The 47,939-nt window shown below is 55.4% G+C and carries 37 protein-coding genes; 17 read left to right on the plus strand and 20 right to left on the minus strand.

Annotated elements, in window-relative coordinates:
- Positions 1–114 precede the first annotated feature (114 nt).
- The 5 genes from C814_RS17395 to C814_RS17405 all read right to left on the minus strand — a co-directional run bounded on the left by C814_RS17395 (position 115) and on the right by C814_RS17405 (position 5,623).
- Positions 115–2,619, minus strand: coding sequence for a hypothetical protein (locus C814_RS17395; protein ID WP_016316717.1), 2,505 nt, complete (start codon positions 2,617–2,619; stop codon positions 115–117).
- Between the two features lie 427 nt (positions 2,620–3,046).
- On the minus strand, positions 3,047–4,084 hold the full coding sequence (locus tag C814_RS17400) for a hypothetical protein (protein ID WP_016316718.1): 1,038 nt from the start codon (positions 4,082–4,084) through the stop codon (positions 3,047–3,049).
- A 6-nt stretch (positions 4,085–4,090) separates the two neighbouring features.
- On the minus strand, positions 4,091–4,648 hold the full coding sequence (locus C814_RS22490) for a hypothetical protein (protein ID WP_016316719.1): 558 nt from the start codon (positions 4,646–4,648) through the stop codon (positions 4,091–4,093).
- A 1-nt stretch (position 4,649) separates the two neighbouring features.
- The gene (locus C814_RS22495; protein WP_016316720.1) at positions 4,650–5,114 is read right to left on the minus strand and encodes a hypothetical protein; all 465 of its coding nucleotides are present in this window, start codon (positions 5,112–5,114) and stop codon (positions 4,650–4,652) included.
- Positions 5,111–5,623 (minus strand): RNA polymerase sigma factor, encoded by a 513-nt coding sequence (locus tag C814_RS17405; protein WP_016316721.1) that lies wholly within the window; start codon positions 5,621–5,623, stop codon positions 5,111–5,113. Before C814_RS17405 ends, C814_RS22495 begins: the two co-directional genes overlap by 4 nt.
- 311 nt (positions 5,624–5,934) lie before the next feature.
- Here C814_RS17405 and C814_RS22500 point away from each other — a divergent pair, with 311 nt between their 5' ends.
- Together C814_RS22500 and C814_RS17410 are read left to right on the plus strand one after the other, a co-directional pair.
- A complete protein-coding gene (locus C814_RS22500) occupies positions 5,935–6,699 on the plus strand; it encodes a DUF1638 domain-containing protein (RefSeq protein WP_022788506.1) in 765 nt (254 codons plus the stop codon).
- Positions 6,696–7,208 carry a hypothetical protein gene (locus C814_RS17410; protein WP_016316723.1) on the plus strand — a complete coding sequence of 171 codons (513 nt, stop codon included), beginning with the start codon at positions 6,696–6,698 and terminating at the stop codon, positions 7,206–7,208. The genes C814_RS22500 and C814_RS17410 overlap by 4 nt, the downstream gene beginning before the upstream one ends.
- A gap of 226 nt (positions 7,209–7,434) precedes the next feature.
- Here the strand turns inward: C814_RS17410 and C814_RS17415 are convergent, their stop codons facing one another.
- Together C814_RS17415 and pyk are read right to left on the minus strand one after the other, a co-directional pair.
- Entirely contained in the window at positions 7,435–8,295 is an 861-nt protein-coding gene (locus C814_RS17415; protein WP_016316724.1) for a class B sortase, read from the minus strand.
- Between the two features lie 45 nt (positions 8,296–8,340).
- Complete coding sequence (gene pyk, locus C814_RS17420; protein WP_016316725.1) at positions 8,341–10,098, minus strand: pyruvate kinase; 1,758 nt, start codon at positions 10,096–10,098, stop codon at positions 8,341–8,343.
- Positions 10,099–10,374: 276 nt separating this feature from the next.
- Here pyk and C814_RS17425 point away from each other — a divergent pair, with 276 nt between their 5' ends.
- Genes C814_RS17425 through C814_RS17435 form a run of 3 tightly spaced genes read left to right on the plus strand, consistent with a single transcriptional unit; the run spans position 10,375 to position 13,992 of the window.
- On the plus strand, positions 10,375–10,749 hold the full coding sequence (locus tag C814_RS17425; RefSeq protein ID WP_016316726.1) for a GntR family transcriptional regulator: 375 nt from the start codon (positions 10,375–10,377) through the stop codon (positions 10,747–10,749).
- The gene (locus tag C814_RS17430; RefSeq protein WP_016316727.1) at positions 10,746–11,645 is read left to right on the plus strand and encodes an ABC transporter ATP-binding protein; all 900 of its coding nucleotides are present in this window, start codon (positions 10,746–10,748) and stop codon (positions 11,643–11,645) included. Before C814_RS17425 ends, C814_RS17430 begins: the two co-directional genes overlap by 4 nt.
- Positions 11,620–13,992: a hypothetical protein gene (locus tag C814_RS17435; RefSeq protein ID WP_016316728.1), complete on the plus strand. Its 2,373-nt coding sequence runs from the start codon at positions 11,620–11,622 to the stop codon at positions 13,990–13,992. Before C814_RS17430 ends, C814_RS17435 begins: the two co-directional genes overlap by 26 nt.
- Positions 13,993–14,222: 230 nt before the next feature.
- Here the strand turns inward: C814_RS17435 and cls are convergent, their stop codons facing one another.
- The 5 genes from cls to C814_RS17460 all read right to left on the minus strand — a co-directional run bounded on the left by cls (position 14,223) and on the right by C814_RS17460 (position 20,278).
- On the minus strand, positions 14,223–15,767 hold the full coding sequence (cls, locus tag C814_RS17440) for a cardiolipin synthase (RefSeq protein WP_016316729.1): 1,545 nt from the start codon (positions 15,765–15,767) through the stop codon (positions 14,223–14,225).
- Between the two features lie 138 nt (positions 15,768–15,905).
- On the minus strand, positions 15,906–16,904 hold the full coding sequence (galE, locus tag C814_RS17445) for a UDP-glucose 4-epimerase GalE (protein WP_016316730.1): 999 nt from the start codon (positions 16,902–16,904) through the stop codon (positions 15,906–15,908).
- 171 nt (positions 16,905–17,075) lie between these two features.
- Positions 17,076–18,086, minus strand: coding sequence for a ComEC/Rec2 family competence protein (locus C814_RS17450; RefSeq protein ID WP_016316731.1), 1,011 nt, complete (start codon positions 18,084–18,086; stop codon positions 17,076–17,078).
- A gap of 204 nt (positions 18,087–18,290) precedes the next feature.
- Positions 18,291–19,721 (minus strand): lipopolysaccharide biosynthesis protein, encoded by a 1,431-nt coding sequence (locus C814_RS17455; RefSeq protein ID WP_016316732.1) that lies wholly within the window; start codon positions 19,719–19,721, stop codon positions 18,291–18,293.
- 56 nt (positions 19,722–19,777) lie between these two features.
- Positions 19,778–20,278 carry a COG2426 family protein gene (locus C814_RS17460; protein ID WP_016316733.1) on the minus strand — a complete coding sequence of 167 codons (501 nt, stop codon included), beginning with the start codon at positions 20,276–20,278 and terminating at the stop codon, positions 19,778–19,780.
- A 540-nt stretch (positions 20,279–20,818) separates the two neighbouring features.
- Here C814_RS17460 and C814_RS17465 point away from each other — a divergent pair.
- Together C814_RS17465 and C814_RS17470 are read left to right on the plus strand one after the other, a co-directional pair.
- Positions 20,819–22,060 (plus strand): extracellular solute-binding protein, encoded by a 1,242-nt coding sequence (locus C814_RS17465; protein ID WP_016316734.1) that lies wholly within the window; start codon positions 20,819–20,821, stop codon positions 22,058–22,060.
- 30 nt (positions 22,061–22,090) lie between these two features.
- A complete protein-coding gene (locus C814_RS17470; RefSeq protein WP_016316735.1) occupies positions 22,091–23,677 on the plus strand; it encodes a methyl-accepting chemotaxis protein in 1,587 nt (528 codons plus the stop codon).
- Positions 23,678–24,045: 368 nt separating this feature from the next.
- On the opposite strand, the gene glpK is transcribed toward C814_RS17470, so the two are convergent.
- Positions 24,046–25,533, minus strand: a complete 1,488-nt coding sequence (glpK, locus tag C814_RS17475; RefSeq protein ID WP_016316736.1) for a glycerol kinase GlpK — start codon at positions 25,531–25,533, stop codon at positions 24,046–24,048.
- A 248-nt stretch (positions 25,534–25,781) separates the two neighbouring features.
- Between glpK and C814_RS17480 the strand changes: the two genes are divergently transcribed.
- The 3 genes from C814_RS17480 (at position 25,782) to C814_RS23835 (ending at position 26,889) form a co-directional block, all read left to right on the plus strand.
- Entirely contained in the window at positions 25,782–26,246 is a 465-nt protein-coding gene (locus C814_RS17480; protein WP_016316737.1) for a hypothetical protein, read from the plus strand.
- A gap of 117 nt (positions 26,247–26,363) precedes the next feature.
- On the plus strand, positions 26,364–26,759 hold the full coding sequence (locus C814_RS17485; RefSeq protein WP_016316738.1) for a metal-dependent transcriptional regulator: 396 nt from the start codon (positions 26,364–26,366) through the stop codon (positions 26,757–26,759).
- On the plus strand, positions 26,743–26,889 hold the full coding sequence (locus C814_RS23835; protein ID WP_016316739.1) for a hypothetical protein: 147 nt from the start codon (positions 26,743–26,745) through the stop codon (positions 26,887–26,889). The genes C814_RS17485 and C814_RS23835 overlap by 17 nt, the downstream gene beginning before the upstream one ends.
- Before the next feature lie 81 nt (positions 26,890–26,970).
- Here C814_RS23835 and C814_RS17490 read toward each other — a convergent pair whose 3' ends face one another.
- From C814_RS17490 to C814_RS17500, 3 genes are all read right to left on the minus strand, one after another.
- The gene (locus C814_RS17490) at positions 26,971–28,140 is read right to left on the minus strand and encodes a cation diffusion facilitator family transporter (RefSeq protein WP_016316740.1); all 1,170 of its coding nucleotides are present in this window, start codon (positions 28,138–28,140) and stop codon (positions 26,971–26,973) included.
- A gap of 90 nt (positions 28,141–28,230) precedes the next feature.
- Positions 28,231–28,458 carry a DUF3006 domain-containing protein gene (locus tag C814_RS17495; RefSeq protein ID WP_016316741.1) on the minus strand — a complete coding sequence of 76 codons (228 nt, stop codon included), beginning with the start codon at positions 28,456–28,458 and terminating at the stop codon, positions 28,231–28,233.
- Positions 28,459–28,649: 191 nt separating this feature from the next.
- Entirely contained in the window at positions 28,650–29,267 is a 618-nt protein-coding gene (locus C814_RS17500; RefSeq protein WP_016316742.1) for a cytidylate kinase-like family protein, read from the minus strand.
- Between the two features lie 328 nt (positions 29,268–29,595).
- On the opposite strand from C814_RS17500, the gene C814_RS17505 reads away from it, so the two are divergent.
- The 7 genes from C814_RS17505 to C814_RS17535 all read left to right on the plus strand — a co-directional run bounded on the left by C814_RS17505 (position 29,596) and on the right by C814_RS17535 (position 39,096).
- Entirely contained in the window at positions 29,596–31,083 is a 1,488-nt protein-coding gene (locus tag C814_RS17505; RefSeq protein ID WP_016316743.1) for a recombinase family protein, read from the plus strand.
- A 478-nt stretch (positions 31,084–31,561) separates the two neighbouring features.
- Positions 31,562–32,857: a sensor histidine kinase gene (locus C814_RS17510; RefSeq protein ID WP_016316744.1), complete on the plus strand. Its 1,296-nt coding sequence runs from the start codon at positions 31,562–31,564 to the stop codon at positions 32,855–32,857.
- A gap of 6 nt (positions 32,858–32,863) precedes the next feature.
- Positions 32,864–33,703, plus strand: a complete 840-nt coding sequence (locus tag C814_RS17515; protein ID WP_016316745.1) for a response regulator — start codon at positions 32,864–32,866, stop codon at positions 33,701–33,703.
- A 215-nt stretch (positions 33,704–33,918) separates the two neighbouring features.
- Positions 33,919–35,268 carry an NADP-specific glutamate dehydrogenase gene (gene gdhA / locus C814_RS17520; protein ID WP_016316746.1) on the plus strand — a complete coding sequence of 450 codons (1,350 nt, stop codon included), beginning with the start codon at positions 33,919–33,921 and terminating at the stop codon, positions 35,266–35,268.
- 282 nt (positions 35,269–35,550) lie between these two features.
- The gene (locus C814_RS17525) at positions 35,551–36,597 is read left to right on the plus strand and encodes a TAXI family TRAP transporter solute-binding subunit (RefSeq protein WP_016316747.1); all 1,047 of its coding nucleotides are present in this window, start codon (positions 35,551–35,553) and stop codon (positions 36,595–36,597) included.
- Between the two features lie 29 nt (positions 36,598–36,626).
- Positions 36,627–37,091: a DUF1850 domain-containing protein gene (locus C814_RS17530; protein ID WP_196809942.1), complete on the plus strand. Its 465-nt coding sequence runs from the start codon at positions 36,627–36,629 to the stop codon at positions 37,089–37,091.
- 22 nt (positions 37,092–37,113) lie between these two features.
- Positions 37,114–39,096, plus strand: a complete 1,983-nt coding sequence (locus C814_RS17535) for a TRAP transporter permease (protein ID WP_016316749.1) — start codon at positions 37,114–37,116, stop codon at positions 39,094–39,096.
- Between the two features lie 143 nt (positions 39,097–39,239).
- Here C814_RS17535 and C814_RS17540 read toward each other — a convergent pair whose 3' ends face one another.
- The 4 genes from C814_RS17540 to C814_RS17555 all read right to left on the minus strand — a co-directional run bounded on the left by C814_RS17540 (position 39,240) and on the right by C814_RS17555 (position 47,711).
- Positions 39,240–40,304 (minus strand): flavodoxin family protein, encoded by a 1,065-nt coding sequence (locus C814_RS17540; protein WP_016316750.1) that lies wholly within the window; start codon positions 40,302–40,304, stop codon positions 39,240–39,242.
- Positions 40,305–40,321: 17 nt separating this feature from the next.
- Positions 40,322–41,560, minus strand: coding sequence for a hypothetical protein (locus C814_RS17545; protein ID WP_016316751.1), 1,239 nt, complete (start codon positions 41,558–41,560; stop codon positions 40,322–40,324).
- Between the two features lie 93 nt (positions 41,561–41,653).
- Positions 41,654–46,510 carry a nicotinate-nicotinamide nucleotide adenylyltransferase gene (locus tag C814_RS17550; protein WP_016316752.1) on the minus strand — a complete coding sequence of 1,619 codons (4,857 nt, stop codon included), beginning with the start codon at positions 46,508–46,510 and terminating at the stop codon, positions 41,654–41,656.
- A 265-nt stretch (positions 46,511–46,775) separates the two neighbouring features.
- Positions 46,776–47,711 (minus strand): magnesium transporter CorA family protein, encoded by a 936-nt coding sequence (locus C814_RS17555; protein WP_016316753.1) that lies wholly within the window; start codon positions 47,709–47,711, stop codon positions 46,776–46,778.
- Positions 47,712–47,939 lie beyond the last annotated feature (228 nt).

Below are 47,939 nucleotides of genomic sequence, written 5' to 3' on the forward strand. Positions count from 1 at the left end.
CCCCCGAAGAAGGGCGCTTGCGCCCCGGAAGTTTGGTCTGGAACCCAAACTTCCGTTGCCTCTCGCCCTCTGGCGGCGGAGAAAACCGGACAAAATTCCAATGCGAGATGGGGCTTACAGGAGGTCCTCTTTTTTAATCAGGTACCAGACCGCACCGCTTGCTGCCGCAACCAGCGCAATTATGACTGTCGCGATCACCCCATATTTGATGGTGGAGGAGCCCACCAACGGCAGGGGTTCCGGCTCAGGTTCCTCCCGCGGCTCCATGAGGGTCACTGCCGCGGGCTGTGCATCCGGTGGGGTGTTATCCCCTGCCGCCGCAGAAGCAGAGGCCTGGTTCGGGTCACCTTCTGCGCCGGATGCACCATCTGTTGGTTCCGGTTCCTCCGGGGCGGACGCAATCGGGTCCACCGGCTCGACCGCCGTCGGTGCAATAACCTCCCAGATATCCCCGCTTTCGGGGCTGAACGAGATCTTTTCTCCGTTCTCCTTCATCAGCCGGGCAAGCATACTGAACGGCCAGCTCACCCGCCCGGGCTCATAATCGGGCGCCCGACCCGCCGGAATGCTGATTGGATCTCCACCATCCCAGTTGATGACCAGCGCCACATCCCCGCGGTCGCGCAGCTCTGCCATTACCGTCTCGGGCATGTCGGTGTACGCTTTTGCGTTGATCCGGACAATATCCCCTGCGTTCGCACGCTTGATCTGGTTTCTGACCTTCTCCCAGAATGCCGCGCGGACATCCCCCTCATCCTCGAAATCCTCATTGGAACGATTTTTGCTCGTATTACTCGAAGAGGAACTGTTTTCTTTTTCCTTATCTTTGTCCTTTGCGTTGTCTTTTGCAGCGGTGCCTTTGGTATAGACCACCGCATAAGTCGAAAAACGGTCGGTTCCAAACTCGATCCGGCCGGAAACCGCATCCGCATCCAGCCGCTCGGCTTTTCCGTCGTGCACCCGGATCACGTCGATCTCTTTGCCGTTGTCCGCCTCGGTCGGGATTTTGATGCTCAAAGTCAGTTCGGCAGGGGTCCGGGTGATCTCCTGTGTCTCGCCGTTGCTCATGCTCAGGTCATAATAAGCCGCGATCTTCTGACCATCTGCCTCCTGCTCGATCAGCTGCTTGTCGTTTGCGGTGATTGCCCCGCCATCCCGAATCAGCATCATGCTGACCGTATTGGCCTTTTTGCCCTCCCGGATCGCTTTGGGGCTTGCAAGCAGCCCTTTATAGGTTTCGGACAGGACCCGAACAAATCCATCCGAGCTGGAGTTGGTCCAGAAGTTGACCTGGATTACCCCCTGCACCAGGCCATCCAAGCGTTTCAGGCGGCTTGTGCTCACCTTCCCCATCTCCTGCTCGGAGAGACTCTGATACCGCTTGAGCGCATCCGCAATCTGCTCGCGGGTCGCGTCATCGGTCAGGGCATCAATCATCGCGCCCACTGTCTGTGCCGTATCCGAATCCGCCGGGTCTTCCGGTTCTGTCGGGTTGTTGGGGTTATCCGGATTGTCTGGGTTATCCGGGTTATCCGGATTGTCTGGGTCATCTGGGTGATTCGGATCATCCGGATCGCTGCCCTGCTCCACAAGGACGATCGCATCCCCGGTTTCGTTCAGTCCCAGCGAGAACCGTATATCCCGGCAGGTGAATTTCCCCAGGTCGCTTTCCGAAAGGGGAGCACCCTCCACTGCACCTGCCACCTCTCTGCCGGGTTCTGCATTTTCAACCGAAAGCGGGATCGGTATGCCCGGCTCGAGCCCGCCGTCGAACAGGACGATGCATCCGTCGCCCAGCCAGATTCCGTCGATCAGAGGGGAGCCGGTCAGGAACAGCCTGCCATCCTCCATCCGGACCGCATAACCGTCGTCGCCCGCCTCAAACGAGCCACCGCTGAGGACGGCTCGTGTATCCGGACCGGAAATTTCCAGTGCGGGCCGCTCTCCGCCGGCGAAGCGTCCCGCTTCGACCAGCAGGCTGCCGCCTTTGGCCTCGAGAGAACCACTGACCGGTCCGGAATGATCCCCACTGTCCTTGATGGCCAGGCTGCCGCCTTTTACCGTGACCGCAGGAAGCGCTTCGTCCGAAGCCGCAACCGAACGGCCCCCCAGCTCGAACCGATAATCGCCCGAGGTGACCGTAAGCCGCCGCTCGAACGATACATTCTGTGCGAGGCCGACTGCGGTTTCGCTGCCCACACGAATGACATCTGCATTCCGTGGTCCAAACGCCTCCCGCACCTCATCAAGGGTGGAATCTGCATTCAGCTCCCCGCCCTTGGCCGTGTAGCTGGCTTCCTCACCCGACTCGAAAAACAGAAGCAATGCCTGTAGCCGGCTCGCGTCCACCTCGTCCTTCTGGTCGCCCAGTGCGTCATAAAGCATCGCTGCGGCGGTGCATCTGCTGAAAATCTCCTTGTAGTTGCCCGCGTTGACTTCGGAGGGCGCAGGCAGTTCCGCAATCAGCATCCTGACCGCCTCGATCCGGTTGAGCAGAGGTCCGGTATCCCGTGTCCCATCCGCATAAGCCAGCGGAGCAGCGCCGAAAACCAGCCCCGCCGACAGGATAAATGCCATCAGCCGGCGGTAAGCACTGTTTTTGATCCCTTGCATTCTCATCGCAATCCTCCCGGAAATCCCTGTATATTCCAAATAAAACCGTTCGGCAGTTACAGCCGACACCAACCCATTCTTATTCTCTTCCATTATACGATCTTCCGCCGGATTTCACAAGCCCCTTTCCGCACCCCCGGCTGCATTTTTGGTCAGTTTTCATAGAATCCAGCCTGAAAGCGTGCTGTGCGTCTAACAGTTTATCCGGTTTTTCTTCAGCCGAAAAAGTTCCGCTTTACAGTGGCGTGTATGGCAGGGCGTATATCTGTCGGTTCTGTATTGGGGAAGCAGGGCTGCCTTTGGCGGCTCCATGAGGCCCAAAAGGCCACAGGTTTTAAAAGGATGCGCGAAGGGTTCCGATGATACCAAAAAGCCCGCCTTTGGAGCAGGCGGGCTTTCTGTGAAGATCGTTCGAGAGGGGCGGCAGGCTTTGTCACCCAAGGGAAGGATCCTCTGAAGCTTCCTCCGGCACTTGGGGAATCACCTCGGACTCCTCCGGAATTGCCTCGATTTCCAGATGCATCCCCTCGGTACTCTCTTCAAAGACGGCTTCACCGGTATCTGCCGACACAAAGTACTGTTCGGACATGACCTGTTTCGAGATTGCATCAAGCGAGAGGTTCCGGATGGACGGGCGGTTTATGTGCAGCTCGTAGGACTGGACGCGGACTGTACCGTTCTGGGCCGGCTGTTCGTCACGCCAGTTGATACTGAGATTACTGATCCGGTAGGGATAGCCTTCGAGCGCCTCGAGTACCCGCAGGCAGTCCTGCGCGAACGACTCCTTGCTGTCGTACGGGCCGATCAGGTCCACATTGCCCCAGTAAACCTGAATCAGGCTGGCGGTATCCGGATCGTTGATGCTGCCTGTCAGAACCGCATAGGGAGGGAGGTTGACCGAAAAGCCCGCGTCGGAAACTGCATCCACCGCACAGACAGCGGAAACCAGCTCGTCCGACGTATTGTACTCGATCCGGTCGCGTGCAATCCAGATCTGCGGGTTGAGGTAGGGCATAAACGCACCGGCAAGGGCGAGGACACCGGCGCCGCAGACCAGGCAGAAGCAGATGAACCCGCTGAGGAAATCGAACCGGATGCGTTCTCCCTTGTGGCGGATGGAGCCGATCAGAATTTCTGTGCCGAGCAGAATAAAGATGACAGGGGAGAGCTTAAAGGCGAGGGAGAGGTTGAAATCCGGGTTGAAGATGGTAATCAGGGCGACCACGCCCGCCGCGATCAGAGAGAAGCCCATGGTCAGGGTCCCGACCCGCCGCACCGGAGGGGTTGGCTTCCACTCGACTTTACAGTCGGAGCTGGGAGCGGCTTTCGATTTTTTATAGGAGAAGCGCGGCGCCTTCTCCGCGGAAGATGCGCCCTCCTGCCCGGAGGACGCATCTTCCGGAATGGCTGCTGTTTGCGATAGGACAAAGTCATTTTGATTTTCCATGTTGAAATTCTGTTCGTTATTCATGTTGTTTTACTCTCCTTTATATTCGACAAAATCCTGCTGTTCCGGTTTCCTTCCGCCCTTTACCAGATGGATGCCGAGTGCGATAATCGCAATCGAGATCACCAGCGACGGGAGGGCGCGGACAATCTGGGTGAGCACCCAGTAGTCGATCCCCAGCCGTTCGAACAGGAACCGGAGCATGGGATGGAAGATATTGCGGAAGATCAGATAGAGTCCGAACAGGATCAGGCCGATCCCGAAATACCGGTGAAATTTGGCGCCAAATTTATCCCACTGGATCGAAAAGTTCGGCGCGAGGTCGTTGAAAAACTGGGTGGTGTGGTCGTCAATCTCTCTGATCTGCTCCGGGGAAAGACAACGGGAATTGAGGGTATCGAAAAACGAATAAAACCAGATGACAGGCAGCAGGCAGCCGAGGAAATCCAGATATAAGGTCATCATTGCAAAGCTGATTGCAGAGAAGAGGCCCATCAGCAGGAGTCCCTTTTTCATCATGCCCAGATACATCTGCCCTCCGCCGGGAATGAAGGCAAAACAAAAAGCAAGAAAACCGTTTTTTCTCATTTTAATTGTTGCTCCTCTCAAATGTGATATGTTCAAAGAAAGCGTCCACCGATTCGGAGATCTGGTTGGCCAGCTCGTTGGCACGCTCCCTGAGATTGACCTGTTCCAGTGTCTGATTCATCGTATTGAGCACCTTGCTTTCGCCGGACATATCAATGTTAAAAACCCCGATATGCCAGAACACGATTGCGAAGGAGGCCGCTGCCACGACGGTCGTATACTTATTGAAAAAGACCTTGATCGCACGCTGCCTGAGCCTTTGCATGACACTTGGCGCCACCGGCTGTTCCGGAGTAAGCAGCAGGCAGTTTTCCAAAGCCTGAGAATACCTGTCTACGCACGCATCGCAGAATGAAAGATGTTCGGCGATTTCCAGCCGGGAGAGTTCATCCAGCGGAAGGTCCTGCACCAACGCATCAAGAGCATACTGGGTCAAATGTCCATCCTCCTGAAACAGTTCCATCATACCTGCACCCCCTCCTCCTTTAAGATTTTTTGCAGCATCTGCCGCGCGCGGTAGAGCTGGGTCTGAACCGTCTTTTTCGGGCGGTTCAGAAGTTCTGAAATTTCATCCAGGCTGCGCTCCTCCAGAAAAAACAGGACCGAAACCTTGTGGTAAGGCTCTTTTAGATTCAAAATCATCTGCCGGATATGCCCTTCCCCTTCCTCGGAGATATAGAGGCGTTCAGGGCTGCTCTCGCTTCGGAGCAGGTCCAGCTCGCTCATATCCTCCGAGAGGGTGACGCGCTTGTTATACGCGCTCTTGAGAAAGTCCTTTGCTTTGTTGGTCGCGATACGCGCCAGCCACGCCCGCAGATTTTGTTCGCTCACGCTGTCGATGTGGGTGAATGCAGAAACAAAAGTCTCCTGCGCGAGGTTCTGGGCTTCATGGTAGTCCTGCACCAGCTGATAGCAGATGGTGAACACCAGGCGTTCATGCTGCTCGACCAGGGCCTTGAATTTTTCGTTTGTCATTTTTGTCCTGCACTCACCACCCTCAAAAGCCTTACACCCATAAAACGATCGGCTTTTCGATTTGACTTCAAAAAGGATACAATATTTTTGAAAAAATGTCGAATGTCAAAAAATACAGGGTTTGACTGCCGGTCCCCACTGCGGTATACTGGAACCAAAGCGCTGAAAACAACCGGAAGCACGCGGTTCAAGACCGCTGCGGGAGCTTTGCTTCCTACGATTCAGTATGCGGAGTGTGCTTGTGGACGGTTGTCCGCCTCTTCCAAACCACTGCTGGTCTGGAAGGGATCGAAAAAACGGGGGGTGGCAGGATGCGGATGGGGCTGATCGCGTGTGAGGTGCTCCGCCAGGAGCTTTCTGCGGCAATGGAGCCCTGCGGGCATACCTTTTTTCCGGTCTGGATGCGGCAGGGGCTGCACGACACGCCTGATCTTCTGCGGGCACAGGTGCAGACGGAGATTGCACGCCTGGAGCAGGCCGAACCTCCGCTCGACGCGATCCTGTTGGGATACGGCCTGTGCGGCGGCGGGACCGCCGGCCTGTGCGCAGGCAATGTTCCGCTGGTGCTCCCGCGCACCGACGACTGCATCGGAATCCTGCTCGGGTCGCAGGAGCGTTACCTGTCATTTTTTCACAGCCGAAGCGGGATTTACTGGTTTTCAACCGGTTGGCTCACCTTTGCGGACACCCCATCGGAGTCCTACTACGCGGAGAAGCTGCGGGATTATGCCGCCCGGTTTGGAGAGGAGGACGCCCGCTGGCTTCTTGCGGAGGAAAACCGATGGATTTCCCAGTATCAGAGCGGAATCTATATCCGGTCGCCGGTGGGGGAAGATACGGATTTCGAACAGCAGGCACAGGAAGCGTGCGCCTTCTGCGGATGGGCGTTCGAAACGACACAGGGGGACAACCGTCTGGCCGGGCGGCTCCTGTCCGGCAGATGGGATGGACGTTTTTTGGTCTGCCCGCCGGGATGCCGGGTCGAGCGGGACTGGGACGGCGGGATTTTCCGCGCCGGGGGAAGACAGGAAAACGAGGGGGACAGCAAACCGGAAGTTGTGGAGGTAGGTCAATGAGAACGGTTTATGAAAAGTATATGGCATCACCCATAGATAAAGGACTTTTCTGCTTGGAGCATGGGGATATTACAGTCCCGTACTTTTGCTACCCTGTCAATGCAGAGCCGATAGGATTTGAAGGGTGTATTCTGTATTGTTTTTTGCCGGAGTATGGGGAGATGGTATTTGCTTGCAACCCCGAAAGTTGCGCAGGCCAAAACGTATATCCGTTGGCGGCAAATTTTGGGGATTTTATCCGCTTGATCCTGGCTTGTGGTACCGCTAATCCGGTGGAGCAAATCGTTTGGATGGATAAGAGAAAATTTGAAGAACACATGGCAAGCGAAGAAAAAATTTTGACAGATAAGCAAAAAGCGGCAGTACAACAGCTTCAGCGTGAATTAGGGCTGTTGCCAATGGAAAATCCGTTTGAATATGTTAAGGCGATTCAAAAAGGCTTTGACGGGAGTAAAATACGATATAGTGATGAATACTTTGAGGTGACTGGTAGAGAAAAACCTTCCTGAAGTTTACAAAAAATACAGATTTCTGTAACTTCCGGTTTTCTGCCTGTCATCGCCTCGAGGATGAAAAGAAGATGCTTTTCCCGTCCCCTTCCATAGCCGGGACCATGTCGTGAATGATACAGGATAAAAAGAACCCCGCAGGCCATTTTGACCGGTGGGGTTCTTCCGTTTCTGCCGGAAATTCTATACAATAGGGATTCCGCCTTTGAAAAGGCGGGCGAAACTTTTAGAACTGGGGCGGTTTGGGGTCCGGATTTGGCTCGACATGGATCGGCGTATCCATCTCCTCACCGGGGCGCACCAGCCGACCGGTAACAACAAACCGCTGGTCCTCGCGGGAACCGTAGATATAGGTACAGGTGGAGAGCGAGAGGATTTTGTCGGTGATGTTGACATCTACGTCAATATCGAACTGCGAACGTTCCCGCATCTCCTTCACCAGCGCAAGGAACTGTGCATTTTTCATCTCTGGGTGCAGGTAGGCGAGGTTGTCGTCGGTATACATGACCGAAAATACCTTGAACGCCATGGTATCCTCTGGTGTTGAAAAATACAGGTAGGGGTGGGCCTTCAAAAATTCGGGGTCCAGATATTTTTTCAGCTGGGAGAACCGGTCGCCATCCGGATTGTCGTCCATGCTATGCCCGTAGATAATGGTATTCTGCGAAATGCCGTTGCGGTCCCCGAATGAACATTCGTAATCCGCGTAGTAACAGCCGTTGAAATCATACGCCTTGGTGATATTTTTGCGCAGATAGTAGTCGTTGTCCGTCCCTTGGAGCACTGCCTCGTCGATCGTTGTACCCGGCAGATACAGCCATCCGACCACATCATTGTTCTGGCCGTAGGCGGCATTCATCTTGTTGAGGGTGTCCTCACTCGGCTTTTCAGCGGTCGAGAGGCGGCTGAGGTCGACGTCACCCAGCGGGTTGATAAAGGCGGGGATGCCCGCCGGCTGGGAGACACTCGAAGAGGATTCCCCGGGGGCCGGTTCAACGGTATTCTGGCTGCACGCCGCAGCAGTCAGGGCGATGGCCCCCGAGAACAGCAGGGCGAGCAGACGGATGGAAAAGCGTGACTGCTTCATAAACAGGCTCCTTTGCATAAAGACTGTGGGTGGAAGGGAAGCTGGTCAGCTTCCTCTGCTTTTGTTGCTGACAGTGCCCGCTGCCGCGTCGATTTCCACCACGGTTGAGGATTTGAGGATTGAGGTTGCGTTCTCGGCAAAGACAATCACAGGGATGTCAAGCGCCATACCGACGATCGCGGCATGGGAGTTCTGCCCGCCCGCTTCGGTGACGATGCCCGAAGCCTTTTTCAGGAGCGGGAGCAGCTCGTTGGTGGTGTAGGGGATGACGAGAATATCTCCGTCCTCAAAGCCGGCGAACGCTTCCGCTTCGTTGCGGGCAACGCAAACTTTACCAAAGGCCGAACGGTTGTTGATCCCCTGCCCACTGACCAGAATATCGCCCACCACATGCACCTTGAGCAGGTTGGTGGTGCCGTTGACCCCAAGCGGGACCCCGGCGGTAATCACAGCAAGATTGCCGTTCTCGAGGAAACCGGCCTGCTGTGCCGCGTCGACCGCATGGGAGAACAGTTCGTCGGTATTTTCCTTGACATCGACCAGCAGCGGATAGGTCCCCCACGCGAGGGCGAGCTGGTAATAGGTGGATTTCAGGTGGGTGCAGGCCACGACCGGAATGGTCGGACGGTATTTAGAGAGCATCCGTGCGGTGGTGCCCGACCAGGTGACCGTCACGATCGCCGAAGCGCCGAGGTCGTTGGCGGTGGTAACAGTTGCATGGGAGATCGCATTGGTGATGTCGGGGATGTCCCCGCCGTCCATCCCGCGCATCTGGAACCGCTTGTCATAGTCGATATCCCGCTCCGCCCGCTCGGCGATCGAAGCCATCGTCCGGACCGCCTCAACCGGAAACTCCCCTGCGGCGGTCTCACCCGAGAGCATGACCGCGCTGGTGCCGTCGTAGATCGCGTTAGCGACGTCCGCCGCTTCCGCGCGGGTCGGGCGCGGGTTGTGCATCATGCTTTCGAGCATCTGGGTTGCGGTAATGACCATCCTGCCGATGTTATAGCATTTTTTAATCAGCAGCTTCTGAAAGACCGGGACATCCTCGAAAGGCACCTCGACACCCATGTCCCCGCGCGCGATCATGATACCGTCGGCAACCCGCAGGATCTCGTCGATGTTCGCGACCCCTTCGGCGTTTTCAATCTTTGCGATGATCCGGATGGTGTGGTTGCCCTCCCGTTCAAGCAGCCGGCGGATCTCGAGGATGTCGGCGGCGCAGCGGGTGAATGAAGCGGCGATAAAGTCGAAGCCGGTATGGACACCGAAGATGATGTCCGCGCGGTCTTTTTCGCTTATGTAGGGAAGCGACAGCCGGACCCCAGGCACATTGACCCCCTTGCGGTCGGAGATCACGCCGTTGTTGTCCACCTCGCAGACGATCTCGGGCGGCCGGACCTCGAGGACGGTCAGCTTGATGGCGCCGTCATTGAGCAGGATGGTGGAGCCGGGCTTTACATCGTTGACCAGGCCGGGGAAGTTGATATAGGAGCGCGTCTCGTCCCCCTCACATTCCTCGCCGGTCAGCACAAACCGGGAACCTGCGGCCAGCTCGGCCTTGCCGCCCTGGAAGGTGCCAAGACGGATTTCCGGACCTCTGGTATCGAGCAGGGTGGCAACCGGAAGCCCCATTTGGGTGCGCAGGCGGTCTACCGTTTCAAATGTCTTGAGATGGCTCTCATGGGTTCCATGGGAAAAATTGAAGCGGGCGACATCCATGCCCCCTTCGATCAGGCTGCGGATGCGTTCTTCGCTGTTGGAAGCGGGCCCAAGCGTGCATACGATTTTTGTCCTTCTCATAAATCAGGTCAACCCCCTGCAAATCAATCAAAATTCTCTCCTAACTATAATCCAAACTGCCAATCGAAGTCAATGGTTGTCACCAATTTGTAACTTTTCATGTATGATGTGCCTGTTTTACTCGGATTTATTGCATGTGCGAAAAAAGAAAGGAAAATTTCTGCTTGCATTTTGGAAGATCGTGTGGTATAGTTGATCTGTACTAATCAAACTAGTACAGATAACACGATTGATACAGCAGGTATTGACTACATTTTAAGAAAAGGGGTGGGGTTTGTGCTGCAACTGGACCTGCAAAGCCGGCAGCCAATCTACGAACAACTAATCCTGCGACTGACAGAACTGATTTCCCTGGGGGTGTTGGAAGCGGACACGCAGCTTCCTTCGGTGCGGACGCTGGCGCGGGACCTCGGAGTCAACCCGAACACGGTGCAGAAAGCCTACCAGGAGCTGGAACGCCGGGGAATCACCTATTCGGTATCGGGCAGAGGGAGTTTTGTTGCACCGGGAGAAGGAGCACGCGAGATCCTCAGCAGACAGAGTGTTGAAAAGATTCGGGATGCCGTTTCGGAGGGGAAGCGGACTGGTCTGACCCGTCCGCAGGTGGATGAAGTGGTCTCATCGGTATACAGCGAGGAGGTATCAGTATGATTCAGGCAACCGGTCTGGTGAAATGCTTCGGGGATTTTACAGCACTCTCCGAGCTGACCACCCAGATACAGAAGGGTTCGATCTATGGTCTGGTCGGTTCCAACGGCTCAGGGAAGAGCACCTTCCTGCGGCTGATCGCGGGGGTCTATATCCCGGATGGGGGGACGCTCCAGATCGATGGGCAGGCCGTTTATGAGAATATCGCGGTCAAACAGCGGATTTTTTTCGTAGCGGACGACCTATACTTCCTGCCGCAGAGCAGTATGAACGACATGGCGGGGTTTTACCGCGGCATCTACCACAACTTTTCAGACGAGCGGTACCAGAAGCTGTGTGATATCTTCCCGCTCGACCCCAAAAAGAAGATCACGACCTTCTCAAAAGGGATGAAGCGTCAGGCGGCGCTGCTGCTGGGACTGGCCTGCCAGCCCGATCTGCTGCTGCTCGACGAGGCGTTCGACGGGCTGGACCCGGTGATGCGGGGCGCGGTGCGCAAGCTGCTTTCGGATGAGATCGCTTCCCGGGAAATGACGGTGCTCATCACCAGCCATAACCTGCGCGAACTGGAAGACCTCTGCGACCATGTGGGCCTGCTGCACAAAGGGCGCATCCTGTTTGAACGGGAGATTGACGAACTCAAGCTTGGATTCTGCAAGGTGCACGCGGCCTTCCCGGAAGGGATCGGGGACGAGATGCTCTCCGGCCTGGACCTGATGCAGGTTTCCCGGAACGGCAGCCTGCTCAACCTGATCGTGCGGGGCAGGTCGGCAGATGCCTCGGAATATCTGCTTTCCAAGGGGGCAGTATTCGCGGAGGGCGTGCCGTTGACGCTCGAAGAAGTATTTGTACATGAAATGGAGGCGGTCGGCTATGACTACAACAACATCATTTTCTAATCAGGGACAATTCGTCGGCCTCTATAAAAGCACGCTCCGCAGGAACTTCGGCTATTTCGGCCTGATCTCGGCCCTGCTTCTGGTCTTTTATCCATTGCAGTACGCGATGGAGGTGTTTGGGTACCACCGCGACTGGCTAGGGGGAGCTCCAATTCTGATAGAGGACTATTCCCTGCTCGGGCTGGGGCGGAACTTTACCCCGACCTCCGCGTTCTTTTATACTGCAATCCTTCTGATCGTGCCGCTGGTGCTCGCGCTGCATCTGAACAGCTATATGCACAGCAAGAAGGCGTCCGATGTCTACCACGCGGTCCCGGTCAGCCGCGGGACGCTGCTTACCGTCAATATGGCGGCGGCCATGACCATCCTTGCGGTCCCGGTGGTCGTTTCCAACCTGCTGGTTGCCGTTTTTCAGGTCTGCAAATTTGGGTTCTTCCCGGCGCTGCTCGGTTACCAGCTTCTCGATATGGTGGGCTGGCTGATCTGCGCATTCGCGATCTATGCGGTTGCCACCTTTGCCTGTGTGTTGGTGGGCACCGTGTTCGACAGTTTTGTTTACACCATGATCATGCTCGGCATTGTGCCGCTGCTGGGCCTGCTCTGTTTCATGATGGAGATGCTGTTCCTCTGTGGCTTTGTCCCCAACGAGCGGGCGATGCTCAACCTTCTGAACCTCTCGCCGATGCTGCTCATGCCCACCCGGTTCGCGCTGCACAGCATCCACGACGGATACGGAAACCTTCTCCCGAAGGATTCGGACCCGATCTTTTTCCAGTTCCAGATGTTTTCGGACAGCAACCTCGCAATGGTCTGCTGGCTGTTCCTTTCGGCAGCCCTCTTTGTTCTGACGGTCCGGCTCTACCGGCGGCGCAGCAGTGAAAAAGCCGAGATCACAACCACGCAGGGCGCGCTGCCGACCTTTGTCAAGCTGGCTGTGACCCTATGCGCGGGGTTGGTCATCGGTACGATCTTTTCACAGGCGACGGTATTCATCCAGAGCGAGAATGCCTCGTTCCTGATCTGGGCGGCGATCGGGGGCATCCTCACCTATGTGATCCTGGAAGCGGTGTTCAACCGCGGGTTCAAGACCGTCCTGCGCAGCCTGCCGCTCGGCGTGGGAATGACGGTATTTACCCTCGCATTTTCGGCAATCTTCATGACCGGCGGGCTGGGCTATGAAAAGCGCGTCCCAAACATCTCGGACATCGAGTCGGTCGAGATCAATTACACCGGCACATACGGCGGCGATATGCCGCAAAAGTTTGGTGAGGAGCAGATTTTGCCGGACGGAACCTCCAACTGGAAAACCCTCGCGTACTATCGAACGGTTGAGCTGCGTGAACCGCAGAACATCCAGGCGGTGCAGGCACTCCATCAGGCGGTCGCCGGACAGAAATACGACGATTACTGGCATTCGTTGTCGCTGACCTACCGCCTGAAAAACGGGAAAACCCTTTCACGCTCGTATAGCGGGATACCGTCTGAGGAAATCGAGCGGCTGCTCCCGATCGAAATAAGCGGGGAATTCCTTGCCCAGACCAACCCGGCCTATTTTGTAAAAGGGCAGCAGGTCACCTCGTGGGAGCTTCAGGACCCGTTCGGCTTCCGGCATGAGGAGATCGGCGAGGATTGGACAGCGGAAGAATCGCAGGAGCTGCTGGATGCAATCGCGGCTGATGCGGCGTCTATGACGCTGGAAGACCTGAAGAACCCGCAGTCCGAACCGGTCGCAATCCTGAACTGCTTCGCGAACCCTCCCAAGGAGGGGAGCGAACGGTTCTGCCGCTGGGGCATCTTCCCGGTCACCGACCGCACAACCCATACCTATGCGTTCCTTGCCAAAAAGAATCTGCTGGAAGGGCTTGAGGTCGATTGGGATGACTGCTACGCAGTAACCGCCGAAGTGTTTGACCGCGGCAGGAGCAACCATATCTTCGTCAATGACAGCATCGTTCTGTCCTCACTGTCCGGGCATATGTTCAGAGTGGAGGATCTGGAATATGTCACCGAACGGATCAACGAACTCCGCTTTGCGGATAACCTGGGCGAGAGGGAGGACGGAGTGTACGGAGAGTATCTGTTCCTGAGCGAGGATGCTTCCGACATCCGGACCCTTTCGGAGCACGCCTCGTTCTATTGCAGGGAAGAGGAGCCTGTCGCGATTGTAAGCTTCTATTTTAAAGGAAGGGAGAACGGCAAAAAGGTTCTCGTGCCGCTGGCTAACCTGCCCGCATCCCTGCAGGAGCGGATGACTGCCTATTGTGCGAACAGCTACGGCTATAGCTACTCGGACTATGAAACGGTTACCTCTACGGGTATGGAAGGTGCGGTGGTGATTGCCGGATAACACAGGATAAAAGCGAAAGAGGACGCTGCATTTGCAGCGTCCTCTTCTCTTTTTCTGTTTTCAACAAAGCCCGAGGCTTTGGTTGATTTTTTGCTGCCGCAGCAGCACACGCAGCCCAAAAACCCCATACAGTGAGACAGCATAAGTTTGGTTCCAGACAAACACAGGCGATCGCACTTTGGAAAGCTGGTCTTTTCCTTAAAAGTTTACTCAATTTTTGGGGAAAAGCCTTACATCATGGGGGAGAACAGCCGTAGCAGCGACCGCACCACCCGCCGCAGGAAAAAGACCGAACGGTTATAATCCAGCGGAATCTGCTGGGAAAGCGTGAGTGTCTGGAGGAAATCCTGTTTCACATCCTGGATCAGGCTGCTCTGGTAGAAGCAGACGCCGCATTCGAAATGCAGGTAAAAGCTGCGGTAATCCATGTTAGCGGTGCCGACGACCGCGACCTCGTCATCACTGACGTACATTTTGGCATGGATGAACCCAGGCGTATATTCGTAAATTTTGACCCCGGCGTCAAGCAGCGGCTGGTAGAACGAGCGGGTGACCTCATGGACATACCACTTGTCCGGAACATGCGGGGTGAGGATGCGCACATCGACCCCGCTGCGCGCAGCGATCGAAAGGGCGGTTGTCATCTCGTTGTCGAGGATCAGATAAGGGGTCGTGATGTAGACATATCTGGTCGCCCGGCTGATGATCTGCATATAGGTTTCTTCCGAAACATTGAGCCGGTCGAGCGGGCTGTCCCCGAACGGCTGGACGAAGCCGTCGCTCTCGCAGGAGATGGTCGGCTTGAACTGGTCAAATTCCTCGTCGGTCGGCTTGCTGAAGTTCCAGAGAGAAAGGAACAGGGCGGTCAGATTCCAGACCCCATCCCCGCGCAGAAGGACGGCGGTATCCTTCCAATGGCCGTGTTTCTCATACCGGTTGATATACTCGTCCGCGATGTTGATCCCGCCGCAAAACCCCACATTTCCGTCCACGACGGTAATCTTGCGGTGGTCGCGGTAGTTCATCATCGAGTTCAGATGGGGCTGGAACGGGTTGAACACCACGCATTTGATCCCCGCAGCCCGCAGGCGGCTGGCGTAGTTGTGGGGCAGGGTCTGGATCGAACCGATGTCGTCGAACATGAACCGTACGTCCAGCCCCGCCGCCGCTTTCTTTTTGAGGATCGCAAAGATTGGGTCCCACATCTCGCCCTCTTCCAGGATGAAATATTCCATGAAGATATACCGTTCCGCCTTTTCCAGCTCTTCCAGCATCCGTTCCCAGGCGGCCTCCCCCAGCGGGAAATATTCAGCCTGGGTGTGTTCCCAGACCGGGGTTCCGGTGGTGAGCGTGATATAGTCGGACAGCACGCTGTATTGCGGGCACTGCGCGCTGAGCTGCGGATGGGATGGCAGGTCATATTGCAGGTGGTGGCGGGCATAGTCCTCCGCACCCTGAATTTTCAGCAGCAGGCTTTTGGGCAGTCCCTTGTTGCCAAATGTCAGGTAGAACAGCCCGCCGAAGATCGGGAACGCCATAATGATAACCACCCAGGCCAGCTTGTAGGACGGGTTTTCGTCCTTACTGACGAGAAAGATCACCAAACAGAGGCTCAAAATCTCAAACAGCATATAGAGGACGGTAAAATGCTCGACCAGACGCAGAATAAAGACCACCAGCACTGCAATCTGGACAAGGATCAGGAGGGAGACGATTCCCACCTTGCCGAGCAGGAGATTGAGAACCGATTTGATGTGCAGCTTTCTCTTATGCATAAAAATACCTCGAAAAATGGAAGGATGGATTTGCGTACCCGAATACAGATTCCACCGCAGCGCTTGTCGTGCTGCGGTGGAAAGGCAGGTATCCTTCAGGACATTATAACATGGCTGCGGACAATCTGCAACCAAAGATCAGGCATTATGGCTGCTGAAATTCCAGTTATCGGCGCACATATCGTCGATCGTGCGGGTCGCTTCCCAACCAAACAGACGCTTGGCTTTCGAGCTGTCCGCATAGGAGGTTGCGATGTCGCCGGGGCGGCGGGGCGCGATGCGATAGGGCACCTTCCGCCCGCTCGCCTTTTCAAACGCCCGGACGATCTCCAATACCGAATAGCCATGCCCGGTGCCGAGGTTGACCGCTTCGACGCCGGTTTTGTCCATGATATAGTCGAGCGCGTTCAGATGGCCGACCGCGAGGTCCACCACATGGATATAGTCCCGTACGCCGGTCCCATCCGGCGTGTCGTAGTCGTCCCCAAACACCGAAAGTTCCGCCAGTTTGCCGGTTGCGACCTGTGCAATATACGGAAGCAGGTTGTTTGGGATCCCGTTGGGGTCCTCACCGAGCAGGCCGCTTTTGTGTGCGCCGATCGGGTTGAAATACCGCAGCAGGGCAACGCTCCATTCGGGGTCGGCCGCGTGCAGGTCGGTCAGAATCTGCTCAATGAATAGTTTGGTTGCGCCATAAGGATTGGTGGTCGAGAGGGGCATATCCTCCCGGAACGGGACCTGGTTGTGCATCCCATAGACGGTAGCTGAGGAGGAAAAGACGATCTTTTTGCAGCCATGCGCCGCCATCACTTCGCAGAGCAGGAAGGTGCCGGTCAGGTTGTTGTGGTAGTACCGCAGGGGGATTTTGCAGGATTCGCCGACCGCTTTCAATCCGGCAAAATGGATCACCGCGTCGATCTGGTTTTCGGAGAAGACCCGGTCGATCCCCTCCCGGTCGAGCAGGTCGACCTCGTAGAACCGGAAATCCTTCCCGGTGATTTTGCGGATACGGTCGAGCACTTCCGGCTTGGAGTTGACAAAATTGTCGAGGATGACAACCTCTTTCCCCGCGTTCAGCAGTTCAACGCAGGTGTGGGAACCGATATAACCGGCGCCGCCAGTGACCAGAATAGACATAAAAAATCATCCTTTCTCTAAGGTTGGGGCAGGCCGCCCCTCTGTTGATTTTAGTATAAAAGATCGCTGTGGGGATGTCAATGCGGAGCGCCGGACAGGAACGATCTGTCCATAAATACGCATCAATTTTCTGCGCCCCGTTCGCAGATGATTTGTAACGTTTCACGATCGCTACCAAACACGCTGGTTCCGTTCGCAGGTGACCTGGAGCGTTTCACCATTGCTCCCGAACACGATGGTTCCGTTCAGGTCGGTGCGGTAGAGGAGGATGTCCCGCTCCTCCAGAAGGCGGACAACCTCAGTATGCGGATGACCGTAGGTATTGTCCTTGCCAAGCTCCGCGACCGCTACCTGCGGATCGACCGCATCCACCCATTTTTCCTGATTGGAGGTGCTGCTTCCGTGGTGCCCCAGCTTGAGGACATTGGCGCGCAGCAGGCTGGAATCGTAGGCTTTGAGCAGGGCGTTTTCATTTGGCTTCTCCGCGTCCCCGGTGAAAAGGAACGAGGTGGACCCGAAGTCCAGCCGGCAGATAACCGAGGTATCGTTCAGGCCCTCGGGTTCCTCAACCAGAGGGCCGAGGATGGTCATGACCGCGCCGCCGCCCAGGTCATACCGGGAGCGCGGTTCAGCGAGGGTGATTTTGAGATTCTTGCGCTCGATCGCATCCAGCAGGCGCTCATAGGTGCGTGTGGTGGGGATCAGGTTGTCCGGCACGTCTGAAAAGAGCACTGTGCCGATTTCGAATGCGTCGATGACCTCCGCCATGCTGCCGATGTGGTCGGCGTGCGGATGGGTGGCGATCACCATGTCGAGCCGGGAGACCCCCTGCGCCTTGAGATAGTCGATGATGGCAGGGCCTTCCCCGATTTCTCCTGCGTCGATCAGCACATTCTGTTCAGGGGTCTGGATCAGCTCACAGTCCGCCTGCCCCACGTCGATGAAATGGACCAGCAGGTCGCCCTCCGCCTCGGTTGGAACGGAGGAAAGGCCAGCCTGATCGTATAGCTCATCGAGCGCGGAATTGATGCTGGTTTCGAGCGTCTCGGCAGACGGGAGCGGGAGCCGGCCGCCCATCGCCTGGTTGAGCAGGACGAGGACGAAAAGCACCGCTGCGCTGATCAGGGAGACAAGCCCGGCGCGTTTGGGGTTGGATGCGGATTTCTTTTTGCGTTGTGCCAATGGAATTCCTCCGTTCTTTGAATCTGTTTTCTGACTGGCTGTAAACTGTTTCTGAGGGAGCTTTTTTCATCTGCCAAAGCCCCCTCTTGGTTCTGATAGGAAGTCAGAGATCATTTATCCCCAAAAGGTGGTTCTCAGGATAAAGCGTTCTCCTTCCGGCAGAGCGCAGCCAAGGGCAGCGTCTTTGGAACAGGCGGGCGAATCTTATGTCGCACCGGGCAGGCGGGGCGCCCTGCGCCGGCGGAGAAACCGGTCGATATTGATGACGATCTGCTTGAGGTTGAGCAGGATCACAAGCAGGCAGAGCAGAATCTCGGGCAGAATCCAGTCCTCTTGGAAGGAAAGCAGGATCCATGTTTGGAAAAGCAGCAGAAAGAGGTTCACCAACAGTTTGAACGGCCTCCATCGCAGGCGGACGATCCGACGGGTGTCAGCGATCCGCACCAGAAAGACCACTAGATAGCTCATAAACGTTGCAAAAGCCGCCCCGTTTACCCCGAATTTCGGATCGGGGATGAGCAGCAGGTTCAGCCCGACATTCACCGCAGCCCCAAGGATGGTGGTCAGCAGGGTGGCGATACTCTTTCTCCCGACCATATAGATGCTGCCCAGAAAGGTGACAAAACAGGAAAAGACCGTTGCGATCACCAGAAGCGGGATGTACTGCCAGGCGGGATAAAACGCGTTTTTGGGGCCAAGGACCAGCATAGCGGTGATCGGTTTGCAGAAGAGGATCAATCCGGAGGCAGCGGTAAAGATCAGCGCCTGATAGGCATTGAAGATATTGCTGAAAAACCGGTCGCGCCCCGGCCCCTTTTCGGTGAATGCGGACATCTGCCATGCGTCGGAGAAGATGCCCGAAACAACGGTGATCATCGTCGGCACCTTATAGGCCAGATCATACAGCCCGTTGGCATCCGCGCTGATGAAATAGCTGACCATATACCGGTCGGACACGTTGGTAATCCACCAGAAAAGGGTGGTTGGGATCAGCGGGAGTGAAAACCGGAGCATTGAGCCGGCCACCGACCAGTCCATCCTCCGGAACCGGATGTACCGGTGCAGGCTGGCGATGGTAAACAGGAAGAGCGCGGAGAGCGCATCCGAAATAATGGTCGCAAGCACATAACCGGTAATCCCCAGCTTGAGGACCGAAAGGAAAAGGATGTTGCAGGTGATCACGGTGATGATGCTGAGCACCCCGTCGAACGCATAGAGCCGCACCAGCTCCCGCGCGCGGATGAACTGGGAACAGAGGGAGCGTAAGCAGGAGGTCAGCACATAGAGGTAAATCAGGCTGGTGTAGTCGTGGATCAGCGGGATCTTGGCGATCAATGGACGGAACAGAAAAAACAACAGATAGCCAGCCGCCACCATCGTGACCCCTCCGGTAAAGACATCCCGCTTGCGGAAGGTCCTGTCCAGCCCATACCGGATGATCGAGTTTGCGACCCCACAGGAGACCACCGGAATCAGCAGGTTGGCCGCCTGCACGACCAGCCCGGCGGTGCCCAGCTCGTTCTCGGTGAGAACGTTGGTGTAAAACGGCACCATGAAAAAGGTCAGCAGTTTTGAACTGAACATGCCGATTGCAAAGATCAGTGTATTAGAAAGCAGTTTTTTGTATTTGTCCAAGAGGCCATATCCTTTCGGTCAGTTGATCCGGCATCGTTTCCGATGGACTGGGGGAATCAGAGCATCCCGAGGAATCCTACCACACCGTACGCGCCGAGCGTCATCAATACACCGGCAGCCAGTACCCCGCAGGCAATGGCAGGCAGGGCATGTTTCATCCGCATATTGAGCAGGACAGCCAGCAGAGCGCCCGACCATGCGCCGGTCCCGGGCACTGGGATGCCGACAAACATGCACAGCCCGATGGTTTCGTATCGGGTGACCTTGTCCGCCTTGGACATCAGCCGTTTTTCATAGCGGGCGGCAAATCCCGAAAGCAGCCGGGTCGTTTTAAGCCACTGGAAGATTGGGCGTCCCAGCAGCAGGATGAACGGGACCGGCAGCAGGTTTCCGACAATCGAAATGAGAAAGACCGTGTACCAAGGCATACCGAGCGCTGCACCAAGTGGGATCGAACCGCGCAGCTCGATCAGCGGCACCATCGAGACGATGAAGAGGGCGACCTCCCGCCCAGCGGCCGATAGAAAGTCAAAGAGCTGCTGCATCAGATGTTCCATTATTATGTCCTCCGGGTCTGGGAAACTTCCCATTATTTTTACATATCCATTCGCATATACCTAACCATTATAATAGAATTATGTGCATATTACAATCAAAACATGTAAACTTTTCCTCGCTTGCCGCCTGTTCTGTATAAAGGCCATTGCCAGTATAGGCAATTATATGGTATAATAGCTGCAAAACAGCTATTATACCCGAGTTATGGCCAGGACGATGCGCAGGCAGAGCCTGCTCCCGTCCCGATGGCCAATGATACCATATCGCTCCGCGATTATGGTATAATAATTGTAAAACAGCTATGATACCCGAGTTATGGCCAGGACGATGCGCAGGCAGAGCCTGCTCCCGTCCCGATGGCCAATTATACCATATCGCTCCGCGATTATGGTATAATAATTGTAAAACAGCTATGATACCAGAGCTATGGCCAGGGCGGTGCGCGGGCGGAGCCTGCCTCCCTCCCGATGGCCAATGATACCGCATCGTTTCGCGATGGCGGCATCATATTTCGGAATCGACTGGAAGGATGGTTACTGATGAAGAAAATAGGTTTCCTCTTGCTGTGTTTTTTTCTGCTTCTGATTTCATTGACAGCCTGTGGCAGCAGCCAGGAAGCGGCTCCTTCCCTGGAACACGAAGCAGAATCAAAGACGGTTGAATTAACAGTGTGGGGCGCGGAGGAAGACGAGGCGCTGCTCCAGGAAATTTTTACTTCATTCCAATCCCATTATGCCGGTCAGGCAAACTTCCAAATTACCTTTCAACCTCAGAGCGAATCCAGCTGCAAAGATGTGCTGTTGGGTGATCTGGAGGGAGGGGCAGATGTATTTGCCTTTGCCGACGATCAGGTAGCCGCTCTGGCCGCCGCCGGAGGGCTGGACCCTATTGCGGACAGTACAGAAATTCGGAACGCCAGTCTCCCCGCCGCGGTAGAGGCGGCCAGCGTGGAAGGAACGCTCTACGCCTACCCGTTGACTGCGGACAACGGGTATTTTCTATACTATAATAAAGCATATTTTTCGGATGAAGACATCCAAAGCCTGGAGCGGATGCTGGAGCAGGCCGAGCAGGCCGAACGGCTGGTAGCGATGGACTGGTCCTCCGCATGGTATGTCTACGCTTTTTTCGGCAACACCGGTTTGACGGTCGGCCTGAACGAAGACGGCCTGACCAACTATTGCACTTGGAACAGTACCGAAGGGGATATACATGGTGTGGACGTGGCTAAGGCTATGCTGGCCATTGCCAGCAGCCCCGGTTTTGCCAATATGACGGATCAGGAATTTTTGGCTGGTGTACAGGATGGAACCGTAATTGCTGGGGTAAGCGGCGTCTGGAATGCGGTAGCGGTTCAGGAGGCCTGGGGAAAAAATACCGGAGCGGCCAAACTGCCCTCTTACACCTGCGCAGGGAGACAGGTGCAGATGGCTTCCTTCTCCGGGTGTAAGCTGATCGGCGTGAACGCCTATTCCGGATATCCGGAGTGGGCGGTGCGGCTGGCCGAGTGGATCACGAACGAGGAAAACCAGCGCCTGCGTTTTGAGCGGCGGGGGCAGGGACCAGCCAATATCAACGTGGCAAATTCCTCGCAGGTCCAGGCCTCGCAGGCGATCGCGGCCCTGCTTGCCCAGTCGGAGTTTTCCCAGATTCAGCGGATAGGAGGAAAGTTCTGGGACCCGGTGTCCGAATTTGCCTTAAATATGGCGGCGGGGAATCCCTCCGGTGCCTCCCTTCAGGCCCAGTTAGACAGACTGGCAGAAGGAGTCACCGCACGATAGGCACAGATACGATACTTGGGAGGAGATCGCATGAGAGGCAAACTGACATTGCAGCAGCGCTTAATTTTACCCATTGCACTGCTTGGGTTGGTGACATTACTGTCCAATGTCCTGGCAGTATTCAGTATCAATAACGTCCATTCCAATGCGAGCACCATTGTGGACGAGTATATGGTCAGCGAAGGAAAGCTGGAGGAAATCAGGCGCTCTATCACAGACATCCACCTGCTGGCTCTGTCCCATATCGTGGCCGCAGACCACGCTACCATGATTCAGCTTGTTCAGGAAATCAAGGCGGAAGAGGCCGCTCTGGATGAGATGCTGGTCAGCTATGAGGGCTTTGTTGCGGAGGGGGATGGAGAGATATACCAGTCCCTTTTGGAGGATTATGATGCTTTTAAACATGCCTTGGTGCATCTGGTGTGTGCCAGCGCCGACAGTAAAACTCAGGAGGCCTATGCAACGGCCAACGGAGATGTAGCCCACTGGAGCGAGGCCGCAGATCAAGATGTTGCTGCTCTTTACACCGCGGTCAGCGGGCGGGCGGAAGCCGCAAGGAACCATTTGTCCTTCGTCTACATAAGCGCACTGATAATCAGTGCGGCTACGCTGATTGCCGGCGTTCTTCTGGTGGCGGCGGCCTTCCGGATCATCCGGAAATACGTCATTTCCCCAATCCACGACGCGATGGGCACCCTTCAGGACAGCTCTGAGCGCATCAGCGGTGTGGTAAACAATGTGCGGCAGCGGACACAAACCTCCAGCGGCAGCGTCCGGGACCTGTCCAGCCTAGCGGAGCAGCTCTCCGCTGCCTTGGAGGAAATCGCCGCCAGCACCTCAGCCATCAGCAGCAGCGCGTCCAACACCCAGGGAGACGCCCGGAATATGGCGGAGGAATGTTCTGCCATTACAGCTTACTCCGCGGAAATGAGGGAGCGGGCCGAAGAGATGGAACGCTCCGCCCTGATGGAGATGGAGGAGGTACGAAAGAAAACGGCGGAAACGATGTCCCTTTTGGATCAGGCCATTGAAAAAAGCCAGAATGTCAACCAGATTGGCGTTTTGACCCAGGCAATCCTCAAGATATCCGCCTCTACCAATCTGATTGCCATCAATGCCTCTATCGAGGCTGCACAGGCCGGCGCAGCGGGGACTGGCTTTTCCATTGTGGCGCAGGAGGTTCGCCAGTTGGCCGATTCCTGCGCTGAAACGGCTAACAATATTCAACAGGTCAGTGGAGAGGTTACAGGTGCGGTGGATTATCTCTCGGAAAGTGCCCGGGAGCTGTCTGGTTATCTGAGTCAGGCGATTATAGCGCAGTTGGAGCGGTCTGTGCAGGCTGGACAGCAGTACCGGGTGGATTCCGACTATGTAGGTCATGTCATGGAAGCGTTTAACGACAGGACGTCTCGCCTGAAGGCAGCGATGGATGATATTGCTGGTTCTATCTCCAACATTTCCGACGCGATCGACGGTGCGGTATCTGATGTGACCGGTGTTGCCAACAGTACCCGTGTCTTGGTGGATGATATGTCGGGCATTACTGCTGGTATGGGGACCAATCAGGAAATTGTGAGGGAGCTGCAAAAACAAATGGATGTGTTTTCTAATTTGTAAATGGATATGAAGCTTCGGATAGAAGTTTTGCGAGATGCTCTATATTGATAACGGCCCCTCCTCCATCCGGAGAAGGGGCCGCACAATATCCCCCAGGGGGATATCAGAACCTCTTTCAAGTCAGTCAGGAATTTATCTGCTGTTATGCCGCCCGGAAGGGTCGTAAAAGCCATTTCCCGATCCAGACGGATGGAAGATAAGCCAGTACAGGTTTACGTCTTTTTTGGCGACAAGCGGGTCTGAACCCCACGTTATGGTCTTTCGTATCTGCTTTCCCATATGCTTCCACAATCAAATGTCGGGCTTCGTTGTGCAGTATCTTTCCCACCCCGCTGCTGTTCTACGGCTCACCAGTTGCTTTCCTGCGGTTAATGGTCTGCCCAATCCAGGGACCGGCCGACCGCTTTTTTCCAGCCGCGCACCAATGTTTCGCGTGTTTCGGAATGCATGTTGGGCAGGAAACGCACCGTATTGCCACGCATCCGTCTGATTTCCTCCTGATCTTTCCAGACTCCCGTTGCCAGACCGGCCAGATAGGCGGCCCCCAGCGCTGTTGTTTCCTGAATCTGCGGGCGGCACACCGGCTTATTCAGGATATCCGACTGGAACTGCATCAAAAAGGTGTCCCGGCTCGCGCCGCCATCCACGTTCAGCTCAGACATCGGTGTGCCGGTATCCTTTTCCATTGCCTCGACCAGTTCCATGCTCTGATAGGCGATGGACTCCTGTGCGGCGCGGATCAGATGTTCCCGTTTGGTGCCGCGAGTCAGCCCGACGATGCAGCCCCGCGCATACATGTCCCAATAGGGCGCACCCAACCCGGTAAAGGCGGGCACGATATAGACTCCGCCGGTGCTGTCGACTTTACGCGCATAATACTCCGCATCCCTGCTTTCGGTGATGAATCGCAGCTCATCCCGCAGCCACTGGATCACCGCACCACCCACAAAAACACTGCCCTCAAGCGCATATTGCACCTTTCCGTCCAGCCCGATTGCGATTGTAGTAAGCAGTCCGTTTTTGCTGTCACAGGGGGTTGTACCGGTGTTCATCAGCAGGAAGCAGCCGGTGCCATAGGTGTTTTTTGCTTCTCCCTTTCCAAAACAGGTTTGTCCAAACAATGCAGCCTGCTGGTCGCCTGCGATTCCTGCGAGCGGAATTTGCTCGTCTTGAATTGCTGTATATCCATAAATTTCACTTGAATTGTGTACTTCTGGTAATATCTCGAACGGAATATCCAAAATGTCGAGCAATTTTTGGTCCCATTCGAGCGTTTTGATGTTATAGAGCATCGTGCGGGAAGCATTGGTATAATCTGTCACATGGACCGCCCCGCCGGTCAGCTTCCAGATCAGCCAGCTATCCACCGTCCCGAACAGAATCTCCCCCCGGCGTGCGCGCTCCCGCGCCCCCTCGACATGGTCAAGAATCCATTTGACCTTAGTAGCGGAAAAATAGGCATCGGGGATCAGGCCTGTGGCCTGCCGGATAGATTCGGTATGCCCATCTGCCTTGAGCTGGTCGACGATCCCGGCGGTGCGCCGGCACTGCCACACGATTGCATGATGGATCGGCCGGCCGGTTTTGCGATCCCAGAGGATGGTGGTTTCCCGCTGGTTGGTGATCCCAATCCCCGCAATCTCGGAAACATTCACCCCGCTTTTGGCGATCACCTCCATCATTACCGCATACTGAGAAGAGTAGATTTCCATTGGGTCATGTTCCACCCATCCCTCCCGGGGATATAACTGGGTGAACTCCTTTTGCGCCATCTCAACGATCTTCTGTTCCTGATCGAACAGGATCGCTCGGGAACTGGTTGTCCCCTGGTCGAGCGCAAGGACATAGCGCTTCATCTCTCCACTTCCTTTCGGATTCTCTTATTCTCAGCGGCTTTCAACCGCTTTTTCATCAAAAAACAGGCGCCTCGTCAAACGCTTGACAGCCGTAGTTTTGTGCGATATAGTCAGGGTGTCCAGGGTCTGTTTGAAAAATAGGAATCACCATTTTTTCAAACAGCAGCGCGTACGGCAGCAGTCCTGCTGCGGGCTTAAAAGGAGTTTTTCAAATACGTTATTTATCAAATTTGATCGGGGGATATCCTGTGGAGGAACAGATTTTATATTTGAGCCGTTTCTGTGGGATAGAAACCTATCCTGTAAAGCAGGCGGTATGGGAGCTGATCGAAGGGGACGGGAGCGAGGAAGACCCGGATATGCTCTGTCTTGGAATGCGATTTGCCCAAGGGAACCATCTGCACGAAGACACACGATCTTTGCAGGCAGAACCTTTTTGGGAGATCAATTTTTACAAAACTAAAATTCCAATGAATATATTACAAATTGGATTTGATCTGGAGCAGCCAAACGAAGCAAACGAAGTCGACGGAAGCTTTTACTATCTTGAACATCAGCCGGCCAGAAACAATCGGATGGAGATTCTTGCAAGGGACGGGAATCGTCTCAAAATCCGGGTGAGCGGAAGCACTGAGGATGTCAACTATTACGATGGCTCAAAACCTGAAAACAGGTTGCAGCTGACCGCATGGTTCGAAAAAGAACATCCATAGCCCGACCTCGCATCCCGCTGCCGGACCATCTTTTTTCCAACTGTAACCGCTCTCTTGCGGACAACTGCGGTTTATGTTAAACTATGGATGATACTTTTGGAAACAGGAGGGTGCCCCATGCACGAATCAGGAGAAAACTATCTGGAAACCATCCTTGTCCTGGAAAACCGCAATGGGTCAGTCCGGTCGATTGATATTGCAAACGAGCTGGACTACACAAAACCCAGTGTGAGCCGGGCGATGTCGATCCTGCGGCGGGACGGGCTGATTGTCATGGAGGGCACAGGGCATATCCTGCTCACCGAAGCCGGACGCGCCAAGGCCGAGGCGATCTATGAGCGGCATCTGCTGCTCTCCCGTTTTCTGGAATCCGTTCTGGGCATCAGTCCGGAAACCGCCAGCCAGGATGCCTGCCGGATCGAGCATATCATAAGCGATGAGACGTTCGATGGGGTAAAGGCATATCTGAAAGCGCATGGGAAGGAGTGTGAGAACGATGGGACTGAACAGTGAACCGCTGCCTGAAAATGAAGCGCTGCTTCGGCTGATTGACGCCGGAATCCATGCGCTGGAACAGGGGGAGGATACCCCGTTCGAGCTGGACGCTGACCAGTTGATGGAACGGAAAGAATCTGAAAGATAATCTTGGGGCCGGGGCTGGGATAGCTTCGGCTCTGTTGTTTTTACCGCTGTATGTATCGGCGGGCTGATCGGGTTCGGGTGTTCAGACGAACGCCTGCTCGACCTTGACCACTGCAAAATATTGCCCGTCCTCCATCTGACGTACCCGTTCCTGTACCAGCTTGGAGACCTCCGCGTTGGTCATCGGGAACTGATAGGGAACCAGCAGATCAAAGATCAGGTTGGTATGGCTTTTTCCCCAGACCATCCGAAAATCATGGATCGAGAGGACGGGGTCTATCCCCTGAACCAGTTCAATCAGACGTTTGCGCATCTCGGTTATCGCCTGGTTGTTCACCTCGATCGGGTCCATATGGATGGTCACTTCACAGTTAAATTTATGGCGCAGCTCCAGCTCGAGCAGATCGGTCGCATCGTGCATCACCAGCACATCCATTGTACAGGGCATCTCCGCATGCAGCGAGATCATCCGCCGCCCCGGCCCATAATCGTGCACGATCAGGTCGTGCATCCCGATCACCTCGTCATGCTTCATCACGGTCTGGGCGATCTGCTCCACAAATTCCGGGTCGGGCGTCTGGCCGAGCAGCGGGGAGAGGCTGTCCTTTGCGGTGTGATACCCGGTATACAGGATAAATGCCGCCACCAGCAGTCCGATCCAACCATCGAGCAGCAGCCCTGACAGATGCCCGATCACCGTACCGGCTGCGACCGCCGCCGTTGCCACCGCATCGGTCAGGCTGTCCATTGCGGTGGCACGCATTGCGGTCGATCCGATCCGGTTGCCAAGCGACCGGTTGAACCAGCACATCCAGAGCTTGACCGCCACCGAAACGGCCAGAATTCCCATGGAAAGTGTGCTGAACTGAATCGCTTCGGGGTGCAGGATTTTTTCCACCGAGCTTTTTCCCAGCTCAACGCCGACCAGCAGAATCGCCACCGAGACAGCCAGCCCTGAGACATACTCGATCCGCCCATGGCCGAAAGGGTGCTCACTGTCGGCAGGGGCGCACGCCATCCGGAACCCGACCAGCGTGACAACCGAGCTGCCCGCATCCGAGAGGTTGTTGAATGCATCGGCCGTAATTGCAATCGAGGAAGCGAGCAGGCCCGCAAGGAATTTTGCGGCAAATAGGCAGAGGTTGAGGGCGATCCCCACCCCGCCGCTCAACACCCCATACCGGCTGCGCACCTCGGGCAGATGCGTCTGTTCACTGTTTTTGACAAACAGGCGCACCAGAAAATTCACCATAAGATTCCACGATCCCTCCTGAAAAGATTCCGCCCCCCGGCGGACAGAAAACGGGACGGCGCGCTTTGCGCTGCCGTCCCGGTGTGCGGTTCACTCCTCTGTGCCTTTGGTCAGGCGGCGCAGCCTTTCACGCATCCGCGCACGCCTCGCCTCGGTCTCTTCGACGTCCACGCTCCACTCCCCTATATGATGGACTACTACGCTTCCTTCGGAAATCCCCTGCGGCAGCCGGGCCAGTTCCACCCCGCTTATTTCGCCGTTTTCGCCTTCAATCACAGCGAATCTTCCTTCAATCCTGTCGACGATATATCTATACATTGCATTTCGTTCTTCCTTTCCATTCTGGTGGGGCAGGTCTCAAAACCTGTAGGGTATCTTTGATACAGGGCGAAAATCCCAGCCCGCTTCCCCGCAGCTTTTGAAACCGGCAGGCCGGTCAAAAAATCGCCGGGACGGTGTGATAAGCGGGTCCTCAGATACCGAACAGGCGCTTAACTGTCAAACAGATTTTATAACCGCGACTGCACAAACTGCCGAATCAATGCGACCGAACTTTCTACCCCGAGCAGGCTGCTGTCAAACGAGAGATGGTAGCTTTGCAGGCTCCCCCACTTACGGTCAGAGTAGGAGTTATAGTAGGAAGCCCGCTTTTTGTCGGTCTTGAGGATGCGCTCCTTTGCCTCGGACGTATCCAGTCCATTGCGTTTGCAGACCCGCTCGATCCGGTAGGGGAGCGGCGCGTGAATGAACACGTTCAGGCAGTCGGGATAACTGCGCAGCGCATAATCGGCGCACCGCCCGACAATAACGCAGTCCTCCTGCCGGGCAATCTTCTGGATCACTTCAAAGAGCGCCAGGAACATCTTCTGGGTGAGCGGCATATTCTGCATCCCGGCCAGGCTTCCCGCTGAATACGGATGGACCGACAGGGAATAGAGCAGGCTGTTGACCGGCATCTCGTCGTTGTGCTCGAAAAGCTCCTGCGCAATCCCGCTTTCTTTGGCTGCAAGCACCAGCAGTTCCTTGTCGTAATAGGCCAGCCCCATCTCCTGCGCCAGCCTGCTGCCGATCTCTCTGCCACCACTGCCATACTCTCTGCCGATCGTGATAATCGTACGTTTTGCCATCAGTCCCGCCCCTTTCTTCTGTAAGGTTTCTCCTAAGCATAATCTGTAGGTTTTGTATCTAGTATACTCCTTTTTTGGGGGTTTGTACAGTGGTTCGTCCAAAAATTATAGCAGACCGGGAAAGCGAATCATGTCGTTATAAGGCGAAAAAATATGCGGCAGACGCTTCTGCTATCCAGAAACCGTTGGAAAAACTGGAGCCTCTGTGATTTTCTCTGCTTCCAAACAAGCGCTAAAAATCTCTTCTTTCACATACATATAAGATAAGGCTCTTCTGCCGCGGGGGCAGAGAAGCCTGGTTCCAATCCATAACAACGGGGGTGATCCTATGGCATCCGCTGCCTATCTGCGCAAAAGCCGTTCGGATGATCCGAACGAACCGCTCGAAGAGACCCTTTCCCGCCACAAACTACAGCTACAGGCGGCTGCGCATCGGTATCGGCTTTCGATTGTCAGATATTATGAGGAGGTCGTGACCGGAGACAGCCTGTATCTGCGTCCCCAGATGATGCAGCTCCTCGAGGATGTGGAACGCGGAATCTATGACTCGGTGCTCTGCGTAGACATCGACCGCCTTGGCCGCGGCGGGATGCGGGACCAGGGGGTGATCCTGGAAACGTTCAAATACTCCGGAACCAGGATTGTAACCCTAGAAAAGATTTATGATCTCAATGACGATCTGGACGAAGAGCTGACCGAATTCAAAACCTTTCTTTCCCGCCGGGAGTACAAGATGATTACCAAACGCCTGCATCGCGGCATCCTTCAGACGGTGAAGGAGGGCGGGCACGTCTCCAGCATCCCCTATGGCTACGCGCGCGACCACATCGGGAAACGGCCAACCCTCCGGATTGTTGAGGAGGAAGCCTTTTTTGTACGGATGATTTATGATCTATATGTCAATCAGGGGATCGGCTGTCACGCGATCGCCGACCAGATCAACGCGTTGGGAGCACATCCGAGACGGTCCGACCGTTTTGCGGCTGTCTCGGTCCGGCATATCCTGAAAAACCCGGTCTATGCAGGGAAGATCCTCTACAACCGCACCACAGAGCTCCACGACAGGACGTGCGGGAACGGAAGGCATATCATCGTCAATCGACCGGAGGACGACTGGATTGCTGTGGATGGGATGCATCCCCCCATCATCGACGAGGCAGTCTGGCAGCAGGCCGGCAGGATCCTCCATGAACGTTGGCACCCACCCTGTTATACCGGCGTGGTCAGAAACCCGCTTGCGGGCATCTGTGTCTGCAAGAAATGTGGTTCCAAAATGGTCGTACAGACGTCCAAAGGCCGCTGGAGCTACCTCAAATGCCCGAACAGGCAATGCGACTGTAAGTCCGCCAATCTTACCTATGTGGAAGCTGAACTGCTCGGCCTGCTTGAAGACATGCTGTCGGGCATTCAGGTGCAGGCGCCAGACGGCCCTGCCGGCAGCACTGAAATTGTTCAGGCCCTGGAGCAGGTTCGCCGCAGCATTTCCAACACCGAACGTCAGCGCGACAGGCTCTGCGACCTCCTGGAACAGGGGATCTACACACCGGAGCTATTCCGGCAGAGGTCTGATGCGGTCGACCGGAAGCTGACATCCCTGCATGATGTGGCAGACAGCCTGGAAGGGCAACTGGCAGAGGCCCGGCAGAATGACCCTGCGCAGAGGATTCAAATCGTCCAGACTGCTTTGTCCCTCTATTTCCATGCGGATGCTGCCGAAAAAAACCGTCTGCTGAAAAGCAGCCTTAGAAGGGTTCTTTACTGTAAGGATCGGCAGCAAGGCCCACGGGAGTTCACTTTGGAAGCACAGCTAAAGTAGGCAACCATCTTTCTGGCTCAACAAGTCCCTGTCTTTTGCTGCTTTTTGTATCTCTACTGATTCTGTATTTTACAGGCAAACCGCTTGTCCGCGTTTCATAAATATGCTATAATTCCTAAAAAGTGAGAAAAATAGAGCCGATAGAGAACGGCGCTGCATCTCAATGGGTAGGAAGCGCCTGGAAAGCCGAATGGCCGTCGGTTTCCGCAAATGTGTGCTTCATCACCAACAGGGGCGCTTCTGGCGTACATACACTGCATTTGAGCCAAGTGGGAGTTTTTGTTTTTCAGGATGATTGAAAAGTCCTGGGTTATCCATTATAATAGAACAATATCTGTTCCCCTAACATCCGGGGGATAGCGGACGTCGAAAAGCTTGCAGCTTTTCCCCATATACATTACAATAGGAACAAAGATTGAAAAGCGGCCTGACCTTTTGCGTAATGCCGGGGCGGATGGTTGCCGAATGGAGGATAGCTATGCAGAGGCGGCAGGGGAGGTTCTCCCGGACCCGGTTGATTTTGCTGACCAGTTCGGTCATCACACTGATCTCGCAGGTTTATTTCAATGCGTTCTCCGACCAGTTCCGGCTTTCGCTCTCGGTGGTGCTCTTCCCGCTCCTGCTGCTTGCCGCAGGACGGGGGAAACTATTTATCGCGCCGAGCCTCACAACAGCGGGGATGGTCTTCGGATTCCGGATGGCACTCTGGGTGCTCGGCGGGAACGGAGAACTCAGCGAAGGCATCCGGCAGGTGGCCCCTGGCGCGCTTTTCTACCTCGCATATGGGCTGCTTTTCTCGGTCCTGATCCGGAACAAGCATACGGTGCGCATCCCGCGGTTGGCCGTGAGCATCTTTTTCTGCGATTTCATATCCAATCTGTTTGAAGTCTGGATGCGCGGCGAGCTGCATCTGAGCAGCTTTGACCGCACCTGCGCCTATCTGATGCTGGTCGCGCTGGCACGTACCCTGCTGGCAGGCGCGTTGCTCGCGATGGGGGAACAATATCGTTCCCTGCTCACCCGGGAGGAGCATGAGAACCGCTACCAGCGCCTGTTCCTGATGACCACTGGGCTGAAAAACGAGGTCTACTTTATGCGCAAGAACTCGGAAGAGATCGAAGCGATCATGAAAAATGCCTACCAGCTTTTTGAACGGTGCGCCGAACTGGGGCTGCCGGAGGAAACCCGGAGCCTGGCTTTGGCGATTGCGCGGGATGTGCACGAGATCAAAAAGGACTATATCCGGATCATACAGGGGATCGAAAAGGAGATCGACGAGCAGTATGACAATGAAACCATGCGGTTCTGTGACCTTTTGCAGATTCTCAAGGATGCGACCTACCGCCATCTCGATATGAAAGGGCTGGACATCTATCTTGACTTCCAGTGCGGGCAGGATTTCGTCCTGAAGGAGCATTATTCCCTGATGGTTGTCTTGAAAAACCTTGTCAACAACGCATGTGAGGCGATCGAATCGGCCCACAGGAAGGGGAGCATCCATGTTTCGGAGTGGAAAGAGGGTCCGGATTTTCTTTTCCGGATCGAGGACAACGGGATCGGCATTGCGGAAAAAAATCTGCGGCGGATTTTCCAGATGGGGTTTTCCACAAAATTTGATGAAAAGACCGGCAACATCTACCGCGGCGTCGGTCTTTCAGGGGTAAAAATTGTTGTCGAAGAGCAGTTTGGCGGAAGTTTGGAGGTAGAATCCACGCAGGGGGCCGGGACCGCATTCATCGTCCGGATTCCTGCGGATCGATTGGAGGGAGAATAAAAGACGATGGAAATCTATATCGTAGAGGATGACCTTTCGGTTATCAACAACCTTGAGGAAATTATGGAACAGCATCAGCTCGGGAATATCTGCGGGGATTCGGGAGAGGAGGCACCGGATGTCTCCAGAATCATGGCGCAGAACCCGGATATTATCCTGGTTGACCTCCTGATGCCCCAGAAGGACGGGATTCAGGTGGTCCGCGAGCTGCGGGAGCAGGGCTGCAAGGCAAAGTGCATCATGCTTTCCCAGGTCTCGGACAAGGAGCTGGTTGGGAAGGCCTACGATGCGGGGGTGGATTTCTTTATCAGCAAGCCGATCAACCTTATTGAGGTCAAATCGGTCATCAGCAATGTATCCCAGCAGATTCAGAACGAGAGGACCCTTTCCAACATCCGCAAGATGTTTCTTTCGGAGAAAACCGACGTAAAGGACCTGCGCCAGGAGATCGAAAGCCAGCATCTGCGTAAATTGCAGGGGATCCTGAACCAGCTCGGGATGTCGGGAGAAAAGGGGTGTGGGGATATCCTCCAGGTCTGTCAGTATCTTTACGAGAACCAGCTCCCGATTTCGCAGACTAGTGTCGGCCAGCTCTGCGAAACCCTCAGCGCCAGCCCCAAGAATATGGAGCAGCGGATCCGGCGCGCGATCGCGCAGGGGATGTCCAACCTCGCCCACCTCGGGATAGAGGATTTCATGAACGACACCTTTACCCGATATTCGGGGAGCCTGTTCCCGTTTGAGGAAATCAAGGCGGAAATGGACTTTGTACGGGGCAAACGCACCCGTGGAGGCAAGGTGAGTGTCAAAAAGTTCATTGATGGTTTGTTGATTTTTACCGAATGATAGGATTCCTGCATTTTGAAAAAATATTTTCCAAAAACATTGCAAACTGATGTAGTATTTTGTAGGAATCTGTAGATGTTCCTGCATAATAGGAACAACACCTGAAGATTCAGAGGCTCCACCCTTTTCGGAGCCCGCTGAAATCAGGTTGAATTATGTAATTTGTGCAATTCTCTATACAGAACGCACAAAGAATATTTGGGAGGCTGATTATCGTGAGCAAGTATGTTGAAAGAGTTCTCGAAGAAGTCAAGAAGAACCATCCGTCTGAGCCCGAATTCCAGCAGACCGTAGAGGAAGTTCTCTCCTCTCTGGCCCCGGTTATCGACAAACATCCGGAGTATGAGAAGGCTGGCCTGCTCGAGCGCATGGTCGAGCCGGAGCGGATTATTTCGTTCCGTGTCACCTGGACCGACGACGCGGGCAAAGTCCAGGTCAACCGTGGATATCGCGTCCAGTTCAACGGCGCAATCGGTCCCTTCAAGGGCGGCCTGCGGTTCCATCCCTCTGTAAACCTCTCGGTTATGAAATTCCTTGCTTTCGAGCAGTCCTTCAAAGACAGCCTGACCACCCTGCCGATGGGCGGCGCAAAGGGCGGTTCCGACTTCGACCCCCGCGGCAAGAGCGATGCGGAAGTCATGCGCTTCTGCCAGGCGTTCATGACCGAGCTGTATCGCCACATCGGTCCGGACGTTGACGTCCCGGCGGGCGACATGGGCGTTGGTGCTCGCGAGATCGGCTATCTGTATGGTCAGTACCGCAGAATCCGCGGCGCATTCGAGAATGGTGTACTTACCGGTAAGGGCCTGTCCTTCGGCGGCAGCTTGGTCCGTCCGGAAGCGACCGGTTACGGCGCTGTCTATTATACCGCTGAGGTCTTCAAGCACGAGGGCGATACCTTCGAGGGCAAAACCTTTGCACTGGCCGGCTTCGGCAACGTTGCATGGGGCGCTGCGAAGAAGATCGCAGAGCTGGGCGGCAAAGCAGTCACCCTGTCCGGCCCGGATGGCTACATCTATGATCCCGACGGCATCACCACCGAGGAGAAGTTCAATTACATGCTCGAGATGCGTGCAAGCGGCCGCGACAAGGTCCAGGATTATGCGGACAAATTTGGCTGCCAGTTCTTCCCGGGCGAGAAGCCTTGGGGCCAGAAGGTTGACGTTATCATGCCCTGCGCAACCCAGAACGACGTCAACATGGAGCAGGCAGAGAAGATCGTTGCCAACGGCATCAAATACTACATCGAAGTTGCCAACATGCCCACCACCAATGATGCTCTGGTCTATCTGATGAGCCAGAAGAACATGATTGTTGCTCCGTCCAAAGCGGTCAACGCAGGCGGTGTTGCGGTTTCCGGTCTCGAGATGTCCCAGAACAGCGGCAGACTTGCATGGGCAGCAGAAGAGGTTGATGAGAAGCTCAAGAGCATCATGAAGAACATCCACGATTCTTCGGTTGCTGCTGCTGAGGAGTTCGGCCTGGGCTATAACCTGGTTGCAGGTGCAAATATTGCCGGCTTCAAGAAGGTTGCTGATGCGATGCTCGCTCAGGGTATCTTCTAAACCAAAACAGATGTAGAATGCCCGATTCAGGGCGGTTGGGGGGATCTGCTCTGGCAGATCCCCCCGCTTGTTTTTTCAGTTTTTTTGTAGAAATCTGTAGAAAATGCAGGATTTTTTTCAACTCCTGCATCTGCTTTTCTGAAAATATGAAAAAACTTTTAAAAAGTTATGGAATTAACACAAATTTTGATTGCTATTTTTCCGGTTATCATGTATAATATGATCTGGTGATTCTTACGACAAGAATCATTGAAAAACGCAACTTGATAGGAGGAAATTGAAATGAACAAGAAACTGCTTGGCATCATTGCGATGCTGATGGTGGTGGCGCTGGCGCTGACAGCGTGTGGCGGCTCGTCCGCTCCGGCTTCGTCTGCGGCCCCTGCTGCTTCCAGTGAGGCTCCGGCTTCGTCCGCAGCACCCGCACCCGCACCCTCTGCACCGGCTGCTGGCTCGGTCTCGATGGTTATGGGTACCGGCGGTACAACGGGTACATACTACGCTTACGGCGGTGTGCTCGCAAACATCCTGAACGGCAAGATGTCTTCCGCGCAGATCAACGTCCAGTCGACCGGCGCATCCAAGGCAAACATCTTCCTGATCGACGACAAAGAGGCTGACCTCGCGATCGTCCAGAACGACGTTATGGACTATGCGTTCAACGGTTCTGACCTCTTCGCAGAGGATGGCGCTGTCACCAGCTTCTCGAGCGTTGCAGGCCTGTATGCTGAGGTTTGCCAGATCGTTGCAAGCGGCGACATCAAGTCGATTGCAGACCTGAAGGGCAAGAGAGTTTCCGTTGGCGACGCTGGTTCGGGCGTTGAGTTCAACGCACGTCAGATCCTTGAGGCTTATGACATCTCCTTCGACGACATCGAGGTCAACAACCTTGGTTTCGGTGATTCGGCGGATGCGATCAAAGACGGCAAGATCGACGCGTTCTTCTGCACCGCGGGTGCTCCGACCACTGCAATCGTTGAGCTGGCAACCACCAAGGCGATCAACCTGCTTGAGGTTGACGACGAGCATGCTGCCAAGCTGATCGAGTCCTATCCGTTCTACACCAAGTACAGCATTCCCGGCGGCTCCTACGGCGGCGTTGATGCTGATGTCCAGACTGTCGCGGTCAAAGCGACCCTGATCGTTTCCAACGATGCTTCCGAAGATGCGATCTACGAGCTGACCAAAGCGATCTTTGAGAACAAAGACGCGATCACCGAGAGCCACGCGAAGGGCGCAGAGCTTGACACCGCCTATGCGGTTGAGGGCATCTCCGTACCGTTCCACCCCGGCGCTGAGAAGTACTTCAAAGAGGTAGGCGCGCTGTAATCTTTCGGCTCGTTCAAAAAAATAGGAAGGTGACAGCGGCAATAATGCTCATCGTTATTGCCGCTGTCTTTCTTTCAATCTGCCGTAGCGGGTACTATCTGACACTGCGGGACGGGAAAACGGGTGGAATCTATTCCCGATACCGGGTATCGGATGGCGACAGATTTTCGGTGGGTTTCATCCATTCGGTCAATAAAAGCCCGCTGACCGACGTGTATGAAATCCGTGGTCACAAAATCTATGTGGTGGAAACGATTTATTATGGGTTTGGCGCTGGCGTCCAGACCGAAATTTTAGAAGGACAGACCCTAACTTATGGCGAACATGGGGAGATGATCGTCTCGGGCTTCGACCTTGAGATGCCGCATCTTTCCTACATTGTGGGGACGGTATCCGATCACGTCCTCACGCTGAACGGGCAGGAAATCAGCCTGCGGGAGCTATGCGGCAAAAACAGCACCGTAGCGTTTTCCTGCGAATGGAATTTATTTTAGATGCGCAAAGGAGGGACCGGCTTTGTTTGATTCTGATAAGAAAAAAAACGAGATGGAAACCAACGCTGCAGCGCCGGACACTTCGCCTCAGGCGGAGGATGCTTCCACCGGAACGGCGGAAGATGTAGACGCGATTATGAAAAAGTTTGACCGCGAGTCAAACGTGCGTTTTTATGAGGGCGTCCCCAAAAAGATTGTCCGTTATGCGCTTGCTGGCTTTTCACTTTTGATGGTTTATATGAACCTGTTTGCCAACTGGGATGAACGTGTACGCCGTTCTCTGTTTGTGGGAATTGTCATCCTGTTGGTATTCACAGTTTTCCCGATGAAAAAGGGCAACCTCAGACGCAACTATATTCCTTGGTATGATATTCTTCTTGCGGTGCTCGGTGGTGGAAGCTTTTTCTACTATGTCTTTAACTTTGACACCATCATCAAACACGCCACCCGTATCTCTCAAATGGAGATTCTAATTGGTGTGATTGGTATTCTGGTGCTGGTGGAAGCCTGTCGCCGTGTTGTCGGTATCCCGATTTTGATTGTTGCAAGCTGCTTTGTAATCTACGCGTTTGCGTCAGGTAAAACACTCAAAACCGTTATCTACAATCTCTATTATACCACCGGTGGTGTCATCGGTACTCCGATCGGCGTCTGCTCGACTTATATCGTTCTGTTCATCATCTTTGGTGCATTCCTCGAGGCCACCGGCATTTCCGAGTTCTTCATTCAGGCGGCAAACTCGATCGCAGGCGCTTCGACTGGCGGCCCGGCAAAGGTTGCGGTTATCTCGAGCGCCCTCTGCGGCATGGTTTCCGGCAGCTCGGTTGCGAACACGGTTACGACCGGTAGCGTGACCATCCCGCTGATGAAAAAGACCGGTTACCGCGGGGAATTCGCGGGTGCTGTTGAAGCGGCTTCCTCAACGGGAGGACAGATCATGCCGCCAATCATGGGCGCGGCAGCGTTCCTGATGGCGGAAATGGTTGGTGTTCAGTACGGTACGATCGCGGTCAAGGCGATCCTCCCTGCGTTCCTTTACTTTGCGGGTATCTTTATGATGGTTCACCTCGAGGCGAAAAAGCTCGGCCTGAAGGGTCTGGATAAGGAAACCCTGCCGAAGTTCGGCAAGCTGTTCCTCCAGAAGGGGTATCTGCTGCTTCCGCTGATTATCCTCATCGGGATGGTTATGAAAGGCTTCACCATGTCCCGCGCAGCGGTCATCGCGACGCTGGTTGCAATCGCGGTCAGCATGATTAACAAGGATACCCGTATGACCCCGTCCGGTTTTGTGGATGCGTTGGAGAGCGGCGGCAAGAGCACCCTTTCGGTTGCGGTTGCGTGCGGCATCGCGGGCATTATCGCGGGCGTCGTCACGATGACTGGTCTGGGCCAGATCCTGATTACAGCGATCGTTTCGGTCGCAGGCGATGTGAAGATCATTGCGCTCTTCCTGACGATGCTCACCTGTATTGTTCTGGGCATGGGTGTTCCGACTACCGCAAACTATATCATCATGGCGACCACCTGCGCACCGATCCTTGTCACCGGTATGGGCATCAACCCGATCTCGGCACATATGTTTGTGTTCTACTTCGGTATCGTTGCAGATATCACCCCGCCGGTTGCGCTGGCAGCTTATGCTGGTTCCGCAATCGCACGCTCCAATCCGATGAAAACCGGTATCAATGCTTCCCGCCTGGCGATTGCAGCGTTTATCGTCCCGTACATCTTCGCGCTCAATCCGGCGATGCTGTTCATTGATACCAACGCGATTGGTGTTATCCAGATCATTGTTACTTCGTTGATCGGTATCTTTGCAGTTGCTGCTGGCCTGGAAGGTTTCGTCTTTAAGGATATGCCGATGTGGCAGCGGTTGATTTCCGCGGCCGGCGGACTTTGCCTGATCTATCCGGGTCTTGCTACCGACATCATCGGTCTTGCGGTCATCGCACTGATTTTGGTCCCTCAATATCTCGCTTCTAAAAAAATGACATCTGCGGCTTAATCGCAGCAGTCAAAAAGGCGCGTCCCTGCTCAAAGTCAGGGACGCGCCTCTTTTGTTTTTGCAATAAGGATGCCCAGAGGAAGCCAGATTCGGCGGGACATGTGGCAGAGCCTTTGCTGCGCATATAATGCGGAACGATTCGGTCATTGATCGCAAAATGCAGCAAGCTGCTGGGAAAAACATGCGATCCGCTGATCGATGCCGGGAAGTTTACAGGCATCCCCGGCACTGTTGGCGGTTTCCAGCATCGAAAAACGGGCGGGCAGATAGAAGGTCTTGTTCATGTTAAGCGCACAGATCAACTGCTTGGCAATGATATCGTTGCCCGAATACCCGGAAACTGCGATCGCAAAAAGCGCTTTGTCGTAGAACCGCACCTGACGGAACAAAGCTGTCAGCCGGTTGATAAATGCGGTGAGGTTGGCGGAAAGCGCGTCGTTATAGTTAGGACAGAGCATGACCAATGCATTGGCCTGCCGGATGGCGGGAAAGACCTCATCCACCATCACGCCGCCGTAAAAACATCCACCCTGCTCGCCAAAATGCAGGCACATGGTATAGGGGCAACCGGAGCAGTCGGAAATTTCCCCGTTACGCAGGTTGAACTCGCTGATTTCGCACCGGTCACCAATCTGTTCCCGAACCCGGCGCCAGAGCGCGAGGGTATTGGATGTCTTGTGACTGGAGGCGTGTACTGCAAGCAGCTTTGGACGTTCAAACCGCGGCTGGCTGAAGCCGCAGACCCGCTCGACCAGCTCCCGCGCCGACCGCAGATAGGCACCAAACCGGTCGGTTTCCATCGTGCGGGCAAGGATGGTGAAATTGCCAAGCGAGCCGGTCCCTTCGACCAGCGGCCGTCCCGGGAAGGTACAGCCCGCAAGGTTGGCAGTAAATACCAGCTCGCTCCCGATGGATTTGGTGTAAAGCTCGCTTGCGCCGTCCACCAGGACGCCGCCAACCGACCCCTCCAGACATCCGGGATGCTCCCGCATCCATTGCAGCATGGCAAAGTATTCGAGATTGATGCCGGTTTCCCCCACCATAACCGCAAACAGAATCTTTTTCCCCTTCAGTGGATGAAGCGCAGCGGCTGTCTCGATCGTCGATACGGCAGACCCTTCGAGCGCATAAGCCAACACTTCGGAAAGGCGGCGGGCGGTTTCCGGATGTTCGCATCTCGGGCGGATCAGCACCAGAGGCTGGTTCATTCCGAAACGCCTCCCCGTTAAATCACCGTTGCAAGATGGTCCGCCGCATACTGAATCCGCGCGAACAGTGGGTCAGGAATCGAAGGAAGCAGCTCGGTTTCCAGACCTGTGGCCGTATAGCGGTTTTTGACGCCCATAAAAATGCCGCCCAAAAAGACCGACCCGCAATGCCACTCGCCGCGCAGCATCAGCAGCAGGGAGAGCGCCCCGGAGGAGAGCGCGGGCGCCACATACGGTTTGAAGCCGATCTCCCGCATCTTGAGATTGGCGGTGACAACCAAGTGAGTCAGCTCCTGCGAGAGTGCATCGTCGTAATGCGCAAGCGAATTCGCCACCACAAGCTCCTGACCGTGTGGGCCGAACGACCGTCCTTCGGTAAGGAAACTGGCGAACCGCGGGTCGCGCTTGGCGAAATAGGCGGCGCGGGCGTTCATCACCCCGAGGCCAAACCCCTGGATCTGTTCAGGGCGCAGGCCCTGACCGTCAAACTCCCCGGCCTCGTTCTGGTTGCTGGCGAGGTAGGCGGTTTTGGCGAGCGGGTCTACCGGGTCACTCACTGCGGCCCACAGCCCTTTGAATTTCTGCTCCCGGGCCAGCTTGGCGTAATGGGCGACGATCTTCGAGTTGGTCTCGAACTGCGCCATCCGCACGTCCTTGACCCCAGACCCGACCGGAGGAATCCCCTTGGATGCGACAAATACAAACAGGTCACAGTCGAACAGCCGGTCCGGGGGGATCACTTCAACTTCGGGCATCGCGTCGTAAGCCCAAGGCAGAGAAATCTGGTTCATCTCAAATTCCCAGCGGGCAGTGGTCTTTTCCGAAAGGTCGCAGATGCCGATCGAGGAGATCACATCCTGCCCGAGCAGCTTCAGTCCGGTTAAAAGGGTGCTTCCCACATCCCCAATCGCAAGGATATTGACCCGTTTTTTCCGTTTGTCCGGCGTGCAGGAGATGAGTGACTCCCACTGTGGGTGCCGGTAGTTGACCGCACGCAGCCTGCCTTCCTGAATCAGGCGTCCGAGCAGCGGGTCCGGGTCGCCGTCCGGCAGGCGGGAGGCATCCAGCCAGCGGATGCTCTCCGGCTGGGCGAGCTGTCCCGGATGCCCGACCGAGAACGAAGCGCGGCAGGACTGCGGGTCAGCCTCAAACAGGAAAACCGCTTTGGGTGCATCCGCAGGCGGCTCTACAGCGGGAAACGGCAGATCATGACGTGCACTGCAAAGCAGATGTCCGTCCATTTTGTAATAAAACATAGTTAATATACGCTCCTTTATGAAAATGTTCCGCCTTTCGATCCCGCAGCCTTTCAAAAAATCACCGAAGGGTTTGGGATACAAGGCAGCTCTTCAGATCATCAGCTTGCGGGTACGCATCAACATTTCGAGGTCGTTTTCGAGATAGACCGATGCCGAAAGGTTGGGGTCATAGGCCATACAGGCGCCTTTGTCCGGGCAGAGCGGCAGAATGACCGCCTCGGAAAGCCGGTTCAAGGTAAGGTTGCGCCCGAACTGTTCGCGGTATTCCGACTCGAGCACCATTAGGATGTCCCGCGAATTCTCAATGCAGCAGCGGGAAAACTCGAACGCCGCCAGGTGGGAGCAGTCGGAGACAAAGAACGGGGTCGAGTAGGGAAGAATCCGGTTAACCGACGGAAGCAGCCCTGCAACCGGCATATTTTCCCGCCGGACGGTGTCACCGCCAATAAACGGGTAGAGGGTGGATTCCACGAACCAGTATTTCAGATTCGGCACATAGTAGATGCAGTCAACCGGACGGTTGCGCATCGCCATCAAATCACGCCCGCGGCCCGAGAGCACCCCCACCATCAGCATCCTGATGCGGATATCCTCCTTGATAAAGAGCGGGTCGAGCGCCTGCATCCGGTATCCTTCGTGCAGCAGGCTGTCGACCAGGATCACCGGACGGTTGAAGGATTTGATCGTCCGGACCTGGCTCTCGATCGGGGAATAGTAGGGGAATGCTTCGATGCAGTTGTCTATGATATCGGGGGTGTAGACCTTATCGGTATGGAGCGTTTTCGTGACCGTATTTGGCACTACCGTACCGCGCAGAATCTTGCCGAACGGCACACACATATTCTTTCCGAGCCTGCGGGGGAAGGTCTGGGTATTTGAAACCCCGTTGAGTGCGGTAATCTTGTCTACCATCCGGTGGTGGATCATGTCCGCCGAGAGGGAGAGCACCAGACTGCCCGGTTGAATCTGGGTGGTGGCGAGCTGGAGCCGGTAGTGCGCGGCCTTGATGGCGTCCAGCACCCGCCGGTTGGAGCGGAACGGCTCTTTGATGGTGGTTTCAAGGTTCTGGATCAGGACAAGCGGCGCACGCATATCGACCACATAAAGTGGGCTTGGCGCCTTGTCCGAACATGGTGCACAGACAAATCCCTGCCGTTCGAGCATCTCATGGATGAACGAAGGCGAACCGCTTCCGTAGGAGGAAAAGACCGCATAAGTGCAGCCCTCCGCAAGCGAGGTTGCGAGCGCCTCGGTGAGCAGGAGCTGGGGCAGGTCGTAGGCAGTTTCGGTGATCTGGGTATAGATGCCGGTGAGCAGCAGAATCTTCCCAGAGGCGCGGCGGCGGACATAATCCGCGTAATCATCGCGGTGCAAGGCGAAAAACAGATCGGAGCTGGTGATCTGCCGCAGGCTGGCATACCCGATGATCTGCCTGCGCTTGCCGAGATGCCGGAGCAGGATCAAGGTATCCCCATTCTCTGAGATGCTCTGGCAGATATGCTCAACCCCTGCCCGGTCGGCCAGAACCGAGCGCTCCAGTTCGGCCAGCAGTTCGGGCTGTGGCTCATCCTCTCGCTGGAACAGAATCTCATCGGTATGGATCACCGGCTTATACTGCGGTTCACGCAGATAGAGGCTGTTCTGGTAGATGAACTCCTGCACTGCCGGGTCAATCAGGTTGGAGATGTCGCGGTTGAGGTCGATGTTTTCACGGATACGGGTCGAACTGATGTCCTCCAGATGGGGCGGCAGGGTCAGCTCGACCACCTTGCCGGTGATGAGCGAGAGCGCCGCGCGGTCATGCTCTCCCTCGTCGCCCTCCTCGCCGCTGATCCGCCGGAACACGATATGGTTCATCGAATGGATCGAATCCGCAGACGGAGCCGCACGATAGGAGGAGGCGTTGCGCACCACGTCGCTGCCGACCACAATATAAAGCTCCTTGCTGGGGAACATCCCGCGCAGGCGGCGCAGGTCAGCGGGGTTGGCGATGTTGACCGGCACATCATCCGGGAACAGCTGGACATGCAGCTCGTCGGCAACCGACATGCTGACAATCTGCCGCCGGATCAGGTGGGGCTGGGTCTTTTTGGACCAGGAAAACTCGTCTATCGCGAGGTAGACCTCGAACCCGAGGTCGCGGATCGCCCGCACGATCCCCTTATGTGAGAGGGTGAACGGGTCGAAGGTCCCGGGGAAGAAGGCGACTTTCTGCCGCTGCTCGAAGTGAAAGCTGCCGTAGTCGATCCGGTGGAGTGCAATAAACCGGTAGATGTGAGAAAGGGCGGCTGCACGATAGAAGAATGCCAGACCGCCGCCCGGGTTCTCGGTAATCAGAAAGACCAGCTTTTTATAGCAGTGGGAGAACAGGTTGGTTTTTTCCTCGGGGGAAAGGTTGGATGTGCCGAAGATCGACTTGCCGATGACCAGCAGCGCTTCCTGACGCACCGACTCACGATAGTTGGCAAGCCCGTCGAGCAGCAGCCCAAGCAGGTGCTGGCGGCGTGCTTCGAAGGTATGCTCGCTCTGTACAAACCGCTCCTGATAAACCGGGTAGTGCTCGAGCAGGACGCCCAGCGTATTGAGCGAGACCGCAACAATCCAGTCGTTCGAGCTGCCGAGCAGTTCCTCCAGCCGGACGACCAGTTCATCCAGCTCCTTAGGATGCAGATAAAGTGCCAGCTCGCCCAGATAGTTGGGGATGTACTTCGAGAACTCGTATTCGCCGACCTCCAGCCCCTTGGCAAGCTCGACCGCGATCTCGTTGCGCTGGTCGAGCGAGAGCAGCGGCATGACCCGGAGCAGCGCGGAGCCGGCGTCATGCCGGACAACCACCCATTCACTGACTTTGATCAGGTTGGAAAGGTGGGTCGCAATGTGCAGGATATGTTCCCGCTGTCCATGGGTGAGCTGGTCGAGCAGCACCTCGATGTTGATCGACTTGATAATCCAGGGGGTGGCCGCCTTGAGGTTGTCCAGATAGATGTCACTGAACACATCCTGGCTGTAAAGGATCTCCTCCTGCATACTGGTGCCGAGGCCGAGGCTTTGCAGGGCCTTATACTGCAAAAACAGCATCGGTATATTCTGCTGGCAGTCCAGCCCGCTGATCATCTCCCCGAGCATTCCTATGCAGGGATGTTCCCGGTCGAGCGCCGACGCAAGCTGGGTGAGGAACCGCATTGCCGCAGAGGCCAGGCGGATTTCCCCATCCAGCTTGAGGAAATAGCCTGCAAATGCGATCAGCCGTTCGATCAGTTCCGGGCTGCAAAGGGTATGCGGAAGATAAAGCATGGTATCGAGCAGCGCAAAGGCGGACCCGTCATCGTACCGCTCCGGATTGTTGTAATACCGGGTAAACCGCCCCAGAAAGACCGGTGCGTCATCCTCCCGGCAGGTGTCCAGCGCGGACCCGACAATGATCTTGACCGTATAGCCGATCCGGCTTTTTTGCTGGGCAGTGATCTTGTGGTCGGGGAAGATCAGCATTTCAAGGTATTTTTCCCAGAGGCTGAACGGGGTCTGTTCCGTGGGGTCGATCACCGCATCCTTGGGAAGCTCCTTTCGGTAGCCCATCCGGAACTGTGCGATAATCATGCCCATCAGCCCTGCGGCCTGACGCCGGATATCCCCCTCGCGGTGCATGAGCAGTTCGTACAGGAAGGAGAGCGCCTGCGTTTTCTGGTGAGGGCTGAGATAGGTGGAATACTCTTCGAAGATATCCAGATAGGCGCGCAGGCGTTCCCAGTTTTTCTCGCTGCGGGCCGCTTCGAGGATGTTGCCAAACTGACGGTTGCTGCTCAGGTTGTGCATCAGGCCCAGGTTGTGCTCAACCGAAAGCAGTACCAGCTTGTCGATCGTCTCGTCCGCATCCATCAGCGAGACGTTTTTCTGGGGAGGCGGCGAGAGCGGCCGGCCGGCTAGGTCAAAGTCCACCCCCAGCTGGCGCAGATAGTTTTCGAAGTCGTGCAGCTTGTCATAGACAAACCGATAACGGCGGCGCTTGGCCTCGTCCACATTGTCCAGTTTGTCCAGAATTACCTGGAAGGAGGCATCCAGATCATAGATCGTCGTGATCTCCCGGCCTTCGCTGTCCCGGCTCTGCTTGACCCGGAAGTCCGCATAGATCAGCGCCAGAGATTCGGCCGACAGGTTTTCGATCTCGAGGTCCCAGGTCGAATGGTTGGCGGCGATATGGCCGATCGTGGGGATGTCATGCGCAAGGAACCAGCGGTCGGTGTAATAGTAGTGCAGATAGGGTACCCGCTCCCCCGGCTTGCAGCCAAATTTCCCGAGATCGTGCCCCGCAGCAGCGCCCGAGACCAGTGCAAGGTCTACCGGTATGCCCGCTTCATGCAGCCCATAGGCAACTGTCATGGCGACATGGTGCACCCCGACCACATGTTCCATCAGGCAGAACGGGGTCACCTCCCGGGCGATCCGCAGAAGCTCATAGACATACTCCTCCCGGAAGATTTTCAACAGGCGCCGGTAATCCTGTGCATGGTCGCATCCGGTGAGATCCTCCTCGGGGACAAACCGGAAATCGTACAGACAGTCAAACGGCAGGGCCTGTTTTTCGTAGGCAAAAAGCACCTGCAAAAGCTGAAGCAGGAACCGGGCGCCGTCGTTGTGTTTTTTGGCACGCGCAGCAAATTCCGCATCCGGAAACATCAGGTTGCGGGCAAACAGGAAGGTAAACTCGAGCCATCCTTCCTCCGGCTCCGGGGAGAGCCGGTTCAGCAGATCGACAACAAGGCTGGCAACCTTCCCGCAGTTCAAGCGTTCCTGGATCGGCAGAATCTGTCCCAGCAGGGTGGGCCAGTCGGCATCGTGCATCAGGGCGGTCATCGCCTTTTTGGTTATCGAGAGCCGCTGCAGGAACTCGCGTCCACACATCGCCTGGGAAAGATCGAGCGCTGCCTGTCGGATCAATTTCTTGGACATAGGGTTTCCTCCATCTCCTTACCGGGCCTGGGGGATGCCCGGCAAAATTTCAGTTGATCTTACAGTCATATTATGCACCCATTTACAAGGTTTGGCAAGGGATTTGCAGGGCAGAATTGCCGCTTTGAAGGATTTTTTCCCATCCTCGAATCCTGCCAGCCGTTTTGCTGCCTGGAAAGCAGCAGCCCCTGCGTTGGGGGTGGCCCGCGGCAGAGGCTGTGCCGGAAATTTCATCCGGCGCTGCTTTCTATCCTGATTTTGATGTTCAGTGGAACATGTCCTTTTTCATCAGCACGAGCGTCACGATCGCGCTGGCGATGAGCGCAATTACAATCGGGAACCACCAGACCGCCAATGGGAGTCCGGTTACATTCATGCCGTAAAAGCTGAACACGATATTCGGGATCGCCATAACAATCGTGATACAGGTCAGCACCTTCATCACAATGTTCAGGTTGTTTGAGATAACCGACGCGAACGCATCCATTGTCCCGGAGAGGATGTTGGAATAGATGTTCCCCATTTCGATTGCCTGTTTGATCTCGATCAGGACATCCTCGAGCAGGTCCTCATCCTCCTCATAGAGCTTAATGATCCGCCCGCGCAGAATCTTTTCAAGGGTGATCTCATCTGCTTTCAGCGAGGTGGAGAAATAAACCAGCGATTTTTCCAGCCCCAGAAGCTGGATCAGCTCCTTGTTTTTCATCGACTGGTGCAGCCGCTGCTCGGTAGTCGATGAAATTTTGTCAATCTGCTTGAGGTAGATCAGGAACCGCTGGGAAATCCGCAGCAGGGTCAGCAGCAGAAACCGCGTTTTCAGCGAGGTTTGCAGCCCTTTCACCCGTCCGGCCGCAAGATCAAGGATGGTCATATTCTCATGCAGGCAGACGGTGATTACATATTCCTGTGTGATGATAATACCCATTGGAAGTGTCGTATAAAGGATCGTCTTGTTCTCATCCGCCTGCTCCTCCGCAGACGGATAGTCAACGATCACGAGGGTCTGTCCCTCCTCGCTCTCGATACGGGAGCTTTCTTCCTCATCGAGCGCGGCACGCACGAAATCCGGCTCGACTCCGAGGTCTCCGGTCAGAAACGCGATTTCCCCTTCGGTCGGGCTGACCGCAGAGATCCAGCACCCCGTTTCCGGAGCGTCAATCCGCAGAACGCGGTTGTCTATTGTCTTGTAAAAATTCAGCATCGCAAACCCCTTTCTTCAAGGGGCAGCTCCCTCGGCGGCAGTTCCCCTTGACACTCGGTCCTGTTCTTTTTGCAGCCTGCTACTGTGGCCGTTTCCTGGGTCAGGGTTCAAAACTGTACACCTCCTGCTGTTTTGACCGGGACGGGAACAGGTTATGCCCGCGCACCGCCCTGGCCATCGTTTTGGTATCATAGCTGTTTTGCAGCTATGATGCCACAATTGCGAAGC

Origin of the sequence: Anaerotruncus sp. G3(2012), assembly GCF_000403395.2 — a bacterium.
In the GTDB taxonomy this organism is placed as follows: Bacteria; Bacillota; Clostridia; order Oscillospirales; family Ruminococcaceae; genus Anaerotruncus.

Bases quoted from the DNA above. Each gene is read 5' to 3' on its own strand.
- C814_RS17505 (WP_016316743.1), top strand. From the start codon at position 29,596: ATGGCATCCGCTGCCTATCTGCGCAAAAGCCGTTCGGATGATCCGAAC.
- C814_RS17495 (WP_016316741.1), bottom strand. From the start codon at position 28,458: ATGTATAGATATATCGTCGACAGGATTGAAGGAAGATTCGCTGTGATT.
- C814_RS17410 (WP_016316723.1), top strand. From the start codon at position 6,696: ATGAGAACGGTTTATGAAAAGTATATGGCATCACCCATAGATAAAGGA.
- C814_RS17540 (WP_016316750.1), bottom strand. From the start codon at position 40,304: ATGAACCAGCCTCTGGTGCTGATCCGCCCGAGATGCGAACATCCGGAA.
- C814_RS17515 (WP_016316745.1), top strand. From the start codon at position 32,864: ATGGAAATCTATATCGTAGAGGATGACCTTTCGGTTATCAACAACCTT.
- C814_RS17490 (WP_016316740.1), bottom strand. From the start codon at position 28,140: ATGGTGAATTTTCTGGTGCGCCTGTTTGTCAAAAACAGTGAACAGACG.
- C814_RS17395 (WP_016316717.1), bottom strand. From the start codon at position 2,619: ATGAGAATGCAAGGGATCAAAAACAGTGCTTACCGCCGGCTGATGGCA.
- C814_RS23835 (WP_016316739.1), top strand. From the start codon at position 26,743: ATGGGACTGAACAGTGAACCGCTGCCTGAAAATGAAGCGCTGCTTCGG.
- C814_RS17550 (WP_016316752.1), bottom strand. From the start codon at position 46,510: ATGTCCAAGAAATTGATCCGACAGGCAGCGCTCGATCTTTCCCAGGCG.
- C814_RS17510 (WP_016316744.1), top strand. From the start codon at position 31,562: ATGCAGAGGCGGCAGGGGAGGTTCTCCCGGACCCGGTTGATTTTGCTG.
- C814_RS22500 (WP_022788506.1), top strand. From the start codon at position 5,935: ATGCGGATGGGGCTGATCGCGTGTGAGGTGCTCCGCCAGGAGCTTTCT.
- pyk (WP_016316725.1), bottom strand. From the start codon at position 10,098: ATGAGAAGGACAAAAATCGTATGCACGCTTGGGCCCGCTTCCAACAGC.
- C814_RS17435 (WP_016316728.1), top strand. From the start codon at position 11,620: ATGACTACAACAACATCATTTTCTAATCAGGGACAATTCGTCGGCCTC.
- C814_RS17400 (WP_016316718.1), bottom strand. From the start codon at position 4,084: ATGAATAACGAACAGAATTTCAACATGGAAAATCAAAATGACTTTGTC.
- C814_RS17465 (WP_016316734.1), top strand. From the start codon at position 20,819: ATGAAGAAAATAGGTTTCCTCTTGCTGTGTTTTTTTCTGCTTCTGATT.
- C814_RS17545 (WP_016316751.1), bottom strand. From the start codon at position 41,560: ATGTTTTATTACAAAATGGACGGACATCTGCTTTGCAGTGCACGTCAT.
- C814_RS17500 (WP_016316742.1), bottom strand. From the start codon at position 29,267: ATGGCAAAACGTACGATTATCACGATCGGCAGAGAGTATGGCAGTGGT.
- cls (WP_016316729.1), bottom strand. From the start codon at position 15,767: ATGCATAAGAGAAAGCTGCACATCAAATCGGTTCTCAATCTCCTGCTC.
- C814_RS17470 (WP_016316735.1), top strand. From the start codon at position 22,091: ATGAGAGGCAAACTGACATTGCAGCAGCGCTTAATTTTACCCATTGCA.
- C814_RS17555 (WP_016316753.1), bottom strand. From the start codon at position 47,711: ATGCTGAATTTTTACAAGACAATAGACAACCGCGTTCTGCGGATTGAC.
- C814_RS22495 (WP_016316720.1), bottom strand. From the start codon at position 5,114: ATGATGGAACTGTTTCAGGAGGATGGACATTTGACCCAGTATGCTCTT.
- C814_RS17460 (WP_016316733.1), bottom strand. From the start codon at position 20,278: ATGGAACATCTGATGCAGCAGCTCTTTGACTTTCTATCGGCCGCTGGG.
- C814_RS17415 (WP_016316724.1), bottom strand. From the start codon at position 8,295: ATGAAGCAGTCACGCTTTTCCATCCGTCTGCTCGCCCTGCTGTTCTCG.
- C814_RS17430 (WP_016316727.1), top strand. From the start codon at position 10,746: ATGATTCAGGCAACCGGTCTGGTGAAATGCTTCGGGGATTTTACAGCA.
- galE (WP_016316730.1), bottom strand. From the start codon at position 16,904: ATGTCTATTCTGGTCACTGGCGGCGCCGGTTATATCGGTTCCCACACC.
- C814_RS17405 (WP_016316721.1), bottom strand. From the start codon at position 5,623: ATGACAAACGAAAAATTCAAGGCCCTGGTCGAGCAGCATGAACGCCTG.
- C814_RS17485 (WP_016316738.1), top strand. From the start codon at position 26,364: ATGCACGAATCAGGAGAAAACTATCTGGAAACCATCCTTGTCCTGGAA.
- glpK (WP_016316736.1), bottom strand. From the start codon at position 25,533: ATGAAGCGCTATGTCCTTGCGCTCGACCAGGGGACAACCAGTTCCCGA.
- C814_RS17525 (WP_016316747.1), top strand. From the start codon at position 35,551: ATGAACAAGAAACTGCTTGGCATCATTGCGATGCTGATGGTGGTGGCG.
- C814_RS22490 (WP_016316719.1), bottom strand. From the start codon at position 4,648: ATGAGAAAAAACGGTTTTCTTGCTTTTTGTTTTGCCTTCATTCCCGGC.